The organism is Intestinimonas massiliensis (ex Afouda et al. 2020) (genome assembly GCF_001244995.1).
In the GTDB taxonomy this organism is placed as follows: domain Bacteria; phylum Bacillota; class Clostridia; order Oscillospirales; family Oscillospiraceae; genus Intestinimonas; species Intestinimonas massiliensis.
Window position 1 is genome coordinate 2221653 of sequence record NZ_LN869529.1, and the last position, 55375, is coordinate 2277027.

Sequence of the window (55375 nt, forward strand, 5' to 3'; positions counted from 1 at the left end):
TAGGGTTGCGGCGCCATTTTTGTCATAATAGCTAAATTCATTTGTCTACTCTCACCAAATCATTATTGACTTTGCACTATTTGTGTGCTACCCTATAGCTGCCCCGAGGATCAGCGCTCAGACCGACTCAGCACACCTGAAAACAACTACGTGAGAGGAGTCATCGACAAAATGGAACTGAAAAAGCTGATTTACACCGTGCAGGACGGCATCGCGATCATCACAATGAATTATCTCAAGAATCTGAACGCCATCGACGAACCGATGGCAGACGAGCTTCTGTATGTGGTCGACGCGGCGGAGAAGGACCCCGCAGTCAAGGTGGTCGTGCTGAAGGGCAGTCCAAAGGCCTTCTCGGCGGGCGGGGACATCGGCTATTTCTATCAACTGATTCAGGCCGGCGGAGAAGTCAATATGGACGGACTCATCAGCAAGGTAGGCGCCGTGGCGGATGGCATGAAGCGCATGAGCAAAATCGTCATCACTTCCGTCTGCGGCGCGGCGGCCGGCGCGGGGGTGAGCTTGGCTCTGGGCGGCGACTTCATGATTTGCGCGGACAACGCCAAGTTCATCTTAGCTTTTGTCAATCTGGGCCTCGTTCCCGATACAGGGGCTACCTATCTTCTCTCCAAAAGCATCGGCACCGCCCGCACCATGGAGCTGGCCGCCACCGGGCGTCCCATGAGCGCGGAGGAGGCCAAAGCCTTGGGTCTGGCCTACAAGGTGACCACGGTGGAAGAGCTGGACGAGGTCACCTTGACGTTCGCAAAGAAGCTGGCAGCCGGTCCGCTGATCTCTTATAAAAATATCAAAAAGCAGTTATATGATGCAAACTATGCTGATTACAAGAAGTGGCTGTCTGAGACAGAGGTTCCGACCCAGCATGAATGCTCGGCCTCCATGGACTTCCAGGAGGGCTGTAAAGCCTTTATGGAGAAGCGCAAAGCTACGTTTGAGGGCAGATAAGCCGTCGCTAGCTGAAGGTGGAAATCTTACTAGGAAAGGTGGCAACCAACTTGAAATCAAAGGTAGTGACCAAAGAAGAGGCCCTTACAAAATTCAGCGATGGCCAGACTATCATGTTTGGCGACTGGCACGGTGAACTCTCGGCCGAGGAAATCATTACCGGAATGCTGGAAAAGGGCGTGAAGGATATTGACGCGATCGCGGTTTCCGGCGGCATGCCCGACCAGGGGCTTGGCCGGCTTATCAGCGAGCACCGCGTCAAAAGTCTCATCACCACCCACATCGGCCTCAACCCAGTCGCCCGCGACCAGATGTTTGCCGGTGAGCTTGCTGTGGAATTTGTGCCCCAAGGCACCTTTGCCGAACGCATCCGTTGCGGCGGCGCGGGCTTGGGCGGCTGCCTCACCCCCACCGGCGTCGGCACCGATGTGGAGAAGGGCAAGCAGAAGCTCACCATCAACGGCAGAGAATACCTTCTGGAGTTGCCCCTGCGGGCGGATATTGCGCTCATCAAAGCCACCAAGGCGGATACCGCCGGCAACATCTCCTTCCGGCTGACCAGCCGGGCCACCAACAGCTATATGGCGCTGGCCGCCGACACCGTCATCGTGGAAGTGGAGGAGTTGGTAGAGATTGGCCAGCTAGGCCCCGACGAGATTGACGTTCCCGCGCCCATCATCGACATGGTGTATGTCAGAACCGGCGAAAAGAAGCCTTTCTGCCCCATGTGGCAACGCGCCAAGGCAAAAGCAGAAGCGAAGGCAAGGGAAGCGGCGGAAGGAGGGAAACAATAATGGCTGGTCTTACTGGACGCGCATTGATCGCATCTCGCTGCGCAAAGTTTTTTAAGGACGGTGATTTTGTCAATCTGGGCATCGGCCTGCCCCTGCTATGCGTAAACTACCTGCCCGAGGGCGTCCGTCTTTGGCTGGAGGCTGAGATTGGCATCGTCGGCTGCGGCGCCTCTCCCAAGTGGGAAGACGCAGACCCCGATCTCATCGACGCTGGCGGACAGCCCGCGTCGATAATCATGGGCGGCAGCGTGTGCGACCACGCCACCTCCTTCGCCTTCATCCGCGGCGGCCATATTGATGCTACGGTGCTGGGCACCCTTCAGGTGGACCAGGAGGGTAACATCGCCAACTGGACCGTTCCCGGCAAGCTGGTCCCCGGGATGGGCGGAGCCATGGACCTCTGCGCCGGCGTCAAAAAGATCGTGGTGGCCACTGACCACTGTGAGAAAAGCGGTCAATCTAAGATTCTGAAAAAGTGCACCCTGCCCCTCACCGGTGCGAAATGCGTCACCGATATCGTCACCGAGCGGTGCTACTTCGAGGTCACCCCTGACGGCTTGGTCATCCGAGAGCTGGCCCCCGGTTATACGGTCGACGATATCCGTGCTTGTACGGAGGCAGACTTCATCGTCCCCGATGAAATTGGCGTAATGGAATAAGTCCGTCCTCCGAAATCAGAACCGTCAGGCTTGCGAGGTTAAAATTCCGTGCGATAAACGATCAGGAGAATGTGTCATGCGGCGGCCGCCTATGGGTGGCCGCCGCACCTGCTTTCTACGCCGAAAACCGGTCGAACTCCTTAAGCGCTTCCCCATCACAAGGGCAAAATTATGTTGTGTAGGTTCCCACCGTCACCCCGGTGTAGTACCACGCCACGATCTCCTGCCAGGTCCTGCCCTGCTTGGCCAGGGCGTTGGCCCCGTATTGGCTCAGGCCCACCCCGTGGCCGTAGCCGGTGACGTGGAAGGTGATCCCCTCCGGCCCCGCCGACGCGGTAAAGTGGGTGGAGCGCAGGTCGAACAGGGTCCGCAGGGCCGTGCCCTTCACCGTCACGCCCCCCACGTCCACGGTCTCCACCCCTCCGTTGGAGGTGGGGACTGTATTTTGGAACCAGCCCGCCGCCTCTCCGGACAGGTCGGCCTGGGGGTACTGGGCCAGGAAGGCCGTTTTGAACTCCTCCAGGGGCACCGTCACCTGGCTGCGGTAGCCGGGAACCTCCTCCCCCTCGGGGGAGGCCACCCCGGTGAGGTAGGGCACGCTGCCCCCCCAGACCTCCACCGCATCCAGGGTGCTCCCCGCCGCCGAAGAGAAGAATACCGCGTCGATGGGCCGTCCGCCGTACAGGATGGCCTGTCCATCGGTGGCGGCCACGGCGTCGGCAATCTTCTGGGTGTAGAGGGGGGCGGCGTCCCCCCAGTTGGCCGCCGCCTGGGCCGGGTCGATGTACGCCTGGCAGCAGGTGATGTCAGTGCATACGTCGGCGTCGGTGTGGCCGGCCACCGGGCCGTTGAGCATCTTGTAGAGGGTGTACGTCCGGGCGGTGGCCGCCTGGGCCTTCAGGGCCTCCGGCTCGAAGGAGGCGGGCATCTCCGCCGCCACCACCCGCCACAGATAGTCGGCCATGGACAGGGCGGTCACCGTGCCGTCGGCCTGTTTCACCCGCACCACCGTCTCTCCGTCGCTCTTTCCCGCCCATTCCTCCGCCGGGCGAACCGACGCCCGGTCAATGGGGAGGGTGGCGGTGGGCAGGCTCTCGCTCTCCTCCGGCGCGGGGGTGGGTCCGCCCAGGAACACCATGGGCCAAAGGAAGAGCAGCAGCAGCAGCGCCAGAGCCGTGACTACCACTGGTTTCATGTTCGTTCCTCCGTTTCCTTTCCCCCGCATTTTGCAGGAGACATCTTTGGATGTTTCATGCTCCATCCATCCTCGTTTTCCTGTTAGTTTCTACAAAAATCCTGTAACAGTATGATTTTCTTGGGATTCAGCATTGACGTGCCCCCGGTTCCGTCGTACAATAGGAAAAATTAATTTGGGGCGAGGAGGCTTTCATCATGCAGAAAGGGCATGGCAATCATAAGCGTGGGAGCGCGGACGCTCTCTCCAAGGGCTTTATCCAAAGTCTATGCGGGGAGTTCCAGAAGCATAACTCCATTGACCCCGCCTACTATGAGAATATCGACGTCAAGCGGGGCCTCCGCAACGCCGACGGCACCGGCGTCATGGCCGGCATCACCCAGATCGGCAACGTCCAGGGCTACTATATGCAGGACGGCGAGAAGGTCCCTATGGAGGGCCGGCTCATCTACCGCGGCATCAACGTGGAGGACCTGATCCACGGCTTTGTGTCCGAGGGCCGCTTCGGCTTTGAGGAGACAGCCTATCTGCTGCTGTTCGGCGCCCTGCCCACCCGAGACCAGTTGGCCACCTTCGACCAGGTCCTGGCGGAGTATCGCCCTCTCCCTCCCGGCTTCACCGAGGATATGATCCTCAAGGCCCCTAGCCCCGACGTGATGAATAAGCTGGGCCGTTCGGTCCTGGCCCTGTACTCCTATGATCCCCGGCCGGAGGACACCTCCCTGGAGCACGAGCTGCTCCAGGCCCTGACTCTGGTGGCCCGGTGCCCCACCATCATCGCCCACGCCTTTGCGGTGAAGCGGCACTATTACGACGAGGAGTCCCTGTACCTCCACCGGCCTCAGGAGGGCCTGAGCATGGCGGAGAATTTCCTCTACTCCGTCCGCCACGACAACAAATTTACCGAGCAGGAGGCCCGGCTGCTGGACCTGTGTCTGGTGCTCCATGCCGAACACGGCGGCGGCAACAACTCCGCCTTCGCCTGCCGGGTGCTCTCCTCCTCCGGCACCGACATCTATTCCGCCATCTCCGCCGCCGTGGGATCGCTGAAGGGTCCCCGCCACGGCGGCGCCAACAAGAAGGTCATGGAGATGTTCCATTACATCCGCAAGAACGTCAAGGACTGGAAGGACGACGGCGAGGTGAGCGCCTATCTGGACAAACTGCTTCACCGGCGGGCCGGGGATCGCTCTGGCCTGATCTACGGCATGGGCCACGCCATCTACTCCCTATCCGACCCCCGGGCACGGCTGCTTAAGCAGTTCGCCCGCGGTCTGGCCGAGGAGAAGGGGATGCTGGACGAGTTTGAGCTGGTGGAGTCGGTGGAGCGCCTCTCTCCCCCTCTCATCAACAAGGCCAAGGGGGAGTACAAGCCGGTCTGCGCCAACGTGGACCTCTACTCCGGCTTCGTCTATAAGATGCTGGACATCCCCGAGGAGCTCTACACCCCCCTGTTCGCCATGGCCCGCATGGTGGGCTGGTGCGCCCACCGGTTGGAGGAGGTCTATAACCCCGGCAACAAGATCATCCGCCCCGCCTATAAGGCCGTGGCCCCGGTCCACCCCTTTGTCCCGCTGGAGGAGCGGGGCTGACCCCTGTATTCAAAGCGTGCCAGAATTCACCGTTTCTTCATAAAAAATCCGATCCTCTGTCACAGTTTTGGGATAGGCTCTTCTCAGAAAGAAAAAGTATCCCGGTCCGCCGGGGTAAAAGGAAGGGTTCTGTATGAGTAAGACATTTTCCCGTGTTCTGTGGATCATCTCCGGTGTGCTCCTCATCCTGTGTGGCATTCTGTGTCTCTCCCGGCCCGTGGTGGCCCTCGCCGCCATCTCCTTGTTTTTGGGCCTGTCTATGTTGTTCTCCGGCATCGTGGACATCGTCATCTTCGCCCGGGGGCGGGACCGGATGGTGGGCTCCGTCTGGTTCCTGGTGGACGGCATCCTGACCGTACTCCTGTCCCTGTTCGTTCTGTTCGACCAGGCCTTTACCGCCCTGTCGCTCCCCTTCATCTTCGGCATGTGGCTGCTGTTCTCCGGCGTCTCCAAGTTCGTCAACTCCTTTGACCTGCGGCGCCTGGGCGTCCGGGGCTGGGGCTGGTTCACCGCACTGGGCGTCCTGCTGGCGTTTGGTGGGTTCTTTTCCTTCCTGGACCCGGTAGCGGGCGCCCTGACCCTGAGCATCCTGGCGGGCGCCCTGCTGATCCTCCAGGGACTGTCCTCCATCCTGCGGGCCTGCTTCTCCGGCCGGTTTCTCCTGTAAGCTTCTTTGCAAAGCGCCCGGACTGACGTGTGTCAGTCCGGGCGCTTTTTCTTTTATGGAAAAGCCCAGAACATCCGTCCTTCGGACAGCTCCATCCCCACCCGGCGCTGGAGGGCCAGGGAGGCCGTGTTGGTGTAGAACACCTGGCCGAAAGCCAGTTGCCCCCGCTCCAGCGCCAGATTGACGGCGCTGCGCTGGAGGATCTCCCCCAGGCCCAGACGGCGGCGGTGGGGCAGCACCTCCAAAAGGCCGATGGAGCCCTCCTCGTGGAAGCCCACGAAGCCGGCCGGCTCCCGTTCTCCCTCCAGGAAGGCCCCCAGCATCCCCCGGCGCAGGGCCCCCTGCATATAGGGCAGCCCACCGAAGTCATTCTCATAGTGCTCCACCAGCCAGGGGGCCCACTCGGGGCCCAGACGCCGCACCGTCCCGTCGAAGGCAGGCACCGCCAGGGGCTCCACCCCCGGGTAAAGGGCGGAGTAGCAGATCTGCTTGGCGGAAAAGCCCAGCCGCGCTTCCGCCGAGCGCAGATAGAACATCTCATGGCCTACAAAGAGGTCGCAGCCGCCGCTCACCAGAGCCAGGAGCTCCCCCGCCGCCGCCTGGTCGGCGGCACTCATCATCCAGGCGCCGCTGGCCTCGTCGTACAGGAGGATGCCCCGCTCCCCCGCCCAGCAGACCCGGGCGCTGCCCCGGCGCAGCACCTCCAGCAGATTGGCGTAGAGGGCCCGGTCCCGGTTCAGGCGGGCCAGAGCCCCGCTCATGTCGTTTGTCATGTTCCCTTCCCTCCAGTGGGCAGGCGTATGACAAAGCTCGTCCGCCGCCCGTCGGTCTCCGCCCGGATGGAGCCGCCATGGCGCTCCACGATCTCCCGGGCGATGGCCAGGCCCAGCCCGGCCCCGCCGGTGCGGGTGGAGCGGGCCTGATCCAGCCGGTAAAACTTACGAAAGATGTTGGTCAGCTCCTGCTCAGGGATCTCCAGCCCCTCGTTGCGGATGGCGATCTCCACCTCTTCCCCCTCCCGGCGGGCCTCGATGTCCACCTGGCCGCCCACCGTGGAGTAGCTGACGGCGTTGCGCAGCACGTTGTCAAAAACCCGTGCCAGCTTGTCCGGGTCCCCCCGGGTGGTGAGCTGCGGGGTGATGTCGGTGCGGCAGGTCAGCTCCTTTTCCGCAAACAGGGGGTAAAACTCGTCGGCCAGCTGTTCCAGCAGGATGGACAGATGGATGACGCAGCGCTCCTGCCCCGCGCCCTGGAGGTCCATGCGGGTGATATCGAAAAACTCGCTGATGAGCTCCTCCAGCCGCCGGGCCTTGTCCAGGGCGATGCCGGTGTATTTGGCCCGCTGCTCCGGGGTGAGCCCCGGCTCGTCGTGGAGCAGGTTGAGGTAGCCCAGCACCGAGGTCAGGGGCGTTTTGAGGTCGTGGGCCAGGAAGGCCACCAGATCGCCGCGCCGCTGCTCGCTCTCCCGGGCGGCTTCCTCCCGTTCCTTGAGGGCCCGCTCGATGGCGTTCAGGTCCTCCGCCACCGGAGCCAGCTCCTTGGGCAGTACCACTGGCTGCCCGCTCTCGCTGACCACCTGGCGCACCGCCGCGCCGATCTGGTCCAGCCAGGTGGTAAAGCGGCCCAGGGCCAGATAGAAGGCGACGAGCATGAGCACGATGGTCCCCAGCGCCAACAGGCCGGGCTTCTGGTTGCGGACCGTCTGATGATACAGCTCCAGGGCGGCGGCCTCATCCTGCCCGAACAGGTTCTGGGCCACCCACAGGAAGGCCCGGGCAAAGGGGTCCTGCAGGACCCCGTCCACCACGGTGTGCAGCAGGAGCATCCCCACCGCCAGTGCCGCCAGGGTACCTGCCACCACCAGCAGGAGCATTTTCCGTTTCAGCCGGGCATAGCGCTTGTCCACGGGCGTCCGCCTCCTTCCTCCTGTCCGTCCATTATATCCGTCTGCTTCCGGAGCGTCAAGACGGGTAAAAAAGCCGATTCTGGCGTGTGAAGCCCCATTCTTCTGGGCAAGATAGCTTCCGAAAGGAGGGTTTTCCCATGCATGTCAGCATTGAGCGCTCGGGCTGCATCAGCTGCGGCCTGTGCGCCTCCACCTGCCCCGAGGTGTTCCGCATCGGTGACGACGGTCTGGCCGAGGTCCACCAGCAGCCCGACGGCGGGCTGGAGGACGGTGCCAAAGAGGCCGCCGAGAACTGCCCCGTCAGCGTCATCTACGTGGACTGAAAAAGTGAGAGGCCCAATGGGCCTCTCACTTTTTCTCCGCCCGCTTTTCCGCTGCGGTCTTTTGATACCAGGCCAGCGTGTCCGCCGGCGTGCGCTCCGGCGCGGCGTTCATGACCGCTGCCCGCTCCATCAGCCAAGCCCGCATGGCCTCGATACCATCCTCAGTGACGGGATACTGCCGCCGCTCCATCTCCTCGGCATATTGCCGGCAGAATGGGCCGTACCAGAGCACCACGGTCATGGTCTCCTCTTTCGGCTTTTCGATCTCATAGCACAGGACGCCGGAGCTGCCGCTCCAGCCGTTGTCGTTTTGAAAGTGGCTCAGAGTGGGCAGCCACAGCTTCTTTTCCATCCAAGATCCCTCCGTCTCAAATGATGGGCCTGTTTTCCTCCCGGACCTGGCCCACCGTGCCGGTGACCAGCAGCTCCAGAGGGTCCGTCTCCAGCGTGACCCGGTAGCCGCCGCAGTTGGGCAGAAGCCAGTCGTAATACGACCGGTCCGGCCGGCCGTATTGGGCCAGCAGCCCCATGAACAGGCCGCCGTGGGCCACCACCGCCACCTTCCGCCAGCCCTGCTCCGCCGCGTCCCGCCCGATGGTCCGGATGGCCCGGACCGCCCGGGGGCGGCTGTCTTCCACCGCCTCGCCGGGGCCAATCTCGCCCCTGGTCCACCGGCGGTAGAGCTCCGTCTGTTTTGCCCGGCTGTTATCCATGCCCTCCAGGGGGCCGAAATCGGTCTCCCGCAGGTCGTCAATCACCGTGGTCTCCACCCCCGGCCATAGCAGCTCCGCGGTCTGTCTGCACCGGAGCATGGGACTGCGGTACAGGTGCTCCACCGGCTCCAGCAGGGGGGCCGTCTTCCGGGCCAGCGCCTCTCCCTCGGGGGCCAGAGGCTGGTCGGAGGAGCCCACAAAGCGGCGGGCCAGGTTGCCCGGGGTGATGCTGTGGCGCATGAGCAAGAGTTCCATCTCTCTGTGTATCTCCTTTCATTGACCAGTCCCGTCATTTTACCACAATCCCGCGCCCGATGCAAACGCCCCCGGAGCCCGCTGAGCTCCGGGGGCCGTCCATATCGTCTCAGCCCGCCGCATCCTCAAACTGGGAGTTGTAGAGCTCGGCGTAGAAGCCGCCCCGGGCCAGCAGCGCCTCGTGGCTGCCCTGCTCCACGATGTCGCCATCCTTCATCACCAGGATAAGGTCGGCGTCCTTGATGGTGCTCAGCCGGTGGGCAATGACAAAGCTGGTGCGCCCCTGCATCAGGTTGCCCATGGCGCGCTGGATGAGGTGCTCCGTGCGGGTGTCCACCGAGGAGGTGGCCTCGTCTAGGATCAGGATCTTATTGTCCGCCAGAATGGCCCGGGCGATGGTCAAAAGCTGCTTCTGCCCCTGGGAGATATTGGTGGCGTCCTCGTTAAGCTCCATCTGATAGCCGCCGGGCAGCGTCATGATAAAGTGGTGGACGTGGGCGGCCTTGGCTGCGGCCACCACCTCCGCGTCGGTGGCGTCCAGCCGGCCGTAACGGATGTTTTCCAGGATGGTGCCCTTAAACAGCCAGGTATCCTGCAGCACCATGCCGAAGGCCTCCCGCAGCTCGGAGCGGTTAAAGCTCCGCACGTCGTGTCCGTCCACCCGGATGGCCCCGGCGTTCACGTCGTAGAACCGCATCAGCAGCTTGACCATGGTGGTCTTTCCCGCGCCGGTGGGGCCCACGATGGCCACCATCTGGCCCGGCTCCACCCTGGCAGAGAAGTCCCGGATGACCGTCTTGTCCGGCGTGTAGCCGAAGTTCACATGGTCAAACTCCACCGCGCCTTTCAGATCGTCCACCCGTGCCGGGTTGACACAGGTCTGGTCCTCCTCTTCCTCGTTCAGGAACTCGAAGACCCGCTCGGCGGCGGCGGCCATGGACTGGAGCATGTTGGAGATCTGGGCGATCTGGGTGATGGGCTGGGTAAAGTTCTTCACGTACTGGATGAAGGACTGGATCTCGCCCACCTGGATGGTCCCCTGGACGGCCAGGACGCTGCCCAGAACCGCCACGGACACATAGCCCAGGTTGCCCACGAAGTTCATGATGGGCTGCATCATGCCGGAGAAGAACTGGCTCTTCCAGGCGGAGCGGAACAGCACCTGATTGGTCTCGTTAAACTCCCGGACGACCTCCTCCTCCCGGTTGAAGGCCTTGACCACGTTGTGGCCGGAGTAGGTCTCCTCCACCTGGCCGTTGAGAATGCCCAAATACTTCTGCTGGGCCTTGAAGTATTTTTGGGAGTGCTTCACCACCAGGCGGATGAGGAGCATGGACACCGGCAGGATGACGATGGCGACCAGGGTCATCAGGGGGCTGATGGTCAACATCATAAGGAAGACCCCCACCAGCATGGTCGCCGAGGAGATGAGCTGGGTAACGCTCTGATTGAGGCTCTGGCCCATGGTGTCCACGTCGTTGGTGATACGGGAGAGGACCTCGCCCACGGTGCGGGACTCAAAGTATTTCATGGGCATCCGGTGGATCTTTTCCGAGATATCCCGCCGCATCCGGTAGCAGATCTTCTGGGTAATTCCGGTCATGATCCAACCCTGGATAAAGGAAAAGGCGGCGCTGGCCAGATACAGGCCCAGCAGCAGGAGCAGGATGCGGCCGATCTTGTCAAAGTCAATGCCGCCGGTGCCCTGGACCTTGGCCACCAGGCCGTTGAACAGCTCGGTGGTGGCGTTGCCCAGAATCTTGGGCCCCAGCACCGAGAAGAGGGTCCCCGCCATGGCAAAGAGCATCACCACCCCCACAGCGGCCTTGTATTTCCCGATATAGGCCAGCAGACGGAGGATCGTCCCCTTGAAATCCCGGGCCTTCTCGCCGGGCATCATCCGGCCGCCGGGGCCGTGGGGCCCCCGCCGGCCCGGTCCGGCCGGTACATGCTTTTCGTGGTTCATGCGCCCGCACCTCCCAATTCTGCCTCGGAGAGCTGCGAGCGCGCAATCTCCTGATAGGTCTTGCAGGTTTTCATCAGGGTCTCATGGTCCCCGATGCCGGCCACCTTCCCCTCGTCTAGCACCACGATCTGGTCGGCGTGGAGGATGGTGGAAATGCGCTGGGCCACGATGATGACGGCGGCGTCCGCCGTCTGCCGGGCCAGAGCCCGGCGGAGGACCACGTCGGTCTTGTAGTCCAGGGCGGAGAAGGAGTCGTCAAAGAGGAGCACCTTGGGCCGCTTGGCGATAGCCCGGGCGATGGAGAGCCGCTGCTTCTGCCCGCCGGACACGTTGGTGCCCCCCTGGGCGATGGGACTGTGGTAGCCCTCCGGCTTGGCGTCGATGAACTCGGCGGCCTGGGCCACCTCAGCGGCCCGGCGCATGTCCGCGTCGCTGATGTCCGCCCCGCCGAACTTCAGGTTGGAGGCGATGTCCCCAGAGAACAGGACCCCCTTCTGGGGCACATAGCCCATCAGCGCGCGCAGCTTGTGCTGGCTCAGATCTCGGATGTCTACCCCGTCCAGGGTGATGCGGCCCTCGCTCACGTCGAAGAACCGGGGGATCAGGTTGATGAGGGTGGATTTGCCGCTGCCGGTGGAGCCAATGATGGCGGTGGTCTTGCCGGGCTCGGCGGTAAAGGTGATGTGTTCCAACACGTCCGCCTCGGCGTCCGGGTAGCGGAAGGATACGTCCTCAAAGGCCACCGCGCCGCGCCAGTCGGCGCGGCTGTCGTCTGCGGTCTGCACCCGGTCCCGGACGGTGGGCTGGGTACGCAGGACCTCGTCGATGCGCGCGGCGGCCACCCCTGCCCGGGGCAGGAAGACGGCGATCATGGAAATCATCAGGAAGGCCATGATGATGATCATCGTATACGTGATAAAGGCCATCATGTCCCCCACCTGCATGGTGCCCAGATCGGCCCCGTGGGCACCGTTCCAGACGATGAGCACACTGACGCAATTCATGATCATCATCATGGCGGGCATCATGAAGGTCATGCACCGACTGGTGAAGAGCTGGGTCCGCATCAGGTCCGTGCTGGCCTGGTCGAAGCGCTGCTCCTCGTGCTTCTCCCGGGAGAAGGCCCGGATCACGCTCAGGCCGGTGAGGATCTCCCGGCTGACCAGGTTGAGCCGGTCCACCAGCACCTGCATCTTCCGGAACCGGGGCAGGGCCAGGGCCATCAGCGCCACCACCACAGCCAGAACGGCCCCCACGGCCACCCCGATGATCCAGCCCATGCCGGTGCGGGTGGTGGAGACCATGAGGATGCCGCCGATGCCCACAATGGGAGCGTAAAGCACCATGCGCAGCAGTAGGACAGCCACCATCTGGATCTGCTGGATGTCGTTGGTGGAGCGGGTGATGAGGGAGGCGGTGGAGAAGCGGTCAATCTCGGCGCTGCCGAAGGAGACCACCTTCTCAAACACCCGCCGGCGCAGATTCATGCCGATGCGGGCCGCCGCCCGGGAGGCCAGCAGGCCCGTCAGGATGGCGGCAGCCACCATCACCAGGGAGAGGGCCAGCATCCGTCCCCCGGTGGCCAGCAGATACCGGGTCTGGATGGCGCCCAGGTCCATGCCCAGGGCCTGGTACTCCTGCCGCACAAAGAGCACCGTTTTCTGCCGGCTCAGGGTCTCGGTCTCCTGGGGCAGCGCCTCCAGAAGCGCCAGGCCCGAGCCCGGGTCCGGCCCGCCGGAAGGGGCCCGCTCCGGCGGCTCCAGGCCGTATGTTTCGCTGATGGCCTGGAGCCTGGACAGCGCCAGAATGGGCTTTTCCAGAAGGCCCTCCAGCCGCTCGAGCTCCTCGGTGCTCCGATCCGCCAGGGTGTAGCTGCCGTCGGCCTCTTGGGTGTAGGCCCCCTCCAGCACAGCAATCTGGTCCGGGGTCATATAGGCTTCCAGCTCCCGCAGCGTCTCCCCCCGCATCCGGTAGGGCACGGCGTAGGCGATGCCCCCCTGCTGGATGCCCACGTCCACAATGTCCGACGTGTAGGTGGGCAGAGACAGGTCGCACCAGGCCTGCACGATGAGCAGCAGGACGATGAGCCCCACCGTCCACCCGGCGTCCTTCAGGTACTTGAACAATTGGATCATGGCGTGTTCTCCTTTGCCCGTTCTTCGGTCATGACGTCGGCTAGGCGGTTCCACAGGCGGATGAGGGTCTCCATATCCTCCCGGCCCATGCGCTCCAGCACCCGGCGGGTGTAGCCGTCCAGCTCGCGGATGGTGTCCGCCCGGGCGGCCTCTCCTGCCGGCGTGAGCATCACATAGGTGTTGCGCCGGTCGATCCGGTCCACCGCCCGGTCCACCAGGCCCCGCTGTTCCAGGCCCCGCAGCATCCGGGACACCGCCGGCGGCGACACCCGCATCCGTCCCGCCAGCGCCGACACATACACCCCCCGGTCCCCCGGGTGGCTCTGCATATGCTCGCGAATCTGGGACAGCGCGTAAAATTCCGCCCGGGTCAGCCCGCCGCCGGCCCAGTGCCAGCTTCGGTCCTGCCGGAAGCGGTGGATGGTCCGGATAAAGGCCTCCTGGAGCTCTGTGATCTCCAAGTCGCATCCCCCTGTCTGTCTCAAATCGTTAACTATGTTAGGAATGAAACGTGTTAAGATCATAGCGCGCACGGCGGCTCCTGTCAACGGCAAACTGCACAAAAAAAGACCGGCGCGGCTTTGCCGCGCCGGTCTGACTGCGGGCCGCGTTCAGCCGCCGCCCCGCTCTCCGTCCCGCCGCTCGGCCGCCCGGTGCAAGGCGGACTCCACCGTCCGGGACTTCTCCCGGCGGTTGTTCCGGGCCAGGACGGCGGAGATCTGCCCCTCCACCTGTTCCACCTCCGCCTTGAAGGCGCCGGCCGACAGGCGCAGGGCCCCATGGCCCAGGATGATGAGCTGCTCGGCCCCGTCGGAGGTGGCCACCCGCACCCGGTGCTTTTTTCCCAGCTCGTAGGTGGTCTTTTCAATGTAGGCGTCGGCGGTCTCGGCCTCCTTGGTGTAGACCACGTAGATGTTGTGGTATTTCACCACCTCTCCCAGGCTGCGGGGCACCTTATAGGCGTCAAAGACCAGGATCACCTCGCACCTGCGAAAACCCTGATAGTTGCTCAGCAGGTCCATTAAAAGCTGCCGGGCGGCGTCCAGGCTGTCCCGGGCCACAGTCTGGAGCTCATCCCAGGCGAAGATGATGTTGTACCCATCCACCAGCAGGTACTCCGGCCCCGCCTGGCGGGCCTGGATGGCGTAATGCTCCCCGTCCAGGCTGGTGCGGGCGGGCTTTTTGGCGGGCTGGAAGGCCCGGGGCTCCACCTTTCCGTAAGTCCGCTCAAAGATGGCCTGGAGCTCCTTGTCCCGGGCCAGGGAATCGGCATAGGTCCTCCGCTGCGCCGGGGCAGGTTTTTCCCCCTCCGGCCCTGTTTCTCCCAGCCGCAGGCCGCTGTCCACATGGGCACGGGCCTTCACCTGGTTCCAGGGGACGGCGAAGCCCGCCCCGTGATCGCAGAACACCGAGTCCGCCGGATTGTCCAGGTCCCGCCGGGGGTCGTAGCCGGACTCCGCCACGACCCGCTCCTGTTCCCGGCAGGGCTCGTACCCCTTCAGGGTGCAAAACAGCCGTCCCCGGCCCCGGGTGTAGGCCGCCACCTCCCGGGCGTAGTCCCGCATCCCCGCCACCGGCGCCGCGCCGGTGAGCAGAGCGTCCTGACCCAGGATCTCGGGGGGCGAGGCGTCGCCCCCCATCCGCTGCACGTCGGACAGCCCCCGGCCCACGCTCTCGGCGGGGACCTCCAGCCGGAAGTCGTACCATGGCTCCAGCAGGATACTCTCGGCCTCCATCAGGCCCTGCCGCACCGCCCGATAGGTGGCCTGGCGGAAATCGCCCCCCTCGGTGTGCTTCTGGTGGGCCCGCCCCGCCGTCAGTGTGATCTTCAGGTCGGTGACGGGTGCGCCGGTGAGCACCCCCACATGCTCCTTTTCCTCCAGGTGGGTGAGAATCAGCCGCTGCCAGCTACGGTCCAGCGCGTCCTCCGGGCACCGGGAGGCGAAGTGCAGACCGCTGCCCCGCTCCCCCGGCTCCAGCAGCAGGTGGACCTCGGCATAGTGCCGCAGGGGTTCATAGTGGCCCACGCCCTCCACCGGGGCGGCGATGGTCTCCCGGTAGACGATGTTCCCCGGGCCGAAGCCCACCTCCAGCCCAAAGCGATCGGCGATCAGCCGCCGGAGGATCTCCAGCTGCACCTCGCCCATGAGCTGAATATGGATCTCCCGGAGCTGCTCGTTCCAGGCGATGTGGAGCTGGGGGTCCTCCTCCTCCAGCAGCCGCAGCCGGCCCAGCACTCCGTGGACGTCACACCCCTCGGGCAGCAGCACCTGATAGGTCAGCACCGGCTCCAGCACCGGAGGCTCGGAGGCCCAGGCGCTGCCCAGTCCCTGTCCGGGCCGGGTGTGACTCAGGCCGGCCACGGCGCACACCGTCCCCGCCGGGACCTCCTCCGCCGTCTGGAACCGCGCCCCGGAGTAGATGCGGATCTGGTCCGCCTTCTCTTCCCAGGCCTGGTCCTCGCGCAGGCCGGGCCGCCGGTTGGTCAGCAGGCTCTTGACCCGCAGACTGCCCCCTGTAACCTTGAGATAGGTCAGCCGCACACCCTGGGCGTCCCGGGCGATCTTGTAGACCTTGGCCCCGAACTCCGCCGGACGGACCGGTCTAGGGGCGTACCGCTCCAGCCCCCGGAGAAGTTCCTCCACCCCCTCCAGCTTCAGGGCCGAGCCAAACCAGCAGGGGAAGAGCTTCCGCCCGGCCGTCAGGGCGGCGATCTGCTCATCCGCTATCGTCCCCCGGTCCAGGTAGCCGTTCAGGGCGACCTCGTCGCACATGGCCACGTCTTCCAGCAGGGCCTCCCGGTCCCGCCCCGGCCCGAAATCCACGCAGCCCTCCCCCAACCGCCCCCGCAGCTCGGCCAGCAGTCGGCCCCGATCCGCACCCGCCAGGTCCATTTTGTTGACGAACAGGAAGGTGGGGATGCCATAGCGCTCCAGCAGCCGCCACAGGGTGAGGGTGTGCCCCTGTACCCCGTCGGTGCCGCTGACCACCAGAATGGCGCAGTCCAGCACCTGGAGGGTGCGCTCCATCTCGGCGGAGAAATCCACGTGCCCCGGCGTGTCCAGCAGGGTGACCTCCACCCCCTCCAGGGGGAGCACCGCCTGTTTGGAAAAGATGGTGATGCCCCGCTCCCGCTCCAGCGGTTCGGTGTCCAGAAAGGCGTCCTGGTGATCCACCCGCCCCAGCTTTTTCAGCCGCCCGCTGTGGTAGAGCAGGGCCTCCGACAGGGTGGTCTTTCCCGCATCTACATGGGCCAATATCCCTACGGCCAGTTTTTTCATATCCGCTTCCTCAAATGCAAAATCTCGTTTGCAGTATTGTACCACAGTTTTGCCGTACAGGATAGCGCTCTCCCCGTTTTGACTTCTGCCGGGCCGCTCCATTTTTGAAGTCTCTGCTTTACTTATACTCTATATTTTGTGTTTTATTTCTTGCAGATACAATATTTGGTTATTTTGCAAAAATTCCTCTCCAAATTTTGTGTAAAAAACGTATTTCATTTTTGTATCGGTCCTATATAATATGATTCTGTAAGTAAATTACAAAAAAGGAAGTGGATTTATGGCCCCGCCACATTATGAGATGGTCTCCCAGCAGTATGATGAGCTCTGCACGGTATACGGTATGATCTGTTCTGTGGACGGTCTCGCGGCGGAGACGTGCGGAGACATCTCAAGCAACGCCGGACTGGTGGGAAAAATGGTGGAACTGTTCAATCTGTGCGAGCTCCCGCCGGATCGAATGAAGCGCGTTATCATCGACCTGCTCCCTTAGACCGCAGAGCACCGGGCCCAGACGGGCCCGGTGCCTTTTTGACTGTTTGGTGGCTCGTTCGTCCCCCGCACACGCCCGGCGGGGCTGGCATAGCATGGGATAGCATATGGGAGGTGCGTCCATGAACGAATCATGCTTAAATATCGGGGACCAGGCCCCTGCGTTTACCGCAGCCACCACCTTTGGGCCGGTCAGCCTCAGCGATTACCAGGGGAAATGGGTGATCCTTTTCTCTCATCCCGGCGACTTCACGCCGGTCTGCACCACAGAATTCATTGCATTTGCCAAGGCGCAGCCACAGTTCGAGGCCCTCAACGCGCAGCTGCTGGGTCTGAGCATCGACAGCTCGGCCTCTCATCTGGCCTGGGTGTACGCCATCTACGCCGCCACAGGGGTCCAGGTCCCCTTTCCGGTCATTGCCGACCGGGATGGGAGCATCGCCCGTCTGTACGGAATGATCGCCCCCAACGCCAGCACGCAGGAAACGGTCCGGAATGTATTCTTCATCGACCCGGAGCAGACCGTGCGCGCCATTCTCGTCTATCCCCTCACCAACGGGCGCAGCATCCCGGAGATCCTGCGTCTATTGGCCGCGCTTCAGGCCACGGATCAAGATCACGTGGTCACCCCCGCAAACTGGCAGCCGGGCCAGCCTGCCATGGTTCCTCCCCCCAAGACCTACGAGGGGCTCTTGGAGCGGCAGGCCAAGCCCAATCCTCAGGGCCTGGAGTGCCGGGACTGGTATCTGTGTTACCGGCAGATGCCGCCGACCCAGGACTAGCGGCAAGCGCCCGCCTCCGCCCGCGCTGTGAAAGGCCGCGGCCCCAATTGGGGCCGCGGCCTTTCACAGAAATTTGGAAAGAGAAAAGAGGATGAAAGGAAGAGGATCTTGGCTGCCTGGCTAAACCTAGGATAGCCCATTTCCGCCTAAAATGGATGACTTGGCTTTGAACGAACTGTAAAGGATTTGTAAACCGCAGTCAAAGTCGGCACGGAATTATTTTCTCTGATTCTTGTCATCTCTCTCAAAACCTGCTATACTGGCCCCGAGGTGAACAATATGGATTTCCAGCATGAGAAAGGCCGTATTTTTGCGCTTGATGCAGACGGCAAGCTTCTGGCAGAGGTGACGTTCCCGGCTGAAAACGGCGTGGCCACGATCACGCATACCTTTGTGGACGACTCCCTCCGCGGTCAGGGCGTGGCATCTCAAATTCTGGCAGAGGCCGCCGAGCAGATCCGCGCCTCTGGACTGCGCATGAACGCGACCTGCCACGTCGCCGCCAAGTGGATCGCCAAGCATACGGAGTTCTCCGATCTGACCACCGCCCCCTGACCGGGGCGGTTTTCTTTTTGCAGGGCTGTTTTTCTGTTCCGGACCCGAACGGCCGCCCGGCAGCCTGTTTTTCCACCCACATCGGGCAGGAAGGGGGGATATGGGCTGGTCCCGCCGCCCCTGGTTCTGTCTCCAATCGCCCCCGGCCGACATATCCTATCATATATCCATAGGAGGTGCCGAGCATGATCATGCAGGCTGTTGTAATTGAAGTGCAGTGGGGGCGCCTGCTCGTACTGGACCTGGATGCACGACAGAGAGTCCTTGTCAACACACCGGATGCGTCCCGGTTTCGTCCCGGAGATACCATTCGTATCTGGTATGACGGCGTGATGACCGCCAGCATACCGCCGCAGATCAACGCATGGGGGATCGCCGCGATGCCGCCCCATGAATTCCCGCCCACCTTGCCTCCGCCTGGAGCAGGTCCGCCGGTCGTGTGCCCGCCCAATGGCTGCCTACCGGCGGTGCGCCCACCGGTGATCTTTCCGCCCGTCATATGGCCGCCCGTCCTCTTCCCGCCGGTGGTGCACCCGCCCCGTCCACCTGTGCGCCCGCCGTTCAGGCCCCGTCCGCCCCGTCCCAGGGGCAGGCCCAGGTGACGCCAGTCTCCCCCTGGGGGGGCATTTACTACATGCAAAAAACACCTGAAATCTTCGATTTCAGGTGTTTTTTGTTGGTGGAGACAACAGAACTCGAATCTGTGACCTCTCGCGTGTGAGGCGAGCGCTCTACCAGCTGAGCTATGCCTCCATGTCTGCCCCTGGTGTCGTTCCCCGTATGGGGTTGGTGACCCGTACGAGACTCGAACTCGTGTTACCGCCGTGAAAGGGCGGTGTCTTAACCACTTGACCAACGGGCCATGCTGCAGCACATCGGCTGCATGGTAGCGGCACCTGGATTTGAACCGGGGACACCGCGGGTATGAACCGCGTGCTCTAGCCAACTGAGCTATGCCGCCAAATGGGCTCTGTCCAAACAGGGCAAGAGTTAGTATACCCGATTTCGCCTGACTTGTCAACATTTTTCTGGAGAAATTCTCGGGTTTTTGGGCAGCCGTTCAGTCAACCTTATACCCCACACCCCATACGGTTTTGATGAACCGGGGATTTCGGCTGGGCTCCCCCATCTTCTCCCGCAGGCGGCGGATGTGGACCATAACGGTGTTGTTCCGGTCCAGGTACTTCTCCCCCCACACGGTCTCAAACAGCCGCTCGGCCGAGATGACCTGTCCCCGGTTCTCACACAGCATCCACAGGATATCGAACTCGATGGGGGTAAGGGTCAGTTCCTTGTCATAGAGCCAGCACTCGTGAGTGCCTCGGTTAATGACCAGCCCGTTGAAGTCGATGACGTCGCTTTCCGCCTTGTCCGTCCCATTGTAGCGGGTGTACCGCCGGAGCTGGGCCTTGACCCGGGCCACCAGCTCCAGGGGATTGAAGGGCTTGGTGATATAGTCGTCTGCGCCGATGGTCAGTCCCATGATCTTGTCCATGTCCCCCACCTTGGCGGTGAGCATGAGCACCGGAAAGCGGTGCTCCCGGCGGATCTCCCCGCACAGGGTGAAGCCCGACATGTCCGGCAGCATTACGTCCAGAATGGCCAGGTCCAGCCGGTTGTCCCGCACACAGGTCAGGGCCTCCGCCGCCGTGCCACAGGTAAAGACGGTAAAGCCCTCGCTTTTCAGATAGACCTCCACCAGATCGGCAATCTCCGGCTCGTCGTCCACGACCAGAATGTTGGCGTCCATATGCGTTCACCCTTTCCACCCGGATTATACCCAGATGGGAAGGGTGAAGTCAAGCAGCCGGGCAAAAGATAAGAAAAAGATAAGAAATCAGAAGATCCAGCCGATCAGGGCGGCCAGCAGGAATGCCCCCACCGCGGGCAGCAGGTTCTCCCAGCGGAAGGGCTGGTCCAGCAGGCCCTTGATAAGCAGGACTACGCCGGCGATCTTCAGCAGCCAGGGCAAAAAGCCGAACAGCAGGGCCAGGGGCAGGCCGATCACCGTCAGGATCACGCCGGCCACCAGGGCGAGCACCAGGCAGACCGCCCCCACCAGCAGGGCAAAGGCAAAAAACGTCAGGGTCAGCATATCGTGTACCTCCTCTTTTGGTTATCCCTATCCTACTACGGCCATTTAAAACCCTCCTGAAGGAAAGATTAAAAAAGGATAAAAAGCGCGGAGGTCCGACCGCCGGACCTCCGCGCCCCGCTTTACGGGCTTATTGGAAATACGCCGCGCCAGACTCGAAGATGGGCTGGAACTTATCGCCGGGGATGTTTTTTGCCACAAAATCCCCCCGCCGCTCGGAGTGGCCCATCTTGCCGAAGACCCGGCCATCCGGGGAAAAGATGCCCTCGACGGCCCCCACAGAGCCGTTAGGGTTGGCGTCGATGTCCATAGAGGGCTGCCCTTGGGCGTCCACATACTGGGTGGCCACCTGGCCGTGGGCAATGAGCTCCCGCAGGAGGTCGCCGGGACAGACGAACTTGCCCTCGCCGTGGGAGATGGGAATGGCGTGGAGATCGCCCACCTGGCTTTTCAGCATCCAGGGGGAGTTGACCGAGGCCACCCGGGTGGTGACATAGCGGCTCTGGTGGCGGCCGATGTCGTTGAAGGTCAGGGTGGGACAGGACTCCTCCATGGGCCGGATCTCGCCGTAGGGCGCCAGGCCCAGCTTGACCAGGGCCTGGAAGCCGTTGCAGATGCCCAGCATCAGGCCGTCGCGGTTTTTGAGCAGGTCGTGGACAGCGTCGGTAAGCCGGGGGTTGCGGAAGAAGGAGCAGATGAACTTGGCCGAGCCGTCGGGCTCGTCGCCGCCGGAGAAGCCGCCGGGCAGCACCACGAGCTGGGCCGACCGGATGGCGGTCTCCAGCGCCTGGGCCGACTGGGCCAGCAGGTCGCCCGTCAGGTTGCGCACCACCACGATCTCCGGCTCCATGCCCGCCCGCAGACAGGCCTGGGCGGTGTCGTACTCGCAGTTGGTACCCGGGAACACGGGGATCACCGCCTTGGGCCGGGCGATCCTGGATTTGCACACGGCGGGGGACCGCCGGTCCCAAGAGATGGCCTCCACCGCCCCCTTGGCCCCGGTCCGGGTGGGGTAGACCTCCTCCAGCACCCCCTCGTTCAGGGTCAGCAGCGCGTCGATGGGGGCGGAGTCGCCGCCGATGGTGACGACGGGCTCGGCCATGGTGGCACCGATCCTCGTGCACTGGGCGCTGTCCGGCTCTCCCTCCACCTCGGCCACAATGACGCCGGGCATGGGGACGTACCATATGGGCGCCTTTGCGGGGTCCTCGGCGGCAAAACCCACGCCGTTGCCAAAGGACATCTTCATCACAGCCTCCGCCAGGCCGTGCTCCACCGCCCAGGCGGCCTTGACGCGGCCATGGTGGCACAGCTCGTGGAAATACGCCCAGGATGCCTTGCAGGCGTTAGGCTCACCGGAGCCGAAGATGTAGACCCCGTGTCCCGCCTCTTTAAACTCGGGGGAAAGGACTTCGCCGGCCTTGACGGGAGCGATGGCAAAGGAGATGAGGGTGGGGGGCACATCCAGGTCCAGGAAGGACCCGGACATGGAGTCCTTACCGCCGATGGCGGCGGCCCCCAGCTCCAACTGGGCGTCCAGGGCCCCCAGCAGGGCGGCGAAGGGCTTGCCCCACCGCGCCGGCTCGTCCCGCAGCTTTTCAAAGAATTCCTGGAGGGAGAGATAGGCTTTTCGGTAGTCGGCGCCCGCGGCCACCAGCTTGGCCACCGAGGTATAGACCGCGCTGTGAGCCCCGGCGTAGGGGTCGGCGCACATCTGGTCCGGGTCAAAGGCCCAGGCCATCACGCTGGCCTGCTCGGTCTCCCTGCCCGGCTCCACGGGGAAGAGGGCGGCCATGGCCTGGGCGGGGGTCCGCTGACTTCTGCCGCCGAAGGGCATCAGCACGCTGCCCGCGCCGATGGAGCCGTCAAACCGCTCGGTCAGGCCCCGGCGGGAAGCGCACTCCAGACTTCCGGCCAGCTCCCGCAGGCTCCGGCAGCGGTTCCGCGCCCCGGCGGCGGGGTCCGGCTTCGCCACGGCCACCTGGGCGTGCTTCACCGCGCCGTTGGAGCTCAGGAAGGCCCGGGACAGGTCGGCCACCACCTTCCCCCGCCAGCGCATCACCATCCGGGGGTTCTCAGTGACCACCGCCACCGGATAGGCCTCCAGGTTCTCCGCCTGGGCGGCGGCGATGAAGCGGTCGGCGTCGGCCGCGGCCACCACCACCGCCATGCGCTCCTGGGACTCGGAGATGGCCAGCTCGGTGCCGTCCAGGCCGTCGTATTTCTTGTGCACGGCGTCCAGGTCGATGGACAGGCCGTCGGCCAGCTCGCCGATGGCCACGGACACGCCGCCCGCGCCGAAGTCGTTGCACCGCTTGATGAGGCGGGTCACGTCGCCCCGGCGGAACAGCCGCTGGATCTTCCGCTCCTCGGGGGCGTTGCCCTTCTGCACCTCGGAGGCCATGGTGTCCAGGCTCTTCCGGTCATGGCTCTTGGAGGAGCCGGTGGCTCCCCCGATGCCGTCCCGGCCGGTGCGGCCGCCCAGAAGGATGACCACGTCGCCGGGGGCGGGCTCCTCCCGCACCACGTGGTCGGCGGGAGCGGCCCCCACCACGGCGCCGCACTCCAGGCGCTTGGCCACATAGCCGGGGTGGTAGACTTCGGCCACATGGCCGGTGGCCAGGCCAATCTGGTTGCCGTAGGAGGAGTAGCCCGCGGCGGCGGTCTGGGCGATCTTGCGCTGGGGCAGCTTGCCCTCCAGCGTCTGGTCCATGGGGACCCGGGGATCGCCGCCGCCGGTGACGCGCATGGCCTGGTGGACGTACACCCGGCCGGACAGGGGGTCCCGGATGCAGCCGCCGATGCAGGTGGCCGCGCCGCCGAAGGGCTCGATCTCGGTGGGGTGGTTGTGGGTCTCGTTCTTGAACATCAGCAGCCAGTCCTGCTCCTGACCGTCCACCACAGCGGGGACATGGATGGAGCAGGCGTTGATCTCCTCGCTTTCGTCCAGCTCGGGGAGCAGGCCCCGCTTTTTCAGGGTCTTGGTGCCGATGGTGGCCAGGTCCATCAGGGTCTGGGGCCGCCGGGCGGCCTTCTCGGGGCCGTAGACCTCCACCCGGGCGGCCAGATACCGCTCATAGGCGGCCCGGACGGCAGGGGCTTCGATCTCCACCCGGTCCAGGTGGGTGGCGAAGGTGGTGTGGCGGCAGTGGTCGGACCAGTAGGTGTCCACCAGCCGCAGCTCGGTGACGGTGGGGTCCCGGCCCTCTTCGTCCCGCATATAGTCCTGGAAAAATTTCAGATCATTTCGGTCCATGGCCAGGCCGTATTGCTCCAGAATCTCCCCCAGCGCCTCCTCCGTCCGGGCGCGGAAGCCCTCCAGCACCGGCACGTCGCCGGGCACGGGATAGATCTGGGTCAGGGTGGCCGGCTTATCCAGAGAGGCTTCCCGGCTCTCCACCGGGTTGATGAGGTACTTCTTCACCTTCTCCAGGTCGGCGTCCGGCACCTGCCCCAGCAGGACGTACACGGCGGCGGCGGCCACCGCCGGCCGGTCCCCGCCGGTCATGAGCTGGATGCACTGGGCCGCCGAGTCCGCCCGCTGGTCGTACTGTCCGGGCAGCGCCTCCACCGCCGTCAGGGCGTGGGGCCCCTCCACCGGGGGCATGGTCTCGTCCCAGATCGCGTCCACCTGAGGCTCGGAAAACACGGCGGTCCGGGCGGCGGCGTAGACGGCGGCATCGACGCCCTCCACATCATAGCGGTTCAGGACCCGGACCCGCTCCAAGCCCCGCACGCCCAACTGTTCGGTCAGCTCCCGGCACAGGGCCCGGGCCGCACCGTCAAATCCGGGCTTTTTTTCCACAAAGCAGCGGAATACCATAACCATCTCTCCTCGTTGTCTCTGTCTCTGGGTGGTTTATCCTCCGGAGCCGACGCTCCAGTGTGCAAAGCCGTAAAAGGGGTTCTGCTGGGTGGGGGTCAGGCCGGAGACCATGCCCCACTGGGTCAGCACCGACTGGTTCTGGAAGCACAGCACGGCAAAGGGGGCCTCCTGGGCCAGCCGGGCCCACAAGGCGGCGGCCGCCGTCTCCCGGGCCGTGCCGGCGGCCGCCCGGTAGGCGTCCGTCAGGGCGTTGGTGTCGGCGTTCCAGTACCTCCCGTAGTTCAGCGCCCCGCTGAGCAGGGGCGTGGGGTCAAAGTCGGCGCTGAGGGTCACCGCCCCCAGGTAGAGGTCGAAGTCCCCCTGGGCCAGCGCCTTCTGGTAGTCGGTCCAACTGAGCTTCTGCAGCTCCACCCCGATCCCGGCCCGGGTCAGCTCCCCGGCCAGGTACTCCGCCGCCGTCAGGCGAAAGGTGTTATCGGTGCTGACCACGAAGGTGAGAGACAGGCGCTCCCGGCCCCTGGCCCACAGACCGTCCTCGCCCTTGGACCAGCCCGCCGCCGTCAGGCCGTCGGCCAGGGCCTGGGGGGCATAATCCAAGGCGGCGGCGGCCGTCTCATCGTAGCAGGCGGCGGCCGGGTGGACCGGCAGGGCGGAGGCCACGGCGTGGCGGGCGTAGAGGGCGGGGGCCACGCTGTTCCGGTCCAGGCCCCGGGACAGGGCCTGCCGCACCGCCGGGTCCCGGCAGGCGCCCGCATTGCAGTTGAAGCCCACATACAGCATGGTGGAGGTGGGATAGTCCCAGGTCTCGTAATCGCCGCCGAAGCCCAGGGCGTTGGTGCCGGTAAGGTCGGTGGACACCAGGGAGATGTCCCCGGCATCGAAGGCGTAGATCAGGTCGTCCGGCTCGGGCACCGTATACAGCGGGATGGTCTGGACGGGCAGGGGCTTGTTCTGCCACCAGTCCGACCGGGCGGTCAGCCGGGAGTCCTCCCCCCAGCCCTCCACCACATAGGGCCCGGTGCCCAGCGGCTCCTCGCTCTCCCCCTTGACGATGGGGATGTCCAGCAGGGCGGGCAGGGCCCCGTTGGGTCGGTTGAGGGTGACCACCACCGCGCCGTCCTGGCTGGTCACGCTCCAGACGCCCCCCATCCGGCCGGAGAACCGGGAGCTCTCCCCCATGGCCAGCCGCAGGGAGGCCGCCGCCTCGTCAGCAGTCAGGGGACTGCCGTCGGAAAAGGTGACGCCAGAGCGGAGGGTAAAGGTCCAGGTGAGGCCGTCCTCGCTGACGGTGTAGCCCTGGCACAGCACCGGCTGGGGCTCGAAGCTGCCGTCCAGGGCAAACAGCCCCTCCCACACCAGGCCGGCCAGGGCCACGTTGGCGGCGTCCTGGCTGAGGATGGGGTGGAGGGTCCCCTCCGAACGGGGCAGAGTAAAGGCCCGCGCCGGCTCCGGCCGGGCCGTCTGGGTTGGGGTGGGGGTGGTCTCCGGCGGAAGGACCTCCCCCGCCGGGGCGCAGGCGCTTAGAGCCAGGATCAGGGCCCCCGCCAGCAGCAGAGCCGTCAGCCGCGTTCCCATGGCCGGCCTCACAGCAGTTGGATGACCGCGGCCTGGCTGCCCCGCCGGCCCTGGGTGGCCCGGTGGGACCAGTATTTCTCCGGGTGGCAGGCGGTGCAGTCGGGAGAGATGTCGATGTGCTCCTCCAGCAGTCCCGCCCGCTTGAGCCGCATGGCGTTGAGGCCCTTCAGATCCACCTTGAACCTGCCCCCCTCGATGGGCTCGATGTAGGGGGTAGCGCATACGCCCAGGGCCTTGGTCATAGCGTTGGGCACATCCTCGTGGGTCTCGAAGCAGCACTTGGCGATGCCGGGACCGATGGCGGCCCGGATGTCCTCCGGTCGGGAGCCGTAAAAGCCCATCTTTTCCACCGCCCGCTGGGCGATGCCCAACGCGGTGCCCCGCCAGCCCGCGTGGCAGGCCGCCGCCACCCGGCGCACCGGGTCGTAGAGCAGGATGGGCAGGCAGTCGGCCCCGAAGATTACCAGGGACACCCCCGGCAGGTCGGTGACCAGGCCGTCCGCCTCATACCCCTCCGGGTCATAGAGGTCCCGCTTCCGGTCGGCGGAGGTGACCGGGCGCACCACGTCTCCGTGGACCTGGTTGGACATGGCCACCTGGGTCAGGTCCGCCCCTGCGGCCTGGAAGAACCGCCGGTAATTTTCCCGGACACAGTCCGGGTCGTCCCCCCGGGTGGAGCCCAGGTTCAGGCTGGCATAGATGCCGGTGGACACCCCGCCCAGCCGGGTGGAAAAGGCATGGACTGCCCCGCCGGCCCCGGCGATGCCCTGGGAATAGGTAACGGTCACTCCGTTTTTCGTGGTCTCAGCAAAGCTCATACATACCCCTCTAGCAGGAGAATACGGGTCCCCACGGCGCGCGGGGACCCGTATCTTTGTTTTTACTGCATATCCTCGGAATGGTACTCCTTACAGGTACACTTCTTCCACTTCAGCCCGCTGCCGCAGGGGCAGGGGTCGTTGCGGCCGATCTTGACGACCTTCTTGACCGGCTGCTTCTTCACGGTGCCGTCGCCGCCGCCGGACTCGCCGGTGACCTTGGCCACCCGCTTGCGCTCCACCTTGTTGGCCTGGACCCGGACCACAAAGACCCGGCGCACCGTCTCCTCCTGGATGGCGGCCACCATGTCCTCGAACATCTCATAGCCCTCGCGCTTGTACTCCACCACGGGGTCGTTCTGGCCGTAAGCCCGCAGGCCGATGCCCTGGCGCAGCTCGGTCATGTTGTCCAGGTGGTCCATCCAGTACTCGTCCACCACCCGGAGCATCATCACCCGCTCCAGCTCCCGCATGAGGGGGGCGCCCAGGGCCTGCTCCTTCTTGCCGTAGAGGTCCAGGGCCCGGTCCTCCACCAGCCTGACCAGCGCCTCGGCATCCTTGTCCTGGAGCTCAGCGTCGGTGAGCTTGAGCTCGTCAGCGGTAAGGAATACGCCGCGGAAGGGGGCCACGGCGGCCCGGAAGGACTCGGCGTCCATGTGCTTGCGCTCGCCCATGTGGCCGTGGACGGCGGTTTCGATCACCGAGTGGATCATGGTGAGCATGCTCTGCTTAAGGTCCTCCCCGTCCAGCACCTGGCGGCGCTGCTTGTAGATGACCTCGCGCTGGGTGTTCATCACGTCGTCGTATTCCAGCACGTTCTTGCGCTGCTGGAAGTTCTTGGACTCCACCTTCTTCTGGGCGGTCTCAATGGCGTTGGAGAGCATCTTCTGCTCAATGGGGGTGTCCTCGTCCACGCCCAGGTTCTCCATCATGCCCATGACCCGCTCGGAGCCGAACAGGCGCATGATGTCGTCCTCCAGGGAGAGGAAGAACCGGCTCTCGCCGGGATCGCCCTGCCGGCCGGCGCGGCCGCGGAGCTGGTTGTCGATGCGGCGGGACTCGTGGCGCTCGGTGCCCAGGATGAACAGGCCCCCGGCCTGCCGCACCTGGTCGGCCTCGGACTGGATGTCGTTTTTGTACTTGCTCTCGGCCTCGGTATAGCGCTTCCGGGCGTCCAGGACCTCCTGGTCCTGGGTATCGGCAAAGCCGGTGGCCTCGGCGATGAGCTCGTCGCTCATGCCCGCCTTGCGCAGCTCGGCCTTGGCCAGATACTCGGCGTTGCCGCCCAGCATGATGTCGGTGCCGCGGCCGGCCATGTTGGTGGCCACCGTGACGGCCCCCAGCTTGCCCGCCTGGGCCACGATCTCGGCCTCCTTCTCGTGGTTCTTGGCGTTGAGGACATTGTGGCGTATGCCCTTTTTCTGGAGCAGCTTGGACAGCAGCTCGGACTTCTCGATGGAGATGGTGCCCACCAGTACGGGCTGGCCCTTGGCGTGGCACTCCTCGATCTGCCGGATGATGGCCCGGTACTTGCCCGCCTCGTTCTTGTAGACCACGTCGGGGTGATCCTCCCGGGCCAGGGGCTTGTTGGTGGGGATCTCCACGATGTCCAGATTATAGGTGTGGCCGAACTCCTCCTCCTCGGTCATGGCGGTGCCCGTCATGCCGGAGAGCTTGTCATACAGCCGGAAGTAGTTTTGGAAGGTGATGGTGGCCAGGGTCTTGGATTCCCGGGCCACGGTGACGTGCTCCTTGGCCTCGATGGCCTGGTGCAGGCCCTCGGAGTAGCGCCGGCCGAACATGAGGCGGCCGGTGAACTCGTCCACAATGATGACCTCGCCGTCCTTGACCACGTAGTCGATGTCCCGCTTCATAAGGCCCCGGGCCCGGATGGCCTGGTTGATGTGGTGGCTGAGGGTGGTGTTTTCCGGGTCGGCCAGGTTCTCCAGGCCGAACTGCTGCTCGGCCTTGGCCACGCCCCGGGCGGTGAGGGTGACGGTGCGGGCCTTCTCGTCCACGATGTAGTCGGCGGTCTCGTTGGGGTCCTCCTCCTGCTTTTCGTCCACGCTGGCCACCTTCTTGCCCGTCAGACGGGCCACAAAGGAGTCCACGATGGTGTAAAGCTGGGTGGATTCCTCTCCCTGGCCGGAGATGATGAGGGGGGTGCGGGCCTCGTCGATGAGGATGGAGTCCACCTCGTCCACGATGGCGAAGGCGTGGCTGCGCTGGACCATCTCGGTCTTATAGATGGCCATGTTGTCCCGCAGGTAATCGAAGCCGAACTCGTTGTTGGTGCCGTAGGTGATGTCGGCGTCGTAGGCGGCGTGCTTCTCCGCGCCGGTGACGCCGTGGATGACCAGGCCCACGGTGAGGCCCAGGAACTTATACACCTTGCCCATCCACTCGGAGTCGCGCTTGGCCAGGTAGTCGTTGACCGTGACGATGTGGACGCCCTGCCCGGTGAGGGCGTTGAGATAGGCCGGGAGGGTGGCCACCAGGGTCTTGCCCTCGCCGGTCTTCATCTCGGCGATGCGGCCCTGGTGGAGGACCACGCCGCCGACGAGCTGCACCCGGTAGGGCTTCATGCCCAGCACCCGCCAGGCGGCCTCCCGGCAGGTGGCGAAGGCCTCGGGCAGCAGGTCATCCAGCGTCTCGCCGCCGGCGTAGCGCGCCTTGAATTCCGCGGTCTTGGCCTGGAGCTGGGCGTCGGTGAGGGCAGCGTATTCCTGCTCCAGCGCCTCTACCTTGTCCACAATGGGATAGATGGATTTCAGCTCCCTCTGCGAGCTGGTCCCAAAGAGCTTCTTCAAAAGACCCATATCTGATCGTACACCTTTCTTATTTCCACACGGGCCCGGCCCGTTTTTGAGCATTCCACAGGTAGGTGGTATTATATCACAACGGGTGCGAATAAAAAAGGGGAAATTGTGAACAAATACGGGCTTTCCCGCCCCCGCAGAGCCGCTCAAAAAAGCGGCGGACGGCTTGCTTTCCCCGCGGGCCGTGCTATAATTGGAGCATAGAAAACAGCCCTGACGGACAAACATCAACAAGGAGGCCGTTCCCCTATGAAAATCGTCCTGCTGGAATCCCTGGGCGTTCCGGAAGAGGTCCTGAACGCCTGCGCCAAGCCCCTGACCGACGCGGGGCACACCTTCGTCGCCTATCCCAGGGACACCGATCCCCAGGTGCAGATCGCCCGCGCCGGGGACGCCGACGTCATCATGATCGCCAACATGCCCCTGAGGGGGGAGGTCATCGCCGCCTGCCCCAACCTGAAGTACATCGACGTGGCCTTTACCGGCGTGGACCACGTGGACCTGGAGGCCGCCCGGGCCAAAGGGGTCCGGGTCTCCAACGCGGCGGGCTACTCAACGGAGGCGGTGGCCGAGCTGAGTCTGGGCCTGATGCTCTCCCTGCTGCGCAACGTGCCTCAGGTGGAGTCCCGCTGCCGCTCCGGCCAGACCAAGGACGGCCTGGTGGGGGTGGAGCTCCGGGGCAAGACGGTGGGCATCGTGGGTGTCGGAGCCATCGGCCTCCGGACCGCCGAGCTGTGCCATGCCTTCGGGTGCCGGGTGCTGGGCTATAAGCGCCATGTGAGGGGGGACGAGCCCGCCTTTGTCTCCTTCGTCTCCCTGGATGAGCTGCTGGCCCAGTCGGACATCGTCTCGCTCCACTGCCCTCTGAACGACGACTCCCGGGGCCTCATCGGCCGGGAGAACATCGCCAAGATGAAGCGGGGGGCCTATGTCATCAACGCCGCCCGCGGCCCGGTGGTGGACTCCCAGGCCCTGGCCGACGCGCTGAACAGCGGCTACCTGGCGGGCGCGGGCATCGACGTGTTCGAGGCCGAGCCTCCGCTGGATACCGCTCATCCCCTGCTCCACAGCAAGAACACCATCGTCACCCCCCATGTGGCCTTCGCCTCCGCCGAGTCCATGGAGGCCCGCTGCCGGATCGTCTTTGACAACATCCGGCAGTGGCTGGCCGGCGAGCCGGCCAACGTCGTCCTGTAAGTCCGTCCGGCTCTCAGCGGGACCGGCCCTTTGGGGGCCGGTCCTTTTTGTCCTCCGCCCCAATGGTGACAAAACGGTCTCAATTCCAATTTCCCGGTTTACGGCGCCGGCTTGGGATGTTAAAATAGAGCAGAACCGTTTGACATAAATCCGCCTTTTTCGAAGGAGGTCTCCCATGCGTATCCGAATCCTTCCCGCCGTTCTGGCTCTGACCCTGGTCCTGTGTGCCTGCTCGCCCGCCCCGGCGGAATCCACGCCTGCCCCCACGCCCACGCCGTCCCCCACCCCTTCCGAGAGCCTGCCCGCCCCCACGCCTGGGGAGCTGACCTGGACCGATCAGGTGTTTCAAAAGACCTGGACCACGGAAGACGGCGTCCAGCTCATGACCGCCCGGTATGTGCTGCCCGCCGCCGAGCACCCGGAGAACGATCCGGCCTGGGCCATCATCACCGAGTATTTCAAGGGGCAGGGGGAAGCCTATCTGGAGCAGGCTGAGGACACTGCCGGCTTTGCCGAGGGCGACTACGACATCGCCCAAGCCTCCAACTACGACTTCAGCCCCTACGCCGAGGAGGCCTCCTACACCGTCACCTACCAGAACGACAGCGTGGTCAGCTTTGTCCGCTCCTACTATTCCAACTTCGGCGCGGCCTACCCCACCGTCCTCCAGCTCTCCGAGCAGTTCAATCGGTACGACGGGGCCCGGCTCCACTTTTCCGACTTCTTCTCCGACCCGGAGGAGGCCCGCGCCCGGGTCCTGAAGGCCATCCACGCCGTCACCGACCCCCTGGAGGGCTACCGCTCCGCCGATGTGGACAGGCTCTTCCATGAGGACAACTTCTACCTTACCGACGAGGGCTTTGTGTTCTATTACCAGTCGGAGGCCATCGCCCCTCACGCGGCGGGCATCCCCGAATTTACCATTCCCTATACCGACCTGTCCGACCTGACGGTCCGCTGACAGACCCTGGAGGCACCTATGGAACCGTTTCGAAAAAATGACGTCGTCCGCCTGGATATCGAGCGCTTCGGCTCCGCCGGGGAGGGCGTGGCCCACCTGCCCGGGGGCATGGTGGTCTTTGTGGCGGGGGCGCTCCCCGGCGAGACCTGCCAGGTGCAGCTCCTGAAGGTGGGCAAAACCGCCGCCTGGGGCCGGATGCAGCAGGTGTGCGCGCCCTCCTCCGCCCGCCGGGCTCCCGACTGCGGCAGCTATCCTCGGTGCGGCGGCTGCCAGTTCCGGCACGCGGATTACGCCGCCGAGCTGGAGGCCAAGCGGCAGAAGGTGGCCGACGCCCTCCAGCGCATTGGGGGCGTCGATCTCCCCATTCCCGTAATTTTAGGGGCCGATTCTACTCAACGTTATCGCAACAAGGTGCAGTTTCCCATCTCCGCCGGGAAGGAGGGCCCCCGCATCGGCTTTTACCGCGCCCGGAGTCACGATGTGGTGGACGTGGAGGACTGCCTGCTCCAGCCGCCGGAGGCGGCGGCCATCGCGGCGGCCGTGCGGGCCTGGATGGCCGACTCCGGCGTTCCCGCCTACGACGAGGCCGCCCACTCGGGGCTGGTGCGCCACCTCTTTCTCCGCTTCGCCGCCTCGGGCGTCCTGTGCTGCCTGGTGGTAAACGGGGAGGCCGTCCCCGACCCCGACGGACTGGTGGACCGGCTGCGCCGGGCCGCCCCCGGCCTTACGGGAGTGGTGCTCTCGGTGAATCGGGACAGGACCAACGTGGTCCTGGGGAGGCGGCAGATCACCCTCTGGGGCCGGGACTGGCTGGAAGACACCCTGTGCGGCCTGACCTTCCGCATCTCCGTGCCCTCCTTCTACCAGGTGAACCGGGCCCAGACGGAGGTGCTGTACGCCAAGGCGGCGGAGTTTGCCGCGCTCACCGGGCGGGAGACCGTGCTGGACCTGTACTGTGGCATCGGCACCATCTCGCTGGTGATGGCCAGGACTGCCGGACGGGTCATCGGTGCGGAGATCGTCCCCGCGGCGGTGGCGGACGCCGAGGCCAACGCCCGGCGCAACGGCATCCGGAACGCGGAATTTTTCTGCGCCGACGCCGCCGACGCCGCCCGCCGTCTGGCGGGGGAGGGCCTGCGCCCTGACGTGGTGTGTGTGGACCCGCCCCGGAAGGGCCTGGCCGCCGGCGTGGTGGAGACCATCGCCGGCATGGCGCCGGACCGTGTGATCTACGTTTCCTGCGACCCGGCCACCCTGGCCCGGGACGTGGCCCGCTTCGCCCCGCTGGGCTACGCCCCCGTCCAGGCCGTCGCGGTGGACCTGTTCCCCCGCACTGCCCACGTGGAGACGGTCTGCCGGCTGGAGCGCGGCGGCTGATCTTGCGCTCCTATTTTACCCCCGGCCGCTCATACATTACTATTATTACCATCCCCTGCGGGCGGCCCGTCCGCGCCTGTAGAAAGGAGCCTTACGATGGCACAAAACACAGAAATGGTCCTTTTTTACGCCCCCGACCCCGCCGATCCCGCCATTTTGAGAGCAAAGGGAATCTTTTTCCGTATGAAGGTACGCCTGCGCCCGGTCTCTCCCGACCAGCTCCACCAGACGGTGGGACATCTGGCCGGGCTCAAAGACTGTCCCGCCCGGGAGGCCCCCGACCCCTGCCCTGTGGTGGACCAGCCGATGCTGGTGCTCTGCGGCTTTTCCGCCTCCCGGCTGGACACCCTGCTGAAGCATCTGCGGCAGGCCCAGGTCCGCTTTCCCTATAAGGCGGTGCTCACCGCCACCAACCGGGACTGGCCGCTGTGCGACCTGTACCGGGAGCTGGTGGAGGAGCACCGCCAGATGAGCGGCCAGGACCCGGAGGGCTGATTCCTGGTATTTCCTGTGGAAATCGCTTGCATCCCGCCGGAAAAGGCGGTATCATGGCTTGGCTTGGCGCCGGACGTCAGACCCGCCGGGAAGGAGGACAGGGGCCCTTTGGATTACGACAAGCTGCTCACCCTGACCGGGGAGCTGGGCTACCGCCTGATGATGAGCGGGGCGGAGATCTACCGGGTGGAGGAGTCCGTCCGCTACCTGCTGGGCGCCTACGGCGTGGACACCGGCGAGGTATTCGCCATCCCCAACTGTCTGATCGTCAGCCTGCGCGCTTCGGGGCAGCGGCCCCTCACTGTGGTCCGCCGCATCCCCGGCCACGGCACCGACATCTACCGCATGGAGGCCCTCAACGACCTGTGCCGCCGCCTGTGCCAGGAGGTCCCCGACCTGGACGAGGCCTGGGTCCGGCTGGACCGGGTCCTGGCCGACCACACCCAGTTCCCCACCGCCGGGCAGCTTTTCGGCTACGCCCTGGGCGCCGCGGCCTTCTGTCTCTTCTTCGGCGGCACCCTGCGGGACGCCCTGTGCGGCGGCCTGTGCGGGCTGGCCATCGGGGCCAGCCTGCTGTTCATGGCCCGGCTGGGCACCAACCTGTTCTTCAAGACCATCGCCGGCGGCTTTGTCTGCGCCCTGCTGGCGGTGGCGCTCACCGTGGTCGGCCTGGGCCAGCACGCCAGCCTCATCATCACCGGCGCCATCATGACCCTGGTTCCCGGCATCGTTATCACCAACTTTATGCGGGACATCATTGCCGGGGACCTGATCTCCGGCCTCATCAAGCTGGCCGAGGCCCTGCTGACCGCCACAGGCATCGCCCTGGGCACCGGCCTGGCCCTGGCCCTGACCCGTCTGATCTGGGGGGTGGTGTAGATGGGCCTTTCCGACTACCTGGTCCCCTGCCTGTCGGCCTTTGCCGCCTGTCTGGGCTTCTGCATCATCTTCAACATCCGGGCCCCCGGCATGGTCATCTGCTCCATCGGCGGGGGGCTGTCCTGGCTGGTCTATCTGCTGGTGGGCCCGCTGACGGGCTACAGCGATCTGCTCCAGTCCTTCTGGGCGGCTGTATTTCTCTCCGCCTATTCCGAGGGGATGGCCCGGGTACGCAAGTGCCCGGTGACCGGCTACCTGCTGGTGGCCTTCCTGCCCCTGGTCCCCGGCGGCGGCATCTACAGTACCATGGAGCACGCCCTCAACGGGGAGAGCAGCCTGTTTCTCTCCACCGGCGCCCACACCCTGGGGGTGGCCGGAGCCCTGGCGGTAGGCATCCTGATGGTGTCCTCCCTGGTCCGGATGTACTCCGCCCTGCGCCGCCGGCGGCGGTCCAACCTGTGAGATAAAGTGAGGTCCCCATATGCCCCGTTACGACTACGTTTTGCTGGACGCCGACAACACCCTGTTTGACTTCGATCTGGCCGAGCACAAGGCCCTGGGTCTCACCCTGGCCGGCCACGGCATTCCCTTTACGCCGGAGGCCGAGCAGACCTATATCGACATCAACACCGCTCTTTGGTCCAAATTCGACCGCGGAGAGATCTCCCAGGGGGAGCTGGTGGTGGAGCGATTTTCCTCCTTCCTGCGGGCCGTGGGCCGGGCGGGCGACCCTGCGGAGCTCAACCGGTATTACCTCTCCCGCCTGGGAGAGCAGGGCGACCTGCTCCCGGGGGCGGAGGCGCTGTGCCGGGCCCTGGCCACCCGCTGCACCCTGGCCATCATCACCAACGGCGTCTCTTCTGCCCAGCGGGGCCGCTTTGCCCGCAGTCCGATTCAGGACTGCATTTCTCACCTTTTTATTTCGGAGGACATTGGATTCCACAAGCCCCGGCGGGAGTTTTTCGACGCCGTGCTCCACGATATGGGCATTTCCGACCCGGGCCGCGCCGTGGTGGTGGGCGACACCCCGGGCTCCGACATCCTGGGGGCCAAGAACGCCGGCCTGGACGCCGTCTGGTATAACCCCAAGGGCCGCCCCGCCCGCCCCGATTTGTCCCCGGTGCTGATTGCGGCAAATTTCGACCAGATCGAAAACTTTATCCTGGACCGGGGCGTCTAAGACCTAGAATACCGAAAGGGGGCGGGGCCCATGCCTACCGGCCTGGACCAGAAACCAGAGATCAAACAACATCCACCCAAGGGCAGGCGGCTGTGGCCGGTCCTGCTGTTATGCTGCGGCCTGGCCGCAGTCCTGTGCCTGTGGGCCGTTGCCAGCGCGCGGCAGTCGGTCGCCGGACCTGTTCCGGCCCCTCCGCCCGCGCCGGAGACGCCGCCTGCGTCGGAGCCGCCGCGCCCCACCGAGCCTCCGGAGGAGACCGTCTCCGCCGCGCCCCTCTACGATTTTTCCCAGCCGGCGCCGGAGGGCGGCGAGGCGGAGGAGGACTACTTCTCCGACGCCGTCTTTCTGGGCGACTCCCGCACCGACGGGCTGCGGCTGTACAGCGGCATCCGCCCCGGCGGCGTGATCTATCACAACGGCCTGATGGTCTTTGAGGCCGCCGATCGGGAAAACAAGTGTATCAAGGGGGCCGACGGACAAAAGCACGCCGTGCTGGAGCTGCTGGAGCAGAACACGTACGCCAAGGTGTACGTCATGTTCGGCGTCAACGAGCTGGGCTACGGCGACGACCAGGCGTTCTACGACACCTACGGCCAGTTCCTCGACCAGATCCGCCAGCTCCAGCCCGACGCCGTGCTCTACCTCCAGGCCATCATTCCGGTCAACGAAGAGGTGGCCAAGAAATACGATGGCCGGGCCTACGTCACCAACGCCAAGATCACCGAGTACAACACCCTGCTCCGGCAACTGGCTGAGGAGAAGCAGGTAGTCTACCTGGACCTGGCCTCCGCCCTGGCGGGGGAGGACGGCGTGCTCCCCGCCGAGGGCACCACCGACGGGGTCCACTTCCGCAGGGAGTGGTATCAAAAGTGGTACGCCTACCTGCGCACCCACACCGTGGATGCGCAGACCTATTGGGGGAGCCTGTCGGACCCGGTGTCCTGAAAGGAGCTGTTTGCCATGAGAACGAGAACAAGGGTCTGCCTGCTGGCGCTGTGCGCCGCGCTGCTGACCGGCTGCGGGGGCCCGACGGAGGGGGCCAAGGCCTACGACCCCGCCGCCGCGGCCCAGGCTCTGCTGGACGCCAAGGTCTTTGACCAGGAGCTGGAGGTCCTGGACGCCGACCTGGCGGGGTCCTATCTGGGCCTGTCTTCCGAGCCGGAGGAGGCCGTGGTCTATACCTCCCTGGAGGGGGGCTACGAGGAGCTGGCGGTGCTGCGGATGGCCGATGCGGAGGCCGCCGCGGCCGCGCTGGGGGCCGTCCAGGCCCATGTATCCGACCGGCGGGAGAGCGAGGCCGAGACCCAGTACAAGCCGGAGGACCTCCCCAAGCTGGAGAAGGCTCTGACCGAGCAGGCGGGGAACACCGTGCTGCTGGTGGTGTGCGCCGACTATGACGCCGCCCAGAAGGCTCTGGACGCACTGGGATCCTGAGTGCCCATATCGGGCCCGGAGCGCGTCTCCGAGCCCTTTTTTCAAAACTTTTGCGGCCCCGGCAACTTTTTGACCCTGCGGCGGGTCTAAGTAACAGAACGCATCCAGGAGGTGAGCCCCGGCTTGAACATCCATACCGCCCACAACCGCCAGCTTTTGGTGGACTATATCACGGCGGGACAGGCCGACTTCTACCGCCTGGCCTACAGCTACGTCAAGAATCGGGACGCAGCTCTGGACGTGGTGCAGGAGTCCATCGTCAAGGCGCTGACCAAGATCGACTCCCTCCGGGAGCCCGCCTACCTCAGGACCTGGTTCTACCGCATCCTGCTCAATGAGAGCATGAACTATTTCCGCAGGAACCAGCGGCTCCTCTCCCTGGAGGACGCCGTCTGGGACCGGGGGGCCGAGGACCCGGACCCAGCGGAGCGGCTGGACCTCCACGCCGCCATCGAGGCCCTCAGCGACGCTGAGCAGGCGGTGGTGCGCCTGCGGTTTTTTGAGGACCTGAAGCTGGAGGAGATCGCACAGGTCACCGATACCAATCTGAACACGGTAAAGTCCCGGCTGTATAAGGCTCTGAAAAAGCTGCGGGACATGACAGGAGAGGAGGTCAGTGATGAACCGGCAGATGGAGCGCGCCAGGGCGCGCTATAAAGAAGTGGAGCTCCCGGCGGAGCTGGATTTTGCCGTAGCCTCGGCCATTCGGGCCGGGGACCGGAAGCGGCGCTCCCGGGATGGCCTCCGCCGCACGGCGGCGGTGCTGGCGTCCTGCTGCGCCTGCTTCGTGCTGCTGCTGAACGTCAGCCCCACCTTTGCCCAGGCGGTGGAGGCCGTCCCGGTGCTGGGCGCCCTGGCCCGGGTGGTCACCGTGCGGGAATACCGGATCGAGGACAAGGAGCACCTCATCGACGTGCGCCTGCCCGCCCTGGAGAACACCGGCAACACCGACCTGGAGCAGCGCGTCAATACCGAGATCTCCACCCGCATCCAGCAGGTGCTGGACGAGGCGGAGGCTCGGGCCCGGGCGGACAAGGAGGCCTTTGTGGCCACCGGCGGCCAGGCGGAGGACTTTATCCCCATCATCATCGACGTGGACTACGAGATCAAGTGCCAAAACGGACACTACCTGTCCTTCGTCCTCACCAAGACCGAGACCCTGGCCAACGCCTACACCGAGTATTACGCCTACAACATCGACCTGGAGACCGGCCGTGAACTGACTCTCCGGGACCTGCTGGGCCCCGACTGGAGGCGCATCGCCAATGAAGCTGTCCGGGCCGGTATCGACGAGCGCAGTCAGGACCCGGCCAACGTCTACTTTGACGGTTCGGACGGCATTGAGGGCTTCCAGTCCATCCGGGACGACCAGCCCTTCTACCTCAATGAATCCGGAAGCCCGGTGGTGGTCTTCTCGAAATACGAGATCGCCCCGGGCTACATGGGCATGCAGGAATTTGAGGTGGGTTCCCTGCTGCCGGACGACGCATAAAAAGCGCCGCGCACCCATTGGGTGCGCGGCTTTTTATCGCTATCTCCGGTACTCGAACTCCAGATTGTAGAGGGACACGGTGTCTCCGTCCTGAATGCCCATAGCCTCCAGCCGGTCGAAAAGGCCGGACTCCCGGAGCATCCGGTCGAACCAGTTCCGCGACTCGTAGTCCCCGAAGTTGACGTTGGCCATGAGCCGCTGGAGCCAGGGCCCGTCCACGATCCAGGTGTCGTCCTCGTGGACGATGCGGACCTCCCCGGAGGTGTCGATCTCCGGCGGGGCGGGTACGTAGTCCGGCTCGTAGACGGCGATGGGGGGCAGGTTCTCCAGCTCCCGGGCGGCGGCGAAGACCAGCTCCCGCACCCCCTGGCCGGTGGCGGCGGAGATCTCAAAGAAGGGCATCCCCCGGGCCTCCACGTGGGCGCGCAGCCGGTCCACCAGCGTCCGGTCCCCGGCGATGTCGGCCTTGTTGCCCGCCACCAGCATCCGGCGGGAGGCCAGCGTGGGGCTGTACTGCCGGAGCTCCTCGTTGATGGCCTCGAAATCGGCCACTGGGTCCCGGCCTTCGCTGCCCGACACGTCCACCATGTGGATGAGCAGGCGGCAGCGGTCGATGTGCCGCAAAAAGTCGTGCCCCAGCCCGGCCCCCTCGTGGGCGCCCTCGATGATGCCGGGGATGTCGGCCATGACGAAGGAGACCCCCTCCTCCACGTAGACCACACCCAGGTTGGGGAACAGGGTGGTGAAGTGGTAGTCGGCAATCTTGGGCCGCGCCTTGGACACCACGGAGAGCAGCGTGGACTTGCCCACGTTGGGGAAACCCACCAGCCCCACGTCGGCCAGCAGCTTCAGCTCCAGTACCACCTGGCGCTCCTGGCCGGGGAGCCCCGCCTTGGCAAACCGGGGCACCTGGCGGGTGGGGGTGGCGAAGTGCTTGTTGCCCCAGCCGCCGTTGCCCCCCCGGGCCAGCACAAAGGGCTGGGCGGAGGACATGTCGCAGATGATCTGATTGGTGTCGGCGTCCCGCACCACGGTGCCCAGGGGCACCTTGATGACCAGGTCCTGCCCGTCCTTGCCGGAGCAGCGCCTGCCCTGTCCGTCCATGCCGTTGCCCGCGGCGTATTTGCGCTTGTAGCGGAAGTCCATCAGGGTGGACATATGGCGGTCCACTTGGAGAAGGATGTCTCCTCCCCGGCCTCCATCGCCGCCGTCGGGCCCGCCGGCGGCCACGTACTTTTCCCGGTGGAAGGCCACGGCCCCGTTGCCGCCGTTGCCGGCCTTGACGGTGATTTTGGCGGTATCCACGAATGCTGGCATTGCCGCCACCTCCTTACATGATATGTGTCAAAGAAAGGGCCCCGAACGACGCGCGTTCGAGGCCCTTAGTATGCCCATTTTACTGCGCGATCTCCTCGATGATGGAGACCTGCTTGCGGTCCTTGCCCAGCCGCTCGAACTTGACCTTGCCGGTCTTGAGGGCAAACAGGGTGTCGTCGCTGCCCCTGCCCACGTTGACGCCGGGATGGATATGGGTGCCGCGCTGGCGCACCAGCACGTTGCCGGCCAGGACAAACTGGCCGTCGCCCCGCTTCACGCCCAGGCGCTTGGCCTTGGAATCGCGGCCGTTGCGGGTGGAGCCCACGCCCTTTTTATGGGCGAAGAACTGCAGTCCGATATTCAGCATGGTATTACACCTCCATGTCTAAGACGATGATATTTTCAGGGTACTCCTCGTGGAGCTGGACGCAGTAGACCATCAGGGCGGTCAGAAGGGTCTGACAGGTGCTCTCGTTGGTCTGTCCCAGTCCGCCGGGGAGCTTGAGGGAGATGGACGCGTCCTTTTCCTTCACCTTGACGGCGGCCTCCAGCCCCAGCACGTCGTTGACGGCGCACTCGGCAAGCCGGACGGCGCTGGTAACTGCGGCGCAGAGGACGTCCTCCCCCGGATCGGCCAGCCCGCTGTGTCCCTGGACGGTGAAGCCCGTCAGGCGGCTGCCCTCGGAATAAAATGTGACTTCGATCACAATTAAGCCTCGATCTTGCCGATGGTCACCTTGGTGTAGGGCTGACGATGGCCCTGACGGCGGCGGTAGCCCTTTTTGGGATTGTACTTGAAGATCATGACCTTCTTGCCCTTGCCGTTCTTCACTACGTTGGCCTCCACCTTGGCGCCCTCCACCACGGGAGTGCCGAAGGTGGCCTTGTCGCCGTCCACGACAGCCAGGACCTTGTCGAAGGTGACGGCCTCGCCGGCCTCGGCGTTCAGCTTTTCGATGAAGAGGGTGTCGCCCTCGGCCACCTTGTACTGCTTTCCGCCGGTCTCGATGATAGCATGCATGTTGTTTTCAACTCCTTCATAACGGGCTCGCTGTCGTAGGGGGAAGCGTGCGAGCTTCACTTTTTGTCACGCTTTGCACCCTCCACAACGGCCAATTGCTCCGGGATGCGCGGCGCCTCGTTGTCCCCATTCAAAGCGGCTTTAGCATTATATCAATGAAATATTCAAAAGTCAATCATTTTCCCGGATCTTTTCTTCCCTTTCCGGTCCCTTCAGGCGCCCGAAGTACCACCCGGTGACTCCGTCCTTTTTTACCAGGCGGCCCCGGGAGGTCTCCTCCACGATGGACAGCCGGTCCCCCGGCTCCACCGCCAGGCGGTAATCGCTGGTGTCCTCGCACCACTCCTGCTCCCCCCGCCTGCGCAAGTATTTGGTCAGTACCGGGAGGGTCCGTCCGGTGGCGGTGTGGCGGCACAGGGAGAACTCCGCTCCCCGTTCCAGCACCTCCACATCGTGGTCGGTCCAGTGGACGATGACCGGGTCGGCGCTCTCCGCCTGCCGGTCCAGAGCCACTCCCACCGGGCAGTCGTCGTAGCTCACCCAGGAAAAGTCCCGGCTGTCCCCCTCCGGAATCACCAGGGCATTGAGCTGGCCGTCGCTTTTGAGGACGCAGCCGCCGTCGATGCTGATGATCTTTCGCTTCCGGTCGATGATGGGGTTGCAGCAGGGGTAATCCGTCCGGTAGAGGGTGACGGGCCAGTGTCCCACCACGCAGTATTTGGGGAAGGAGTACCCCTGGCTCATGAAGTCGTCGTTCTTCATGCACCGCCAGGCGTCCAGCTCCTCCATGGCCTCGTAGGAGGGCACCCCGCCGTGGACAAAGACAAAGTGCCCGGTCTCTAAAATGGTGGGCAGGCCCCGCAGGAACGCCAGCTCGGGCCGGAAGGACTCCAGCAGCCTTTCCCGCAGTCGGGGCAGGTCCCCCGGGCCCTCTACCCGGATGCCGGCCTCGGCCGCCATCTGCAAAATAAGGGCCCGCTCCTTCCACACGCTGAGGTAAAACCGGTAGAAGTCCCGGCCCAGCTCCCCGCCGCCGTAGGCAAAGTCCACAGCCAGATTGTCGCAGTTGCCGCACAGGGCGTACACCGTGTGGGCGGCGGAGAGCTCCATGATATACCGCAGGGTGGCCAGGCTGTCCGCCCCCTTCTCCACCAGGTCTCCCACCAGCACTAGAATGTCGTCCCCGGTGTAGCCCGCCTTGTCCAGCAGGGCCCGGAACCAGGGCAGGTTGCCGTGGATGTCGCTGACGGCCAAAATCCGCCGTCCGGCGGGGAACTCCACCCGCTTGACCACTGCCTTCATGGACTTCACCTCAAAACAGGATAATAATGTATTATATCATTTCTGCGGACAAAAGAGAAGGCGTTCCCGGAAGGTCCGGAAACGCCCCGCGTCCTTTTTACCGTGTGGCGGCAAAGGCCACCCAGCCGTCCCGCTCCTTCTTCTCCGTCACCCGAAGCCCGTGGCTCACCAGGGCGGTGCGGACCTCGTCGGCCCGGGTGTCGATGATGCCGGAGCACAGGAACATCCCGCCGGGCTCCAGCAGGCCCGGCACTTGGGCGGAGAGGGGGATGATGACGTCGGCCACGATGTTGGCCAATACCAGTTGGTATCGCTTTTGGGCCAGCTCGGCAGCCAGGGCCCGGTCGCTGAGCACGTCCCCCGCACGGACGGTATAGCGGCCGGCGCCGATGCCGTTCATGGCGGCGTTTTCATAGGCCACGCCCACGGCCTTGGGGTCGATGTCCACCCCCGCGGCTTCCTCCGCGCCCAGCAGTAGGGCGGCGATGGAGAGGATGCCGCTGCCGCAGCCCAGATCCAGCACCCGCCCGCCCGGGCGGACGTAGGTCTCCACCCCCTCCAGGCACAGGCGGGTGGAGGCGTGGCTACCGGTGCCGAAGATGAGGCCGGGGTTCAGGTAGAGGGGGGTGCGCCCCGCCGGGACCGGCTCCCCCTTCTCCCACTCGGGCACGATGTAGAGCCGCTCCCCCACGGACATGGGCTTGTAGTATTTCTGCCAGCTAGTGGCCCAGTCCTCCTCTCGAAGCCGGGCGGTAGCATAGGGGGCGTCGATGCCCGCCATCCAAGTCTCCAACTGCTTTTTCCCATCCGCGTCGTCGGTGACGTAGAACTTGACCCGCGCCGCCCCCTTCATGCGCTCCAGGAGCTGGTCGTCCACATAGTCCCAGTACTGCCGGTTCTGTTCCAGAAAGGTCTTGAAGTCCTCCTCGTCCTCGATGACCAGGCCTGTGGCCCCGTTCATGGTGAGGCGGGCGGCCAGGGTCTCCAGTTCGGGCTCGGTGGTCTCCACCGTCACCTCCAGCCAGATCGGGTCCATCAGCGCGTCCCTCCCACGAAGAAGAGCGCCACGCAGCCCGGCCCGGTGTGGGCGCCGATGACCGGCCCGATGTAGTTGAGGATGATCTCTTTGGCGCCGTACTTGGCCTGGATCTGATCGGCCACATACCGGGCGTCGGCCTCGCAGTCGCTGTGGCTGATGAACATGGTCTGGCTCGCCGGGTCGGTGGCGGTCTCCCCCACCTTTTTCACCAGAGCGTCCAGGGAGGCCTTCCGGCCCCGGGCCTTGCTGACGTTAATGAGATGCCCCTCATCGTCCACGTGCATGACCGGCTTGATCTGGAGCATGGTGCCCACCACGGCGGTGGCGGCGGAGACCCGGCCCCCCCGCTTCAGGTACATCAGGTCATCCACGGTGAACCAGTGGCAGATGTGGAGCTTGTTCGCCTCGACCCAGTCCCGGACCTCCTCGATGCTTTTTCCCTGCTTCTGAAGCCCCGCGGCCAGATAGAGGATAAGCCCCTGGCCCAGGGAGGCGCACAGGGTGTCCACGGCGTACACCTTCCGCTCCGGGTACTTTTCAGCCAATTCGTCCACGGCGATCTGCATGGAGCTGTAGGTGGCGGACAGGCCGGAGGAAAAGGCCAGCGTCAGCACATCCTTCCCGGCCTGGAGCAGGGGCTCGATGCCCTCGATGGCCTGCCCTACATTGACGGCGTTGGTGGTGGCCACGGCGCCGGCCGCCAGCCGGCGGTAAAACTCCTTGGGGGCCATGTCGCGGTTATCCGTGTAATTGTAGTAGGTCTTGCCCTCCATGGTAAAGGCCAGGGGCAGCACCTCCACTCCCAGCGCCTGAACCATCTCGTGGCTCAGGTCGGCGGACGAGTCGGTGACAATGACAAATTGGCTCATTCGGTTGATTCCCTCCTGTATTATAAAAAGAACATTTGAGCTTTTGAAATCGGTCTACCCCTCTTTGACCCGCCGCTTCCGCTCCGCCTTGGTGGCTTCCTGGGGCGCGATCAGGTCCAGGATGCGCTGGCAGGCCAGTTGGTCGGCGTAGCTGCGCAGAGCCAGACTCAGGGCCAGCCCGGCCAGCTCCTCCCGGGGGGTGTCCGGGTCCAGGGCGTCGGCAGTGCGCTCCAGAGCCATATCCATCTGGCCCAAAAATTTGGCGTACAGGGCCCAGTCCTCCTCCCCCTCGGCGGCGGCGTGGAGCAGGGCCTTGGTCTCCCGGACGGAGAGCACCCGCTTAAGGGCGCAGATGGCGGTGAGATAGGCCAGGTGAGTGCGGCCGTATTTTTTCCCGTCCGCCCGGGGTAGCAGTCCGTCCTTGATGTAGTTGTTGACCATGGCCGGGGTGAGAGCATCTCTCCCGGCATAGGAGATGAGCTGCCGGGGCATGTAGGAGACGACCTGGTCCATATACAGCCCGATATCGGGCAGGTCCCGCCACTGGGCGGGCCGCTCCTGACTGAGCCGTTCCTTCAATTCCTTCAGTTCGTCCACGAACGGGCGCTCCCCTTTCCGATTTTAAATATCACATCACGGCATTTCTGGTGCATTATACCACATACCATCCGGCCCTGTAAAGGCGCAATCCCGCCGCATTTCAAGTTTTAAAGCGACATAACAATATTATGTGGACTTTCGTCAAAAGACGACGCGGGTTCGGCCTCAACGCAACAAGCGTGCGCCAGATTGCTCCGGCGCACGCTTGCTTCTTGGGCATGTTTTTCTTTTACCGGGGGAACTTGATGGCAGCCTGGGCGGCGGCCAGCCGGGCGATGGGCACCCGGTAGGGGGAGCAGGATACGTAATGCAGGCCGGTCTTGTGGAAGAACTCCACCGAGGTGGGGTCGCCGCCGTGCTCACCGCAGATCCCCAGATGGATGTCGGGGCGGGTGGTCTTACCCAGCTTGACAGCCATATCCACCAGCTTGCCCACACCCTTCTGGTCCAGGTGGGCGAAGGGGTCGGACTCGTAGATTTTGTTGTCGTAGTAGTAGCCCAGGAACTTGCCGGCGTCGTCGCGGGAGAAGCCGAAGGTCATCTGGGTCAGGTCGTTGGTGCCAAAGGAGAAGAACTCCGCCTCCCGGGCGATCTCGTCGGCGGTGAGAGCGGCCCTGGGGATCTCGATCATGGTGCCCACCTCATACCGCATCTCCAGCCCGGAGGCGGCGATCAGCCGGTCGGCGGTGGCCGCCACCATGTCCTTGACAAATTTGAGCTCCTTGACCTCGCCCACCAGAGGGATCATGATCTCGGGAACCATCTTCCACTCGGGGTGCTTCTTCTGCACGCAGATGGCGGCGTTGATAACGGCTGTAGTCTGCATCTCGGCAATCTCCGGGTAAGAGACCGACAGCCGGCAGCCCCGGTGGCCCATCATGGGGTTAAACTCGTGGAGGCCGTCGATGACATTGTGGAGCTTTTCCACGGTGATGCCCAACTCGGCGGCGATCTCCCGGATGTCCTCCTCCTTGGTGGGCAGGAACTCATGCAGGGGGGGGTCCAGGAAACGGATGACTACGGGGCAGCCCTCCATGGCCTCGTAGATGCCCTCGAAGTCGCCCTGCTGATATGGCAGGATCTTGTCCAGTGCCTTTTTGCGGTCGGTGGTGTTGTCGGCCACGATCATCTCCCGCATGGCCTTGATGCGCTCGCCCTCGAAGAACATGTGCTCGGTGCGGCACAAACCGATGCCCTGAGCGCCGAAGGCCCGGCCCTGAGCCGCGTCCCTGGGGGTGTCGGCGTTGGTGTAGACCTGGAGCTGGCGGTACTGATCGGCCCAGCCCATGAAGCGGCCGAAATCGCCGGAAGCCACGTCAGCGGGCACGGTGGGGATGGCCTCGCCGTAGATGCTGCCGGTGGAGCCGTCGATGGAGATCCAGTCGCCCTCGTGGTAGTCCCGGCCCGACAGGGTAAACTTTTTGTCCGCGTAGTCCACCACAATTTCGCCGCAGCCGGACACGCAGCAGGTACCCATGCCACGGGCCACCACAGCGGCGTGAGAGGTCATGCCGCCCCGGACGGTGAGGATGCCCTGGGCCACCTGCATGCCCTCGATGTCCTCGGGGGAGGTCTCCAGCCGGACCAGGACCACCTTTTTGCCCGCGTCATGCCACTGCTTGGCGTCCTCGGCGGTAAACACCACCTGACCACAGGCGGCGCCCGGGGAGGCGGCCAGGCCCTTGCCGATGACGGCGGCTTTCTTCAGGGCCTCGGCGTCGAACTGGGGATGGAGCAGGGAGTCTAGCTGCTTGGGCTCCACCCGGAGCACGGCCTCTTTTTCGGAGATCATGCCCTCGTCCACCAGATCCACGGCCACCTTCAGGGCGGCGGCGGCAGTGCGCTTACCGTTGCGGGTCTGGAGCATATAGAGCTTGCCGTTCTCGATGGTAAACTCCATGTCCTGCATATCCTTATAGTGCTGCTCCAGCTTATTGGCGATGGCGGCAAACTGGTCGTAGACCGCGGGCATCTCCTCATGGAGCTTGGAGATGGGGGAGGGGGTGCGCACGCCGGCCACCACGTCCTCGCCCTGGGCGTTGATGAGGTATTCGCCAAACAGGGCCTTCTCTCCGGTGGCGGGATTGCGGGTGAAGGCCACACCGGTGCCGGAGCTGTCGCCGGAGTTGCCGAAGACCATGGACTGGACGTTGACGGCGGTGCCCCAGTCGTAGGGGATCTCGTTCATGCGGCGGTAGACGTTGGCCCGGGGGTTATCCCAGGAGCGGAACACGGCTTTGACGGCCTCCATGAGCTGCACATGGGGGTCCTGGGGGAAGTCCTCTCCCTTTTCGTCCCGGTAGAACTTCTTGAACCGGACCACCAGGTCCTTCAGATCGTCGGTGTCCAGCTCGGTGTCCAGCTTGACCCCCTTTTCCGCTTTCTTGGCGTCAATGATCTCTTCAAAGCGCTTCTTGGACAGCTCCATGACCACGTCGGAAAACATCTGGATAAAGCGGCGGTAGGAGTCGTAGGCAAAACGGGGGTTGCTGGTAAAGGCGGCCAGGCCCTCCACCACGGTGTCGTTGAGTCCCAGGTTGAGGATGGTGTCCATCATGCCGGGCATGGAGGCCCGGGCGCCGGAGCGGACCGACACCAGCAGGGGGTTGGCGGGCTGGCCGAACTGCTTGCCGGTGATCTCCTCCAGCTTGGTCAGGTGCTCCAGGATCTCGGCTTGGATCTCGGCGCGAATGGCGCGCCCGTCGTTATAATACTGGGTACAGGCCTCGGTGGTGACGGTGAAACCCTGGGGAACGGGCATGCCCAAGTTGGTCATCTCGGCCAGGTTGGCGCCCTTGCCGCCCAGCAGCTCCCGCATGGAGCCATTGCCCTCAGAAAACTGATATACGTATTTTTTTGCCATGAAAGGGTCCTCCTTTTTCACTTCTACAGCCTCATTGCTTCAGCAGAAACTATTATAACATTCATACGAAAAAATGCAACAAATCTTTCGATATTTGTCTGAAAGTTTTTTGCATTTTCCCTATAACATTTTCTTATGCCGCACATCTGTCCTCCACCCGGAGAAATAGAGCCGGAGGCCCAACGGGCCTCCGGCTCTGTTTCCTACCATTCAATTCCTTTTCGGGCCGCCTGGCCCTGGTCGAAGGGATGTCTGCGCTTTTTCATCTCGGTGATGTAGTCGGCCCGGCGCTCCAGCTCGGCTGCGGGGTCCCGGCCGGTGATGACCACCTCCAGCTCCGCCGGGCGGCGGTCCAGAAAGGCGGTGACCAGCTCCAGGGGCACCATGCCGGTGGAGACGGCAGAGCACAGCTCGTCCAGCACCAGCACCCCCGCGCCGTTGAGCTCGGACAGCGCGGCGGCCTTTTCGAACAGGGCGGTCTGCCGCTCCCGCTCGGCCCGTTTTTCTTCCTCATTCATGGCAAAGACGAACTTCATCTCGTCGGGGATCTCCAGCAGGGTCACGCCCGACAGCTTGCCTAGAATCAGCCGTTCTCCGCTGTCGGCGCTCTTTAAAAACTGGGCGATGACCACCGGATTGCCCCGGCCCGCCGCCCGGACCGCCAGGCCCATGGCCGCGGTGGTCTTACCCTTGCCGTCTCCGCAATAGATCTGGATCATGACTCTTCCTCCTCAAAATCTCTCAGGTATTCCTCCACCGACCGGCTCATCTCCCGGGAGAAGTCCGAGTCGTATTTCCGCCTACAAAAAGCGCTCATCCAGGCCTCGAAGGACTGCCCGCCGGTGCGTCCGGCGAACATCTCCCGCAGCTCGGGCCCCGCCATCCGGCGATAGGCGTTCTCGTGGACAATGTGTTTTTGTGCAAACCGCGCCGGTTTGGGACGCTCGCGCTGCTGTCGGGTGGGCCAGCCCAGCACCAGCATACAGGCCGGGAACACCCATGCAGGCAGCTTCAGCAGGCGCCGGTGCTCTTCGTACTGCTCCATGATGTCCCCGATGTAGCAGGACCCCAGCCCCAGGCTCTGGGCGGCTACCACAGCGTTCTGGGCGGCAATGAGGGCGTCGTCCACGGCCAGCAGCAGGTCGCCCGCCCGGGGCTGACGGGGCGTGCAGCCCGCCTCCACATAGGCGTCGAACCACTTGAGGCAGTCGGCACAGAAGATCAGCACCACCGGTGCCCGGGCGATGAAGCTCTGGTGGTCGCAGGTCTCGGCCAGCCGCTCCTTGAGGGCCGGGTCGGTGATGTCCAGAATGGTATAGAGCTGCTGGCAGCCGGCGCTGGGGGCCTGGGCGGCGGCGTCCAGCACCATCCGCTTCTGCTCCTCCGCCACCGGCTGGTCCTCAAAGGCCCGCACCGACCGCCGGTCGTACAGGCTGTACAGGATTTCGTTCATTGGGCCGCCTCCCTCGGGTTGTCGTGCCTCCTATTTTACCTTATTTTCTCCGGCTTGTATAGTGGGTGCGGATGTGTTAGGATGGACAAAATGGGGGGTGATATTTTGGAGGCTCTTGTCTTTCGGGATCGGGACGGCATCTGCGCGGCCCGGTCCCTCACCCACCTCTACCTGCGCCCTCACCCGGCCCTGCGGCCCTTTGTGGCCCATTATACCCTCTGTCTGTCCGCACCCGTCCCCCCGCCGCCTGCCCCCGGAATGCTGACCCTGATCCCGGACGCCAGCGGCTGTCTGGTGTTTACCCTGGGGGAGGGGCTGTTGGACGCCCGGGCTTACGGCCCCACCACCCGGACCGTCACCGTGGCCAACGATCTGGGGTCCGGCCCGCCCCGGTTCTTTGTGGAGTTCCAGCCGGGCGGGCTCCGGGCCTTTACCGGCGTGCCGCAGTGGGAGCTGGCTGACCGGGTTTGGCCGCTGGCCCAGCTCTCCCCCGGGCTGTATGCCCTGGCGGAGGCGTGCTTTCTGCGGAGCCCCGACCTGGACGGCTTTGTGCAGGCGCTGGACCGGGGCCTGCTGGCCCTTTGCCCGGCTCTGTCCCCCGCCGTACCCCTGCTGGACCATCTGGCCGCCTCCCCCTGTTCCGCCCCCGCGGGGGCCCTGGCCCAGGAGACCGGCTACAGCATCCGCCACCTGTCCCGCCTGCTGCGGACCGAGGCGGGGCTGGGCGTCCATGCCTTTGTCCGGGTCCTGCGCATCAACCGGGCCGTCCGCTGTCTCCAGGCCGGCGCGCCCTCCCTCACCCGTCTGGCCCAGGAGCTGGGCTACTTTGATCAGGCCCACTTCATCCACGATTTCAAGGCGGTCTGCGGGGTGTCGCCCGGCCAGTACCGGGCGGGGATGTCCGCTTTTTACAAGGAACCGCTGAAGCTCTAGAGTATACTTGCTTTGTCTTATCACGAAGGAGGTGTGATCCCATATGGAATTTCAAGGCGTTTTGTTCGCCGTGCGCTCGATGGCCGTATCCCGGCCCTTTTATGAGACGGTGCTGGGCCGGAAGGTCGCCCTGGATCTGGGCGCCAACCTGGTGTTCGAGGGCGGCCCCACGCTTCAGGAGGGGTTTGCCGGGCTGGTGGGCTTTCCGGAGGAGCGCACGGTCTACCGCTCCCACAATGCCGAGCTCTACTTTGAAAGCGAATTCTTCGACGCCGACGTGAGCCGGGTCCGGGCCGCGGGGGTGGAGCTGCTCCACGAGGTGAAGGAGTACCCCTGGGGCCAGCGGGTACTGCGGTTCTATGACCCGGACGGCCACATCATCGAACTGGGCGAATCCATGAAGACGGTGGTCCTGCGGTTTTTGGACCAGGGTCTCAGCGAGGAGGAGGCCGCCCGGCGGAGCCAGTTCCCTCTGGAATTCGTCCGGTGGTGCCAAACGCAACGGTAATAAGAGCAGACGGACCGGCCGGCCCTCGGGGCCGGCCGGTCCGTCTGCTCTTTTGATCTGCTCTGCCGACCGGCATTTGCATTTTCCCGTCCAATCAGGTACAATCGACCTTAGGAAAGCGAGGTGTCCCCCATGACGCTCCCCCCTATGAAGAGCATCGCCCGTATTCGCAGCGATTTTCCCACTAAATTCGGCATTCCCCGCCAGAGTGGGCTGGTTCAGGCTCTGCGCTCCACCGTGGTGTTTGAGCCGGAGTTCCGCAATCCCGATGCACTGCGGGGGCTGGAGGGCTTTGATTACATCTGGCTGATCTGGCAGTTTTCCGCCAGCGTCCGGGAGGACTGGTCTCCCACGGTGCGCCCGCCCCGCCTGGGCGGCAATGTGCGCATGGGGGTATTTGCCACCCGCTCTCCGTTCCGACCCAACCCCATTGGTCTGTCCTCCGTCCGGCTGGAGCAGATTGAACTGCACCCCGAACTGGGACCGCTGCTCCATGTGACGGGAGCGGACCTGATGGACGGCACTCCCATTCTGGACATCAAACCCTATGTCCCCTACGCCGATAGCCACCCCCGGGCCGCTGGCGGCTTTGCCGGTCCCGACGGCGGCCCCATCCTGGAGGTCCGCGTGCCGGAGGAATTGCTCTCCCGGGTTCCCTTGGATAAGCGGGAGGCGCTGCTGGGCGTTTTGTCTCATGACCCCCGCCCACCCTACCAGCAGGACCCGGATCGGGTGTATGGACTGGACTTCGCCGGCCTCAACATCCGTTTTTCGGTGCAGGACCAGGTTCTGACCGTCCGGGCGCTCCAGCCACTCCCTAAATAATGGCGGGCCCTCTAACTTTTCCTTTCCACCCATGGAAAAATATAGTATAATGGCTTTATCAGGAGTTCGGAAGTCATCAAAAAGACAGATTAACTATTAGAAGTCAACCCCCAAAATGAATGGCGGTGGTACAAAAACAGATGGTTCAAAAAAAGTATATCAAAGTAGAGGTCCGTTAGGACCCCGGATGCCAGCAAGAGTAAGTTAGGCTACCAGACGGTACGGTTGTCTGGACTTCTCCAGAGCGAAGATGAGCCGTACCAGTTTCTTGGCCGCGTGGGAGATTGCAACATTGTAATGCTTGCCTTCCGCTCGTTTCTTGGCAAGGTAAGACGCAAAGGCCGGGTCCCATAAGCAGACATACTTGGTGGCGTTGTAAATGGCGTAGCGAAGGTATCTGGAGCCGCGTTTTTCCATGTGCGGATAGCAGTTCTTGAGCTGTCCGGATTGGTAGGTCGATGGTGAAAGCCCTGCATAGGCAAGCAGCTTGTCGGGAGATTCAAAGCGGGAGAAGTCCCCAACCTCGGCAAGGATCATAGCCCCCATGCGACAGCCAATGCCCGGAATGGTCGTGATCGGAGAGTGCAGTTCATCCATCATAGCTTGGATTTCTGTTTCGATTTCCTCAATTTCAGCGTCCAGTTCCCGGATAAGCCGGATGGTATGCTGCAATTCGAGGGACTTGGCAGGCATTCTGGAGCCTATGGAATTCCTGGCAGCATCCCGGATGTCCAGGGCCATGTCCCGCCCGTAACGGCCTCTGGAGGCGTCAGTCAAAAGGGATTTCAGTCGTGTCAGGTGCGCCCCGGCGATCTGAACGGCGCCAGGGAACTCTTCCAGCAAGGCATAGACAGAAGCCCCATGGAGGGACGGTACCAGATTTTCCAACTCTGGGAACAGGATGCAGACCAGCCTGGAAACAGAGCATTTCAGTTTGGCTCGTTCTTTCACCTTGTCGAAACGGTATCTTGTGAGTGACTTTAGCTCCTCATTGTGGTATGCTGTGTCTGTGTAGGGCTTGAGGCCTACATCGGACAGAAGCATAGCTGCAATCGTTCGTGCATCCACACGGTCAGTCTTTGTCTTTCTTAAGCTGAGACTTTTCCTGTAGAGATTGGTGCGCAAAGGGTTCAAGACATAGGTGGCCAGACCGTTGTCAAGAAGAAACCCAAGGATGTTGTAGCTGTAATGTCCGGTCGCCTCAAGCCCTACTCTTATTTTGTCCTGGGATGTGGTGCAGTCCCGGATTTTCTGAAGCAGGCAGGTAAAACCATCCATGTTGTTGGGAATGGTGAACACATCTGCCAGGACTTCACCTTCCGAGTTGAGAATGAAGCAGTCGTGCTTGTCCTTTGAGACATCAATGCCAACAGAAACTACCATGATAAAACCTCCAACGGTAAGATTGTGATGCTGCTCCACAGAACACTTTGCTCTTGTAGCCTTGTTCCACATAAACCGTCTGGCGGTATTTAACTGATTAACAAAACTGCAAAGGGCTGTGGTTGGAACCTTTCTTAAACCATCTTCTGGTAGGAGGACAACACCAATCCACAGCATCCCTTACAGTGTAGCACATAGCCCTTGGAGAGGGGCTCTAATAACTACTACTTTATAATACAAGGAGGACCGTGTATGAACGTGGAACAGAGGATCGAGGCTATTCTAGAGGAAAAGGTGCGCCCCATGCTGCGCAGCCATGGGGGCGAGGTGCGCTTGGACGGGTATGCGGATGGAGTCGTGTCGGTGGAATTGCTGGGGGCCTGCTCCGGCTGTCCCTCCGCTGATCTGAGCACGCGGGGGCTGATTGAAGATATCCTGCGGGCAGAGGTGCCGGAGGTAACGAGTGTGGAACTGACCCAGGCGGTAGACCCCGAGCTGCTGGCTTTTGCCCGTAAGCTGTTGGGCCATGAAACGGACTAAGTCGTTTCAACTGCAATAAAAACGCTCACATCAAACGATGTGAGCGTTTTTATGGAGCTGCTGGGCAGATTCGAACTGCCGACCTCATCCTTACCAACTGATTGAGGGCCTTCCAACCCTTAATTTTTAACACTTTCCAGTCCTATTTGCTCTGAAAATATGAACTATTCCGTCTTCTTGTGTCCATTATTTCCGCCCGCTCGTTTCCTCGTGTGGGTCAGGGTGTGGGTCAATCAAAGAACACTTTAATGGTATATGATAGATGCCTTTTGCGATCAACTCAGATTTTGCGTAGCAGTAAACAAAAAAGCGTCTACCCCAAATGCCAAACCCGTCACATCACGCTTTCATTAGACAAACTGGTTTTCAAATGCTATAATTTAATAAAATTGTTGTAGGTTTATGCTTGATGAACACATTGCATCAAGCAAGTAGAACAGAACCGTAAAAAACGGAGGAATTATAATGGATACAGCAGGTCTTGTGCTCGAACTGCTGAAACAGAAATGCACGATTACTCCTTTAGAGCAGGACATTCTCGATACATACCATGAGTTGAGCAAAAATCCTTTTAGCCGAGACTCTGCAATCAAAAAGATTACTGAAAACAACATAAATCACCCTGATATTTTCATGGCAATAGCCACAAGTCCCACTACAGTGCTGAAACCTTGGAATACTGTTCCGGATGAAGATGTATGCTCTAACCTGACGAGCCAGTTTGAATCATTGGTAAAAAAGGAGTTGGAGGTGTTGAAGGGTGGCCAATAAGCTGGAACTGACATGGTATGGCAAGGACGAACCTATTAAAGTGGAACCGCGTCTGCTGATTGAAAACACGGCGCTGTCCAATACCGCCTTTGACTCTAACACGGAGAATATGCTGATTCACGGGGACAATCTCCTTGCCTTAAAAGCATTAGAGAAAAAGTTTGCCGGGCAGGTAAAGTGTATCTATATTGACCCACCGTATAACACTGGTTCGGCGTTTGAAAAATATGATGACAATATGGAACATAGCATTTGGCTGAGCCTGATGAAAGCACGACTTGAAATTTTACGCCTATTACTCCACATAAACGGGACAATATGGATGCGAAACTTTTTTCCACTCGTTATGACCATACCCTTGTTTATGCGAGAAATATTGAACAAGTTTTGATTAACCAAGTTAAAACAGATGAGATTCCCGAACACTACAATAGGAAAGATGGGAATGGCCGGCAATATTATTTAAAGCCGCTTAGAGCAATGGGGAAAAATGATGCCCGGGAAGCTCGTCCAAATTTGTACTATGCCATGATTGCGCCCGATGGAACAGAAGTGTATCCTATTCGCACAGATGGTAGTGATGGCAATTGGCGTTGGTCTCAGGAGAAAGTTCGGGCAAATCCAGACTTAATCGAGTGGGTCAATGGTAGAAACGGATGGTCACCATACTATAAGATTTATGCAGACGAACATTCCTCTCGCCCGCCTGAAACTCTATGGAGTTTCCAATTTGCGGGCAGTAACAGAAATGCAAAAGCTGAAATAAAAGCCTTGTTTGAAGGCGATAAATCTTTTGACACGCCGAAGCCTGAGAGACTTGCAGAGGTTATTCTTGGCATTGGCTCTAACCCCGGCGACCTTGTGCTGGACAGTTTTCTCGGTTCCGGTACCACCGCCGCTGTTGCCCACAAGATGGGCCGCCGGTATATCGGCGTTGAGATGGGCGACCATGCCTACACCCACTGCAAACTGCGGCTGGACAAGGTGATTGCCGGTGAGGATAACGGCGGCATTACAAAGTCCCAAAACTGGCAAGGCGGCGGAGGCTACCGCTTCTACGAGCTGGCCCCCACGCTCATCAATGAAGACGCTTTCGGAGAGGCGGTCATCAATCCAGATTACAGCGCCGACGCATTAGCGGCGGCAGTCGCCTTACATGAAGGCTTTACCTATGCTGCATTTCCTGGCCAGCTATCCCGGGCAGGTATTTACACGGGAACAGCTCTATACCCGGATCTGGGGATGCGACAGCGATTTCAATGTGGATGAGTCGGTGCGCTCTCACATCAAGTTTCTGCGGAGAAAACTGGCTTCCTCCGGCAAAGACTACATCCAGACCGTCTGGGGGATCGGCTACCGCTTCGCGCCGTAGAGGCAGGACACAGCATCAAAAATTGCCCTGTGGTAAACAAAAGGGAGGATGATTTATTGGCGGGCAGATGGATCTGTGCGGGATACTACCGGCGCTATGACGGCAAGGTCGTCTATGTCATTTCCCTGGCCACGGACTCCGACAACGGCG

Annotated in this window: 56 protein-coding genes and 3 tRNA genes (1 of these 59 running past the window's edge); 29 read left to right on the plus strand and 30 right to left on the minus strand. The window is 63.4% G+C overall.

Annotation, left to right across the window (positions count from 1 at the left end; genetic code table 11):
* The first annotated feature begins 171 nt into the window (after nucleotides 1–171).
* From BN2154_RS14630 to BN2154_RS14640, 3 genes are read left to right on the plus strand one after another with little or no spacing between them, the layout of a single operon-like run.
* Nucleotides 172–966, plus strand: coding sequence for an enoyl-CoA hydratase/isomerase family protein (locus BN2154_RS14630; protein WP_050619481.1), 795 nt, complete (start codon nucleotides 172–174; stop codon nucleotides 964–966).
* Nucleotides 967–1016: 50 nt separating this feature from the next.
* Nucleotides 1017–1760, plus strand: coding sequence for a 3-oxoacid CoA-transferase subunit A (locus BN2154_RS14635; RefSeq protein ID WP_050619482.1), 744 nt, complete (start codon nucleotides 1017–1019; stop codon nucleotides 1758–1760).
* Nucleotides 1760–2419 carry a CoA transferase subunit B gene (locus BN2154_RS14640; RefSeq protein WP_050619483.1) on the plus strand — a complete coding sequence of 220 codons (660 nt, stop codon included), beginning with the start codon at nucleotides 1760–1762 and terminating at the stop codon, nucleotides 2417–2419. Before BN2154_RS14635 ends, BN2154_RS14640 begins: the two co-directional genes overlap by 1 nt.
* Nucleotides 2420–2588: 169 nt before the next feature.
* Here the strand turns inward: BN2154_RS14640 and spoIID are convergent, their stop codons facing one another.
* On the minus strand, nucleotides 2589–3614 hold the full coding sequence (spoIID, locus tag BN2154_RS14645) for a stage II sporulation protein D (protein WP_050619484.1): 1026 nt from the start codon (nucleotides 3612–3614) through the stop codon (nucleotides 2589–2591).
* A gap of 197 nt (nucleotides 3615–3811) precedes the next feature.
* Between spoIID and BN2154_RS14650 the strand changes: the two genes are divergently transcribed.
* Together BN2154_RS14650 and BN2154_RS14655 are read left to right on the plus strand one after the other, a co-directional pair.
* Nucleotides 3812–5206: a citrate/2-methylcitrate synthase gene (locus tag BN2154_RS14650; RefSeq protein ID WP_050619485.1), complete on the plus strand. Its 1395-nt coding sequence runs from the start codon at nucleotides 3812–3814 to the stop codon at nucleotides 5204–5206.
* Nucleotides 5207–5339: 133 nt separating this feature from the next.
* Entirely contained in the window at nucleotides 5340–5873 is a 534-nt protein-coding gene (locus BN2154_RS14655; RefSeq protein WP_050619486.1) for an HdeD family acid-resistance protein, read from the plus strand.
* 53 nt (nucleotides 5874–5926) lie between these two features.
* Here BN2154_RS14655 and BN2154_RS14660 read toward each other — a convergent pair whose 3' ends face one another.
* On the minus strand, nucleotides 5927–6646 hold the full coding sequence (locus tag BN2154_RS14660; protein WP_238074862.1) for a GNAT family N-acetyltransferase: 720 nt from the start codon (nucleotides 6644–6646) through the stop codon (nucleotides 5927–5929).
* Complete coding sequence (locus tag BN2154_RS14665; RefSeq protein ID WP_242853769.1) at nucleotides 6643–7779, minus strand: sensor histidine kinase; 1137 nt, start codon at nucleotides 7777–7779, stop codon at nucleotides 6643–6645. Before BN2154_RS14665 ends, BN2154_RS14660 begins: the two co-directional genes overlap by 4 nt.
* Nucleotides 7780–7916: 137 nt before the next feature.
* Between BN2154_RS14665 and BN2154_RS14670 the strand changes: the two genes are divergently transcribed.
* Nucleotides 7917–8102: a ferredoxin gene (locus tag BN2154_RS14670; protein ID WP_050619488.1), complete on the plus strand. Its 186-nt coding sequence runs from the start codon at nucleotides 7917–7919 to the stop codon at nucleotides 8100–8102.
* Nucleotides 8103–8127: 25 nt separating this feature from the next.
* Here BN2154_RS14670 and BN2154_RS14675 read toward each other — a convergent pair whose 3' ends face one another.
* The 6 genes from BN2154_RS14675 to BN2154_RS14700 form a co-directional block, all read right to left on the minus strand.
* Entirely contained in the window at nucleotides 8128–8454 is a 327-nt protein-coding gene (locus tag BN2154_RS14675; protein WP_050619489.1) for a hypothetical protein, read from the minus strand.
* 16 nt (nucleotides 8455–8470) lie between these two features.
* On the minus strand, nucleotides 8471–9070 hold the full coding sequence (locus BN2154_RS14680) for a histidine phosphatase family protein (RefSeq protein WP_050619490.1): 600 nt from the start codon (nucleotides 9068–9070) through the stop codon (nucleotides 8471–8473).
* A 109-nt stretch (nucleotides 9071–9179) separates the two neighbouring features.
* Nucleotides 9180–11036 (minus strand): ABC transporter ATP-binding protein, encoded by a 1857-nt coding sequence (locus BN2154_RS14685; protein ID WP_050619491.1) that lies wholly within the window; start codon nucleotides 11034–11036, stop codon nucleotides 9180–9182.
* Nucleotides 11033–13171, minus strand: coding sequence for an ABC transporter ATP-binding protein (locus BN2154_RS14690; protein WP_050619492.1), 2139 nt, complete (start codon nucleotides 13169–13171; stop codon nucleotides 11033–11035). Before BN2154_RS14690 ends, BN2154_RS14685 begins: the two co-directional genes overlap by 4 nt.
* Nucleotides 13168–13632 carry a MarR family winged helix-turn-helix transcriptional regulator gene (locus BN2154_RS14695; protein ID WP_050619493.1) on the minus strand — a complete coding sequence of 155 codons (465 nt, stop codon included), beginning with the start codon at nucleotides 13630–13632 and terminating at the stop codon, nucleotides 13168–13170. Before BN2154_RS14695 ends, BN2154_RS14690 begins: the two co-directional genes overlap by 4 nt.
* 150 nt (nucleotides 13633–13782) lie before the next feature.
* Complete coding sequence (locus BN2154_RS14700; RefSeq protein WP_050619494.1) at nucleotides 13783–16452, minus strand: translation factor GTPase family protein; 2670 nt, start codon at nucleotides 16450–16452, stop codon at nucleotides 13783–13785.
* A gap of 280 nt (nucleotides 16453–16732) precedes the next feature.
* Between BN2154_RS14700 and BN2154_RS14705 the strand changes: the two genes are divergently transcribed.
* From BN2154_RS14705 to BN2154_RS14715, 3 genes are all read left to right on the plus strand, one after another.
* Nucleotides 16733–16945, plus strand: a complete 213-nt coding sequence (locus tag BN2154_RS14705) for a hypothetical protein (RefSeq protein WP_050619495.1) — start codon at nucleotides 16733–16735, stop codon at nucleotides 16943–16945.
* 121 nt (nucleotides 16946–17066) lie between these two features.
* Nucleotides 17067–17726 (plus strand): peroxiredoxin, encoded by a 660-nt coding sequence (locus BN2154_RS14710; RefSeq protein ID WP_094762537.1) that lies wholly within the window; start codon nucleotides 17067–17069, stop codon nucleotides 17724–17726.
* A gap of 279 nt (nucleotides 17727–18005) precedes the next feature.
* Complete coding sequence (locus BN2154_RS14715; protein WP_050619497.1) at nucleotides 18006–18281, plus strand: GNAT family N-acetyltransferase; 276 nt, start codon at nucleotides 18006–18008, stop codon at nucleotides 18279–18281.
* Between the two features lie 677 nt (nucleotides 18282–18958).
* On the opposite strand, the gene BN2154_RS14720 is transcribed toward BN2154_RS14715, so the two are convergent.
* The 9 genes from BN2154_RS14720 to secA form a co-directional block, all read right to left on the minus strand.
* A tRNA-Val gene (locus BN2154_RS14720) sits at nucleotides 18959–19034 on the minus strand.
* 34 nt (nucleotides 19035–19068) lie between these two features.
* Nucleotides 19069–19143: transfer RNA gene (locus BN2154_RS14725), tRNA-Glu, on the minus strand.
* A gap of 22 nt (nucleotides 19144–19165) precedes the next feature.
* Nucleotides 19166–19242 (minus strand) — tRNA-Met (locus tag BN2154_RS14730).
* Between the two features lie 99 nt (nucleotides 19243–19341).
* Nucleotides 19342–20031, minus strand: a complete 690-nt coding sequence (gene vanR / locus BN2154_RS14735) for a VanR-ABDEGLN family response regulator transcription factor (protein ID WP_050619498.1) — start codon at nucleotides 20029–20031, stop codon at nucleotides 19342–19344.
* An 87-nt stretch (nucleotides 20032–20118) separates the two neighbouring features.
* Complete coding sequence (locus BN2154_RS14740; protein WP_050619499.1) at nucleotides 20119–20376, minus strand: hypothetical protein; 258 nt, start codon at nucleotides 20374–20376, stop codon at nucleotides 20119–20121.
* Nucleotides 20377–20506: 130 nt separating this feature from the next.
* Nucleotides 20507–24199: a phosphoribosylformylglycinamidine synthase gene (locus tag BN2154_RS14745; RefSeq protein ID WP_438819144.1), complete on the minus strand. Its 3693-nt coding sequence runs from the start codon at nucleotides 24197–24199 to the stop codon at nucleotides 20507–20509.
* 36 nt (nucleotides 24200–24235) lie between these two features.
* Entirely contained in the window at nucleotides 24236–25777 is a 1542-nt protein-coding gene (locus BN2154_RS14750) for an ABC transporter substrate-binding protein (protein WP_050619501.1), read from the minus strand.
* A gap of 8 nt (nucleotides 25778–25785) precedes the next feature.
* The gene (gene pgeF / locus BN2154_RS14755) at nucleotides 25786–26595 is read right to left on the minus strand and encodes a peptidoglycan editing factor PgeF (protein WP_050619502.1); all 810 of its coding nucleotides are present in this window, start codon (nucleotides 26593–26595) and stop codon (nucleotides 25786–25788) included.
* Nucleotides 26596–26657: 62 nt separating this feature from the next.
* Complete coding sequence (secA, locus tag BN2154_RS14760; protein ID WP_050619503.1) at nucleotides 26658–29414, minus strand: preprotein translocase subunit SecA; 2757 nt, start codon at nucleotides 29412–29414, stop codon at nucleotides 26658–26660.
* Nucleotides 29415–29663: 249 nt separating this feature from the next.
* Between secA and BN2154_RS14765 the strand changes: the two genes are divergently transcribed.
* From BN2154_RS14765 to BN2154_RS14815, 11 genes are all read left to right on the plus strand, one after another.
* Nucleotides 29664–30611 (plus strand): 2-hydroxyacid dehydrogenase, encoded by a 948-nt coding sequence (locus BN2154_RS14765; protein ID WP_050619504.1) that lies wholly within the window; start codon nucleotides 29664–29666, stop codon nucleotides 30609–30611.
* A gap of 175 nt (nucleotides 30612–30786) precedes the next feature.
* Entirely contained in the window at nucleotides 30787–31572 is a 786-nt protein-coding gene (locus BN2154_RS14770) for a DUF3298 and DUF4163 domain-containing protein (RefSeq protein ID WP_050619505.1), read from the plus strand.
* Between the two features lie 18 nt (nucleotides 31573–31590).
* Nucleotides 31591–32949, plus strand: coding sequence for a 23S rRNA (uracil(1939)-C(5))-methyltransferase RlmD (rlmD, locus tag BN2154_RS14775; protein ID WP_050619506.1), 1359 nt, complete (start codon nucleotides 31591–31593; stop codon nucleotides 32947–32949).
* A 96-nt stretch (nucleotides 32950–33045) separates the two neighbouring features.
* Nucleotides 33046–33444 carry a DUF3783 domain-containing protein gene (locus BN2154_RS14780; protein ID WP_050619507.1) on the plus strand — a complete coding sequence of 133 codons (399 nt, stop codon included), beginning with the start codon at nucleotides 33046–33048 and terminating at the stop codon, nucleotides 33442–33444.
* A gap of 108 nt (nucleotides 33445–33552) precedes the next feature.
* The gene (locus BN2154_RS14785) at nucleotides 33553–34323 is read left to right on the plus strand and encodes a threonine/serine exporter family protein (RefSeq protein ID WP_050619508.1); all 771 of its coding nucleotides are present in this window, start codon (nucleotides 33553–33555) and stop codon (nucleotides 34321–34323) included.
* The gene (locus BN2154_RS14790) at nucleotides 34324–34785 is read left to right on the plus strand and encodes a threonine/serine exporter family protein (protein WP_050619509.1); all 462 of its coding nucleotides are present in this window, start codon (nucleotides 34324–34326) and stop codon (nucleotides 34783–34785) included. It begins immediately after the preceding gene.
* A gap of 19 nt (nucleotides 34786–34804) precedes the next feature.
* Complete coding sequence (locus BN2154_RS14795) at nucleotides 34805–35503, plus strand: YjjG family noncanonical pyrimidine nucleotidase (protein ID WP_050619510.1); 699 nt, start codon at nucleotides 34805–34807, stop codon at nucleotides 35501–35503.
* 30 nt (nucleotides 35504–35533) lie between these two features.
* The gene (locus BN2154_RS14800) at nucleotides 35534–36448 is read left to right on the plus strand and encodes a GDSL-type esterase/lipase family protein (protein ID WP_050619511.1); all 915 of its coding nucleotides are present in this window, start codon (nucleotides 35534–35536) and stop codon (nucleotides 36446–36448) included.
* 15 nt (nucleotides 36449–36463) lie between these two features.
* Complete coding sequence (locus tag BN2154_RS14805; protein WP_050619512.1) at nucleotides 36464–36937, plus strand: DUF4358 domain-containing protein; 474 nt, start codon at nucleotides 36464–36466, stop codon at nucleotides 36935–36937.
* 123 nt (nucleotides 36938–37060) lie between these two features.
* Nucleotides 37061–37594, plus strand: coding sequence for an RNA polymerase sigma factor (locus tag BN2154_RS14810; RefSeq protein ID WP_050619513.1), 534 nt, complete (start codon nucleotides 37061–37063; stop codon nucleotides 37592–37594).
* Complete coding sequence (locus tag BN2154_RS14815; protein ID WP_050619514.1) at nucleotides 37557–38429, plus strand: anti-sigma-V factor rsiV; 873 nt, start codon at nucleotides 37557–37559, stop codon at nucleotides 38427–38429. Before BN2154_RS14810 ends, BN2154_RS14815 begins: the two co-directional genes overlap by 38 nt.
* A gap of 39 nt (nucleotides 38430–38468) precedes the next feature.
* Here BN2154_RS14815 and obgE read toward each other — a convergent pair whose 3' ends face one another.
* From obgE to BN2154_RS14870, 11 genes are all read right to left on the minus strand, one after another.
* Complete coding sequence (gene obgE, locus BN2154_RS14820) at nucleotides 38469–39746, minus strand: GTPase ObgE (RefSeq protein ID WP_050619515.1); 1278 nt, start codon at nucleotides 39744–39746, stop codon at nucleotides 38469–38471.
* A gap of 79 nt (nucleotides 39747–39825) precedes the next feature.
* Nucleotides 39826–40113, minus strand: coding sequence for a 50S ribosomal protein L27 (gene rpmA / locus BN2154_RS14825; protein ID WP_050619516.1), 288 nt, complete (start codon nucleotides 40111–40113; stop codon nucleotides 39826–39828).
* Nucleotides 40114–40117: 4 nt separating this feature from the next.
* A complete protein-coding gene (locus tag BN2154_RS14830; RefSeq protein WP_050619517.1) occupies nucleotides 40118–40453 on the minus strand; it encodes a ribosomal-processing cysteine protease Prp in 336 nt (111 codons plus the stop codon).
* Between the two features lie 2 nt (nucleotides 40454–40455).
* Nucleotides 40456–40767, minus strand: coding sequence for a 50S ribosomal protein L21 (rplU, locus tag BN2154_RS14835; protein ID WP_050619518.1), 312 nt, complete (start codon nucleotides 40765–40767; stop codon nucleotides 40456–40458).
* Between the two features lie 171 nt (nucleotides 40768–40938).
* The gene (locus BN2154_RS14840; RefSeq protein WP_050619519.1) at nucleotides 40939–42069 is read right to left on the minus strand and encodes a metallophosphoesterase; all 1131 of its coding nucleotides are present in this window, start codon (nucleotides 42067–42069) and stop codon (nucleotides 40939–40941) included.
* Between the two features lie 97 nt (nucleotides 42070–42166).
* The gene (gene prmA / locus BN2154_RS14845; protein ID WP_242853770.1) at nucleotides 42167–43105 is read right to left on the minus strand and encodes a 50S ribosomal protein L11 methyltransferase; all 939 of its coding nucleotides are present in this window, start codon (nucleotides 43103–43105) and stop codon (nucleotides 42167–42169) included.
* Nucleotides 43105–43977 carry a DegV family protein gene (locus BN2154_RS14850; protein ID WP_050619521.1) on the minus strand — a complete coding sequence of 291 codons (873 nt, stop codon included), beginning with the start codon at nucleotides 43975–43977 and terminating at the stop codon, nucleotides 43105–43107. The genes prmA and BN2154_RS14850 overlap by 1 nt, the downstream gene beginning before the upstream one ends.
* A gap of 54 nt (nucleotides 43978–44031) precedes the next feature.
* A complete protein-coding gene (locus BN2154_RS14855) occupies nucleotides 44032–44574 on the minus strand; it encodes a DUF1836 domain-containing protein (protein WP_050619522.1) in 543 nt (180 codons plus the stop codon).
* A 232-nt stretch (nucleotides 44575–44806) separates the two neighbouring features.
* Nucleotides 44807–47440 carry a pyruvate, phosphate dikinase gene (gene ppdK, locus BN2154_RS14860; RefSeq protein WP_050619523.1) on the minus strand — a complete coding sequence of 878 codons (2634 nt, stop codon included), beginning with the start codon at nucleotides 47438–47440 and terminating at the stop codon, nucleotides 44807–44809.
* Nucleotides 47441–47643: 203 nt separating this feature from the next.
* Complete coding sequence (locus BN2154_RS14865; RefSeq protein WP_050619524.1) at nucleotides 47644–48159, minus strand: cob(I)yrinic acid a,c-diamide adenosyltransferase; 516 nt, start codon at nucleotides 48157–48159, stop codon at nucleotides 47644–47646.
* Nucleotides 48156–48893, minus strand: coding sequence for a nitroreductase family protein (locus BN2154_RS14870; RefSeq protein ID WP_050619525.1), 738 nt, complete (start codon nucleotides 48891–48893; stop codon nucleotides 48156–48158). The genes BN2154_RS14865 and BN2154_RS14870 overlap by 4 nt, the downstream gene beginning before the upstream one ends.
* A gap of 105 nt (nucleotides 48894–48998) precedes the next feature.
* On the opposite strand from BN2154_RS14870, the gene BN2154_RS14875 reads away from it, so the two are divergent.
* The 3 genes from BN2154_RS14875 to tsaA all read left to right on the plus strand — a co-directional run bounded on the left by BN2154_RS14875 (nucleotide 48999) and on the right by tsaA (nucleotide 51159).
* Complete coding sequence (locus tag BN2154_RS14875) at nucleotides 48999–49826, plus strand: helix-turn-helix transcriptional regulator (protein ID WP_195892367.1); 828 nt, start codon at nucleotides 48999–49001, stop codon at nucleotides 49824–49826.
* A gap of 43 nt (nucleotides 49827–49869) precedes the next feature.
* Nucleotides 49870–50334 carry a VOC family protein gene (locus BN2154_RS14880; RefSeq protein WP_050619527.1) on the plus strand — a complete coding sequence of 155 codons (465 nt, stop codon included), beginning with the start codon at nucleotides 49870–49872 and terminating at the stop codon, nucleotides 50332–50334.
* 147 nt (nucleotides 50335–50481) lie between these two features.
* Nucleotides 50482–51159: a tRNA (N6-threonylcarbamoyladenosine(37)-N6)-methyltransferase TrmO gene (gene tsaA, locus BN2154_RS14885; RefSeq protein ID WP_242853771.1), complete on the plus strand. Its 678-nt coding sequence runs from the start codon at nucleotides 50482–50484 to the stop codon at nucleotides 51157–51159.
* Nucleotides 51160–51363: 204 nt separating this feature from the next.
* Here tsaA and BN2154_RS14890 read toward each other — a convergent pair whose 3' ends face one another.
* The gene (locus BN2154_RS14890; RefSeq protein ID WP_050617779.1) at nucleotides 51364–52542 is read right to left on the minus strand and encodes an IS110 family RNA-guided transposase; all 1179 of its coding nucleotides are present in this window, start codon (nucleotides 52540–52542) and stop codon (nucleotides 51364–51366) included.
* A gap of 252 nt (nucleotides 52543–52794) precedes the next feature.
* Between BN2154_RS14890 and BN2154_RS14895 the strand changes: the two genes are divergently transcribed.
* The 6 genes from BN2154_RS14895 to BN2154_RS14915 form a co-directional block, all read left to right on the plus strand.
* The gene (locus tag BN2154_RS14895) at nucleotides 52795–53082 is read left to right on the plus strand and encodes a NifU family protein (RefSeq protein WP_050619529.1); all 288 of its coding nucleotides are present in this window, start codon (nucleotides 52795–52797) and stop codon (nucleotides 53080–53082) included.
* A 465-nt stretch (nucleotides 53083–53547) separates the two neighbouring features.
* On the plus strand, nucleotides 53548–53853 hold the full coding sequence (locus BN2154_RS14900; protein WP_050619530.1) for a hypothetical protein: 306 nt from the start codon (nucleotides 53548–53550) through the stop codon (nucleotides 53851–53853).
* A complete protein-coding gene (locus BN2154_RS16600; RefSeq protein ID WP_050619531.1) occupies nucleotides 53843–54244 on the plus strand; it encodes a DNA methyltransferase in 402 nt (133 codons plus the stop codon). Before BN2154_RS14900 ends, BN2154_RS16600 begins: the two co-directional genes overlap by 11 nt.
* Nucleotides 54172–55122, plus strand: coding sequence for a DNA methyltransferase (locus BN2154_RS15565; protein ID WP_094762538.1), 951 nt, complete (start codon nucleotides 54172–54174; stop codon nucleotides 55120–55122). Before BN2154_RS16600 ends, BN2154_RS15565 begins: the two co-directional genes overlap by 73 nt.
* Entirely contained in the window at nucleotides 55025–55225 is a 201-nt protein-coding gene (locus BN2154_RS16195) for a winged helix-turn-helix domain-containing protein (protein WP_050619532.1), read from the plus strand. The genes BN2154_RS15565 and BN2154_RS16195 overlap by 98 nt, the downstream gene beginning before the upstream one ends.
* A gap of 56 nt (nucleotides 55226–55281) precedes the next feature.
* Nucleotides 55282–55375, plus strand: the start of a protein-coding gene (locus tag BN2154_RS14915) for a hypothetical protein (protein ID WP_050619533.1). Its footprint extends 614 nt past the window's final position; 94 of the gene's 708 nt are visible here — the first part of the coding sequence; it begins with the start codon at nucleotides 55282–55284; its stop codon lies beyond the right edge, outside the window.

Coding starts and splice junctions, on each gene's coding strand:
- BN2154_RS14630 (WP_050619481.1), top strand. CDS start 172: ATGGAACTGAAAAAGCTGATTTACACCGTGCAGGACGGCATCGCGATC.
- BN2154_RS14640 (WP_050619483.1), top strand. CDS start 1,760: ATGGCTGGTCTTACTGGACGCGCATTGATCGCATCTCGCTGCGCAAAG.
- spoIID (WP_050619484.1), bottom strand. CDS start 3,614: ATGAAACCAGTGGTAGTCACGGCTCTGGCGCTGCTGCTGCTGCTCTTC.
- BN2154_RS14650 (WP_050619485.1), top strand. CDS start 3,812: ATGCAGAAAGGGCATGGCAATCATAAGCGTGGGAGCGCGGACGCTCTC.
- BN2154_RS14655 (WP_050619486.1), top strand. CDS start 5,340: ATGAGTAAGACATTTTCCCGTGTTCTGTGGATCATCTCCGGTGTGCTC.
- BN2154_RS14660 (WP_238074862.1), bottom strand. CDS start 6,646: ATGACAAACGACATGAGCGGGGCTCTGGCCCGCCTGAACCGGGACCGG.
- BN2154_RS14670 (WP_050619488.1), top strand. CDS start 7,917: ATGCATGTCAGCATTGAGCGCTCGGGCTGCATCAGCTGCGGCCTGTGC.
- BN2154_RS14675 (WP_050619489.1), bottom strand. CDS start 8,454: ATGGAAAAGAAGCTGTGGCTGCCCACTCTGAGCCACTTTCAAAACGAC.
- BN2154_RS14680 (WP_050619490.1), bottom strand. CDS start 9,070: ATGGAACTCTTGCTCATGCGCCACAGCATCACCCCGGGCAACCTGGCC.
- BN2154_RS14685 (WP_050619491.1), bottom strand. CDS start 11,036: ATGAACCACGAAAAGCATGTACCGGCCGGACCGGGCCGGCGGGGGCCC.
- BN2154_RS14690 (WP_050619492.1), bottom strand. CDS start 13,171: ATGATCCAATTGTTCAAGTACCTGAAGGACGCCGGGTGGACGGTGGGG.
- BN2154_RS14700 (WP_050619494.1), bottom strand. CDS start 16,452: ATGAAAAAACTGGCCGTAGGGATATTGGCCCATGTAGATGCGGGAAAG.
- BN2154_RS14705 (WP_050619495.1), top strand. CDS start 16,733: ATGGCCCCGCCACATTATGAGATGGTCTCCCAGCAGTATGATGAGCTC.
- BN2154_RS14710 (WP_094762537.1), top strand. CDS start 17,067: ATGAACGAATCATGCTTAAATATCGGGGACCAGGCCCCTGCGTTTACC.
- BN2154_RS14715 (WP_050619497.1), top strand. CDS start 18,006: ATGGATTTCCAGCATGAGAAAGGCCGTATTTTTGCGCTTGATGCAGAC.
- vanR (WP_050619498.1), bottom strand. CDS start 20,031: ATGGACGCCAACATTCTGGTCGTGGACGACGAGCCGGAGATTGCCGAT.
- BN2154_RS14740 (WP_050619499.1), bottom strand. CDS start 20,376: ATGCTGACCCTGACGTTTTTTGCCTTTGCCCTGCTGGTGGGGGCGGTC.
- BN2154_RS14745 (WP_438819144.1), bottom strand. CDS start 24,199: ATGGTATTCCGCTGCTTTGTGGAAAAAAAGCCCGGATTTGACGGTGCG.
- BN2154_RS14750 (WP_050619501.1), bottom strand. CDS start 25,777: ATGGGAACGCGGCTGACGGCTCTGCTGCTGGCGGGGGCCCTGATCCTG.
- pgeF (WP_050619502.1), bottom strand. CDS start 26,595: ATGAGCTTTGCTGAGACCACGAAAAACGGAGTGACCGTTACCTATTCC.
- secA (WP_050619503.1), bottom strand. CDS start 29,414: ATGGGTCTTTTGAAGAAGCTCTTTGGGACCAGCTCGCAGAGGGAGCTG.
- BN2154_RS14765 (WP_050619504.1), top strand. CDS start 29,664: ATGAAAATCGTCCTGCTGGAATCCCTGGGCGTTCCGGAAGAGGTCCTG.
- BN2154_RS14770 (WP_050619505.1), top strand. CDS start 30,787: ATGCGTATCCGAATCCTTCCCGCCGTTCTGGCTCTGACCCTGGTCCTG.
- rlmD (WP_050619506.1), top strand. CDS start 31,591: ATGGAACCGTTTCGAAAAAATGACGTCGTCCGCCTGGATATCGAGCGC.
- BN2154_RS14780 (WP_050619507.1), top strand. CDS start 33,046: ATGGCACAAAACACAGAAATGGTCCTTTTTTACGCCCCCGACCCCGCC.
- BN2154_RS14790 (WP_050619509.1), top strand. CDS start 34,324: ATGGGCCTTTCCGACTACCTGGTCCCCTGCCTGTCGGCCTTTGCCGCC.
- BN2154_RS14795 (WP_050619510.1), top strand. CDS start 34,805: ATGCCCCGTTACGACTACGTTTTGCTGGACGCCGACAACACCCTGTTT.
- BN2154_RS14800 (WP_050619511.1), top strand. CDS start 35,534: ATGCCTACCGGCCTGGACCAGAAACCAGAGATCAAACAACATCCACCC.
- BN2154_RS14805 (WP_050619512.1), top strand. CDS start 36,464: ATGAGAACGAGAACAAGGGTCTGCCTGCTGGCGCTGTGCGCCGCGCTG.
- BN2154_RS14815 (WP_050619514.1), top strand. CDS start 37,557: ATGAACCGGCAGATGGAGCGCGCCAGGGCGCGCTATAAAGAAGTGGAG.
- obgE (WP_050619515.1), bottom strand. CDS start 39,746: ATGCCAGCATTCGTGGATACCGCCAAAATCACCGTCAAGGCCGGCAAC.
- rpmA (WP_050619516.1), bottom strand. CDS start 40,113: ATGCTGAATATCGGACTGCAGTTCTTCGCCCATAAAAAGGGCGTGGGC.
- rplU (WP_050619518.1), bottom strand. CDS start 40,767: ATGCATGCTATCATCGAGACCGGCGGAAAGCAGTACAAGGTGGCCGAG.
- BN2154_RS14840 (WP_050619519.1), bottom strand. CDS start 42,069: ATGAAGGCAGTGGTCAAGCGGGTGGAGTTCCCCGCCGGACGGCGGATT.
- prmA (WP_242853770.1), bottom strand. CDS start 43,105: ATGGACCCGATCTGGCTGGAGGTGACGGTGGAGACCACCGAGCCCGAA.
- BN2154_RS14850 (WP_050619521.1), bottom strand. CDS start 43,977: ATGAGCCAATTTGTCATTGTCACCGACTCGTCCGCCGACCTGAGCCAC.
- ppdK (WP_050619523.1), bottom strand. CDS start 47,440: ATGGCAAAAAAATACGTATATCAGTTTTCTGAGGGCAATGGCTCCATG.
- BN2154_RS14865 (WP_050619524.1), bottom strand. CDS start 48,159: ATGATCCAGATCTATTGCGGAGACGGCAAGGGTAAGACCACCGCGGCC.
- BN2154_RS14870 (WP_050619525.1), bottom strand. CDS start 48,893: ATGAACGAAATCCTGTACAGCCTGTACGACCGGCGGTCGGTGCGGGCC.
- BN2154_RS14880 (WP_050619527.1), top strand. CDS start 49,870: ATGGAATTTCAAGGCGTTTTGTTCGCCGTGCGCTCGATGGCCGTATCC.
- tsaA (WP_242853771.1), top strand. CDS start 50,482: ATGAAGAGCATCGCCCGTATTCGCAGCGATTTTCCCACTAAATTCGGC.
- BN2154_RS14890 (WP_050617779.1), bottom strand. CDS start 52,542: ATGGTAGTTTCTGTTGGCATTGATGTCTCAAAGGACAAGCACGACTGC.
- BN2154_RS14895 (WP_050619529.1), top strand. CDS start 52,795: ATGAACGTGGAACAGAGGATCGAGGCTATTCTAGAGGAAAAGGTGCGC.
- BN2154_RS14900 (WP_050619530.1), top strand. CDS start 53,548: ATGGATACAGCAGGTCTTGTGCTCGAACTGCTGAAACAGAAATGCACG.
- BN2154_RS15565 (WP_094762538.1), top strand. CDS start 54,172: ATGGATGCGAAACTTTTTTCCACTCGTTATGACCATACCCTTGTTTAT.
- BN2154_RS16195 (WP_050619532.1), top strand. CDS start 55,025: ATGCTGCATTTCCTGGCCAGCTATCCCGGGCAGGTATTTACACGGGAA.